This window comes from Duganella sp. Root198D2, from assembly GCF_001428585.1.
Taxonomy (GTDB): domain Bacteria; phylum Pseudomonadota; class Gammaproteobacteria; order Burkholderiales; family Burkholderiaceae_D; genus Rugamonas.
This window is the reverse complement of sequence record NZ_LMIC01000001.1, coordinates 1-55,816: the sequence shown is the minus strand read 5'-3', so window position 1 is coordinate 55,816 and position 55,816 is coordinate 1. Positions and strand designations below refer to the sequence as shown.

56 protein-coding genes, 1 tRNA gene and 1 pseudogene (1 of these 58 cut by a window edge) are annotated in these 55,816 nt (G+C 61.6%); 34 read left to right on the top strand and 24 right to left on the bottom strand.

All coding sequences use genetic code 11. The features are described from left to right. From ASE26_RS00290 to ASE26_RS00220, 15 genes are all read left to right on the top strand, one after another. On the top strand, positions 1–442 hold the 3' portion of the coding sequence (locus ASE26_RS00290; RefSeq protein WP_055930572.1) for an energy transducer TonB. It extends 221 nt beyond the left edge of the window; 442 of the gene's 663 nt are visible here — the last part of the coding sequence; its start codon lies off the left edge, out of view; the stop codon is at positions 440–442. Positions 443–529: 87 nt separating this feature from the next. After that, complete coding sequence (locus tag ASE26_RS00285) at positions 530–1,450, top strand: MotA/TolQ/ExbB proton channel family protein (RefSeq protein ID WP_082507291.1); 921 nt, start codon at positions 530–532, stop codon at positions 1,448–1,450. Positions 1,451–1,454: 4 nt separating this feature from the next. After that, positions 1,455–1,883: a biopolymer transporter ExbD gene (locus ASE26_RS00280; protein ID WP_028101866.1), complete on the top strand. Its 429-nt coding sequence runs from the start codon at positions 1,455–1,457 to the stop codon at positions 1,881–1,883. Between the two features lie 55 nt (positions 1,884–1,938). Further along, the gene (locus ASE26_RS00275) at positions 1,939–2,361 is read left to right on the top strand and encodes a biopolymer transporter ExbD (RefSeq protein ID WP_200953793.1); all 423 of its coding nucleotides are present in this window, start codon (positions 1,939–1,941) and stop codon (positions 2,359–2,361) included. Positions 2,362–2,445: 84 nt separating this feature from the next. Beyond that, on the top strand, positions 2,446–3,657 hold the full coding sequence (locus tag ASE26_RS00270) for a lipopolysaccharide assembly protein LapB (protein WP_055930566.1): 1,212 nt from the start codon (positions 2,446–2,448) through the stop codon (positions 3,655–3,657). Between the two features lie 103 nt (positions 3,658–3,760). Then, the gene (locus ASE26_RS00265; RefSeq protein ID WP_055930563.1) at positions 3,761–4,720 is read left to right on the top strand and encodes a bifunctional riboflavin kinase/FAD synthetase; all 960 of its coding nucleotides are present in this window, start codon (positions 3,761–3,763) and stop codon (positions 4,718–4,720) included. A gap of 53 nt (positions 4,721–4,773) precedes the next feature. Further along, a complete protein-coding gene (ileS, locus tag ASE26_RS00260) occupies positions 4,774–7,632 on the top strand; it encodes an isoleucine--tRNA ligase (protein ID WP_057245417.1) in 2,859 nt (952 codons plus the stop codon). Positions 7,633–7,758: 126 nt separating this feature from the next. Next, positions 7,759–8,271: a signal peptidase II gene (gene lspA, locus ASE26_RS00255; protein ID WP_055930557.1), complete on the top strand. Its 513-nt coding sequence runs from the start codon at positions 7,759–7,761 to the stop codon at positions 8,269–8,271. Positions 8,272–8,281: 10 nt separating this feature from the next. Beyond that, on the top strand, positions 8,282–9,502 hold the full coding sequence (gene coaBC, locus ASE26_RS00250) for a bifunctional phosphopantothenoylcysteine decarboxylase/phosphopantothenate--cysteine ligase CoaBC (protein WP_200960787.1): 1,221 nt from the start codon (positions 8,282–8,284) through the stop codon (positions 9,500–9,502). Continuing rightward, a complete protein-coding gene (gene dut / locus ASE26_RS00245) occupies positions 9,499–9,948 on the top strand; it encodes a dUTP diphosphatase (RefSeq protein ID WP_055930551.1) in 450 nt (149 codons plus the stop codon). The genes coaBC and dut overlap by 4 nt, the downstream gene beginning before the upstream one ends. 10 nt (positions 9,949–9,958) lie before the next feature. Then, positions 9,959–11,068: a M48 family metallopeptidase gene (locus ASE26_RS00240; RefSeq protein ID WP_057245415.1), complete on the top strand. Its 1,110-nt coding sequence runs from the start codon at positions 9,959–9,961 to the stop codon at positions 11,066–11,068. Continuing rightward, the gene (locus ASE26_RS00235) at positions 11,065–11,454 is read left to right on the top strand and encodes a surface-adhesin E family protein (RefSeq protein WP_057245414.1); all 390 of its coding nucleotides are present in this window, start codon (positions 11,065–11,067) and stop codon (positions 11,452–11,454) included. Before ASE26_RS00240 ends, ASE26_RS00235 begins: the two co-directional genes overlap by 4 nt. A gap of 20 nt (positions 11,455–11,474) precedes the next feature. Continuing rightward, positions 11,475–12,482 (top strand): XdhC family protein, encoded by a 1,008-nt coding sequence (locus ASE26_RS00230; RefSeq protein WP_057245413.1) that lies wholly within the window; start codon positions 11,475–11,477, stop codon positions 12,480–12,482. Positions 12,483–12,591: 109 nt separating this feature from the next. Continuing rightward, positions 12,592–13,491 carry a DMT family transporter gene (locus tag ASE26_RS00225; protein ID WP_055930538.1) on the top strand — a complete coding sequence of 300 codons (900 nt, stop codon included), beginning with the start codon at positions 12,592–12,594 and terminating at the stop codon, positions 13,489–13,491. After that, positions 13,488–14,399: a DNA-3-methyladenine glycosylase 2 gene (locus tag ASE26_RS00220; protein WP_055930534.1), complete on the top strand. Its 912-nt coding sequence runs from the start codon at positions 13,488–13,490 to the stop codon at positions 14,397–14,399. Before ASE26_RS00225 ends, ASE26_RS00220 begins: the two co-directional genes overlap by 4 nt. A 2-nt stretch (positions 14,400–14,401) precedes the next feature. Here the strand turns inward: ASE26_RS00220 and ASE26_RS00215 are convergent, their stop codons facing one another. Further along, positions 14,402–16,642: a hypothetical protein gene (locus ASE26_RS00215; protein ID WP_057245412.1), complete on the bottom strand. Its 2,241-nt coding sequence runs from the start codon at positions 16,640–16,642 to the stop codon at positions 14,402–14,404. Next, positions 16,639–17,397: a hypothetical protein gene (locus ASE26_RS00210; protein ID WP_156397988.1), complete on the bottom strand. Its 759-nt coding sequence runs from the start codon at positions 17,395–17,397 to the stop codon at positions 16,639–16,641. Before ASE26_RS00210 ends, ASE26_RS00215 begins: the two co-directional genes overlap by 4 nt. Before the next feature lie 116 nt (positions 17,398–17,513). Here ASE26_RS00210 and ASE26_RS00205 point away from each other — a divergent pair, with 116 nt between their 5' ends. Further along, positions 17,514–18,527, top strand: coding sequence for a MerR family transcriptional regulator (locus tag ASE26_RS00205; RefSeq protein WP_055930525.1), 1,014 nt, complete (start codon positions 17,514–17,516; stop codon positions 18,525–18,527). A gap of 55 nt (positions 18,528–18,582) precedes the next feature. Here the strand turns inward: ASE26_RS00205 and ASE26_RS00200 are convergent. Continuing rightward, positions 18,583–18,659, bottom strand: a tRNA-Met gene (locus ASE26_RS00200). A 124-nt stretch (positions 18,660–18,783) separates the two neighbouring features. Here ASE26_RS00200 and ASE26_RS00195 point away from each other — a divergent pair. Genes ASE26_RS00195 through ASE26_RS00185 form a run of 3 tightly spaced genes read left to right on the top strand, consistent with a single transcriptional unit; the run spans position 18,784 to position 20,845 of the window. Further along, positions 18,784–19,362: an NUDIX hydrolase gene (locus tag ASE26_RS00195; RefSeq protein ID WP_055930521.1), complete on the top strand. Its 579-nt coding sequence runs from the start codon at positions 18,784–18,786 to the stop codon at positions 19,360–19,362. After that, positions 19,359–20,066: a leucyl/phenylalanyl-tRNA--protein transferase gene (gene aat, locus ASE26_RS00190; RefSeq protein ID WP_055930519.1), complete on the top strand. Its 708-nt coding sequence runs from the start codon at positions 19,359–19,361 to the stop codon at positions 20,064–20,066. Before ASE26_RS00195 ends, aat begins: the two co-directional genes overlap by 4 nt. 26 nt (positions 20,067–20,092) lie before the next feature. Further along, positions 20,093–20,845, top strand: a complete 753-nt coding sequence (locus ASE26_RS00185; RefSeq protein WP_055930515.1) for an arginyltransferase — start codon at positions 20,093–20,095, stop codon at positions 20,843–20,845. On the opposite strand, the gene ASE26_RS00180 is transcribed toward ASE26_RS00185, so the two are convergent. Then, a complete protein-coding gene (locus ASE26_RS00180) occupies positions 20,811–22,124 on the bottom strand; it encodes an amidohydrolase (protein ID WP_055930512.1) in 1,314 nt (437 codons plus the stop codon). The two genes, ASE26_RS00185 and ASE26_RS00180, sit on opposite strands and share 35 nt — an antisense overlap. A 60-nt stretch (positions 22,125–22,184) precedes the next feature. On the opposite strand from ASE26_RS00180, the gene ASE26_RS00175 reads away from it, so the two are divergent. From ASE26_RS00175 to ASE26_RS31320, 4 genes are all read left to right on the top strand, one after another. After that, positions 22,185–23,225, top strand: a complete 1,041-nt coding sequence (locus ASE26_RS00175) for a quinone-dependent dihydroorotate dehydrogenase (RefSeq protein WP_055930509.1) — start codon at positions 22,185–22,187, stop codon at positions 23,223–23,225. A gap of 2 nt (positions 23,226–23,227) precedes the next feature. Continuing rightward, positions 23,228–24,274, top strand: a complete 1,047-nt coding sequence (locus ASE26_RS00170) for an aldo/keto reductase (protein ID WP_055930506.1) — start codon at positions 23,228–23,230, stop codon at positions 24,272–24,274. A gap of 162 nt (positions 24,275–24,436) precedes the next feature. Next, entirely contained in the window at positions 24,437–26,062 is a 1,626-nt protein-coding gene (locus ASE26_RS00165; RefSeq protein ID WP_057245411.1) for a methyl-accepting chemotaxis protein, read from the top strand. A 126-nt stretch (positions 26,063–26,188) separates the two neighbouring features. Beyond that, positions 26,189–27,865, top strand: coding sequence for a methyl-accepting chemotaxis protein (locus ASE26_RS31320; RefSeq protein ID WP_057245410.1), 1,677 nt, complete (start codon positions 26,189–26,191; stop codon positions 27,863–27,865). A 20-nt stretch (positions 27,866–27,885) separates the two neighbouring features. Here ASE26_RS31320 and ASE26_RS00155 read toward each other — a convergent pair whose 3' ends face one another. From ASE26_RS00155 to ASE26_RS00125, 7 genes are all read right to left on the bottom strand, one after another. Next, a complete protein-coding gene (locus ASE26_RS00155; RefSeq protein WP_057245409.1) occupies positions 27,886–29,586 on the bottom strand; it encodes a methyl-accepting chemotaxis protein in 1,701 nt (566 codons plus the stop codon). A 16-nt stretch (positions 29,587–29,602) separates the two neighbouring features. Beyond that, complete coding sequence (locus ASE26_RS00150; protein ID WP_055930495.1) at positions 29,603–30,535, bottom strand: CysB family HTH-type transcriptional regulator; 933 nt, start codon at positions 30,533–30,535, stop codon at positions 29,603–29,605. Then, positions 30,532–31,596 carry a sulfate/molybdate ABC transporter ATP-binding protein gene (locus ASE26_RS00145; protein WP_055930492.1) on the bottom strand — a complete coding sequence of 355 codons (1,065 nt, stop codon included), beginning with the start codon at positions 31,594–31,596 and terminating at the stop codon, positions 30,532–30,534. The genes ASE26_RS00150 and ASE26_RS00145 overlap by 4 nt, the downstream gene beginning before the upstream one ends. A gap of 1 nt (position 31,597) precedes the next feature. Beyond that, positions 31,598–32,482: a sulfate ABC transporter permease subunit CysW gene (gene cysW, locus ASE26_RS00140; RefSeq protein ID WP_055930489.1), complete on the bottom strand. Its 885-nt coding sequence runs from the start codon at positions 32,480–32,482 to the stop codon at positions 31,598–31,600. Continuing rightward, positions 32,479–33,369: a sulfate ABC transporter permease subunit CysT gene (gene cysT, locus ASE26_RS00135; RefSeq protein ID WP_082507289.1), complete on the bottom strand. Its 891-nt coding sequence runs from the start codon at positions 33,367–33,369 to the stop codon at positions 32,479–32,481. The genes cysW and cysT overlap by 4 nt, the downstream gene beginning before the upstream one ends. A 116-nt stretch (positions 33,370–33,485) precedes the next feature. After that, positions 33,486–34,259 (bottom strand): sulfite exporter TauE/SafE family protein, encoded by a 774-nt coding sequence (locus ASE26_RS00130; RefSeq protein WP_057245408.1) that lies wholly within the window; start codon positions 34,257–34,259, stop codon positions 33,486–33,488. A 117-nt stretch (positions 34,260–34,376) separates the two neighbouring features. Next, complete coding sequence (locus ASE26_RS00125) at positions 34,377–36,788, bottom strand: TonB-dependent siderophore receptor (RefSeq protein WP_055930482.1); 2,412 nt, start codon at positions 36,786–36,788, stop codon at positions 34,377–34,379. A 202-nt stretch (positions 36,789–36,990) separates the two neighbouring features. Here ASE26_RS00125 and ASE26_RS00120 point away from each other — a divergent pair, with 202 nt between their 5' ends. After that, positions 36,991–37,317: a hypothetical protein gene (locus tag ASE26_RS00120; RefSeq protein WP_057245407.1), complete on the top strand. Its 327-nt coding sequence runs from the start codon at positions 36,991–36,993 to the stop codon at positions 37,315–37,317. 70 nt (positions 37,318–37,387) lie between these two features. Here ASE26_RS00120 and ASE26_RS00115 read toward each other — a convergent pair whose 3' ends face one another. The 4 genes from ASE26_RS00115 to ASE26_RS00100 form a co-directional block, all read right to left on the bottom strand. Beyond that, the gene (locus ASE26_RS00115) at positions 37,388–38,026 is read right to left on the bottom strand and encodes a peroxiredoxin (RefSeq protein ID WP_057245406.1); all 639 of its coding nucleotides are present in this window, start codon (positions 38,024–38,026) and stop codon (positions 37,388–37,390) included. Continuing rightward, positions 37,953–38,588 (bottom strand): alpha/beta hydrolase, encoded by a 636-nt coding sequence (locus ASE26_RS00110; RefSeq protein WP_082591263.1) that lies wholly within the window; start codon positions 38,586–38,588, stop codon positions 37,953–37,955. The genes ASE26_RS00115 and ASE26_RS00110 overlap by 74 nt, the downstream gene beginning before the upstream one ends. 29 nt (positions 38,589–38,617) lie before the next feature. Continuing rightward, positions 38,618–39,631, bottom strand: coding sequence for a sulfate ABC transporter substrate-binding protein (locus tag ASE26_RS00105; protein ID WP_057245405.1), 1,014 nt, complete (start codon positions 39,629–39,631; stop codon positions 38,618–38,620). A gap of 94 nt (positions 39,632–39,725) precedes the next feature. After that, a complete protein-coding gene (locus ASE26_RS00100) occupies positions 39,726–40,109 on the bottom strand; it encodes a diacylglycerol kinase (protein ID WP_055930470.1) in 384 nt (127 codons plus the stop codon). A gap of 87 nt (positions 40,110–40,196) precedes the next feature. Here ASE26_RS00100 and ASE26_RS00095 point away from each other — a divergent pair, with 87 nt between their 5' ends. After that, positions 40,197–40,979 (top strand): IclR family transcriptional regulator, encoded by a 783-nt coding sequence (locus ASE26_RS00095; protein WP_055930467.1) that lies wholly within the window; start codon positions 40,197–40,199, stop codon positions 40,977–40,979. Here the strand turns inward: ASE26_RS00095 and ASE26_RS00090 are convergent. From ASE26_RS00090 to ASE26_RS00080, 3 genes are all read right to left on the bottom strand, one after another. Beyond that, positions 40,964–42,010, bottom strand: coding sequence for a serine hydrolase (locus ASE26_RS00090; protein ID WP_055930464.1), 1,047 nt, complete (start codon positions 42,008–42,010; stop codon positions 40,964–40,966). The two genes, ASE26_RS00095 and ASE26_RS00090, sit on opposite strands and share 16 nt — an antisense overlap. 153 nt (positions 42,011–42,163) lie before the next feature. Then, a complete protein-coding gene (locus tag ASE26_RS00085; protein WP_055930461.1) occupies positions 42,164–42,859 on the bottom strand; it encodes a nitroreductase in 696 nt (231 codons plus the stop codon). Positions 42,860–42,868: 9 nt separating this feature from the next. Further along, positions 42,869–43,729 carry a DMT family transporter gene (locus tag ASE26_RS00080; protein ID WP_057245404.1) on the bottom strand — a complete coding sequence of 287 codons (861 nt, stop codon included), beginning with the start codon at positions 43,727–43,729 and terminating at the stop codon, positions 42,869–42,871. 232 nt (positions 43,730–43,961) lie between these two features. On the opposite strand from ASE26_RS00080, the gene ASE26_RS00075 reads away from it, so the two are divergent. The 4 genes from ASE26_RS00075 to ASE26_RS00060 all read left to right on the top strand — a co-directional run bounded on the left by ASE26_RS00075 (position 43,962) and on the right by ASE26_RS00060 (position 47,264). Next, entirely contained in the window at positions 43,962–44,516 is a 555-nt protein-coding gene (locus ASE26_RS00075) for a phasin family protein (protein WP_055930455.1), read from the top strand. A gap of 167 nt (positions 44,517–44,683) precedes the next feature. After that, complete coding sequence (locus ASE26_RS00070; RefSeq protein ID WP_057245403.1) at positions 44,684–45,316, top strand: transcriptional regulator; 633 nt, start codon at positions 44,684–44,686, stop codon at positions 45,314–45,316. Continuing rightward, complete coding sequence (locus ASE26_RS00065; RefSeq protein ID WP_055930449.1) at positions 45,306–46,298, top strand: ornithine cyclodeaminase family protein; 993 nt, start codon at positions 45,306–45,308, stop codon at positions 46,296–46,298. Before ASE26_RS00070 ends, ASE26_RS00065 begins: the two co-directional genes overlap by 11 nt. A 12-nt stretch (positions 46,299–46,310) precedes the next feature. Next, positions 46,311–47,264, top strand: coding sequence for a threo-3-hydroxy-L-aspartate ammonia-lyase (locus ASE26_RS00060; RefSeq protein WP_057245402.1), 954 nt, complete (start codon positions 46,311–46,313; stop codon positions 47,262–47,264). Positions 47,265–47,279: 15 nt separating this feature from the next. On the opposite strand, the gene ASE26_RS00055 is transcribed toward ASE26_RS00060, so the two are convergent. The 6 genes from ASE26_RS00055 to ASE26_RS00030 form a co-directional block, all read right to left on the bottom strand. Further along, positions 47,280–48,002 carry an ABC transporter ATP-binding protein gene (locus ASE26_RS00055; protein WP_055930442.1) on the bottom strand — a complete coding sequence of 241 codons (723 nt, stop codon included), beginning with the start codon at positions 48,000–48,002 and terminating at the stop codon, positions 47,280–47,282. Continuing rightward, the gene (locus ASE26_RS00050; protein WP_055930439.1) at positions 48,002–48,772 is read right to left on the bottom strand and encodes an ABC transporter ATP-binding protein; all 771 of its coding nucleotides are present in this window, start codon (positions 48,770–48,772) and stop codon (positions 48,002–48,004) included. The genes ASE26_RS00055 and ASE26_RS00050 overlap by 1 nt, the downstream gene beginning before the upstream one ends. A gap of 11 nt (positions 48,773–48,783) precedes the next feature. Further along, entirely contained in the window at positions 48,784–49,995 is a 1,212-nt protein-coding gene (locus ASE26_RS00045; protein WP_055930436.1) for an ABC transporter ATP-binding protein, read from the bottom strand. A 13-nt stretch (positions 49,996–50,008) separates the two neighbouring features. Beyond that, positions 50,009–50,938: a branched-chain amino acid ABC transporter permease gene (locus ASE26_RS00040; RefSeq protein ID WP_055930433.1), complete on the bottom strand. Its 930-nt coding sequence runs from the start codon at positions 50,936–50,938 to the stop codon at positions 50,009–50,011. Between the two features lie 130 nt (positions 50,939–51,068). After that, positions 51,069–52,019, bottom strand: a complete 951-nt coding sequence (gene ispH, locus ASE26_RS00035) for a 4-hydroxy-3-methylbut-2-enyl diphosphate reductase (RefSeq protein ID WP_055930430.1) — start codon at positions 52,017–52,019, stop codon at positions 51,069–51,071. A 6-nt stretch (positions 52,020–52,025) separates the two neighbouring features. After that, positions 52,026–52,469, bottom strand: coding sequence for a peptidylprolyl isomerase (locus ASE26_RS00030; protein WP_055930427.1), 444 nt, complete (start codon positions 52,467–52,469; stop codon positions 52,026–52,028). Positions 52,470–52,616: 147 nt separating this feature from the next. Between ASE26_RS00030 and radC the strand changes: the two genes are divergently transcribed. The 5 genes and pseudogenes from radC to ASE26_RS00005 all read left to right on the top strand — a co-directional run. Then, complete coding sequence (radC, locus tag ASE26_RS00025; RefSeq protein ID WP_055930424.1) at positions 52,617–53,291, top strand: DNA repair protein RadC; 675 nt, start codon at positions 52,617–52,619, stop codon at positions 53,289–53,291. A gap of 117 nt (positions 53,292–53,408) precedes the next feature. Next, complete coding sequence (gene rpmB / locus ASE26_RS00020) at positions 53,409–53,645, top strand: 50S ribosomal protein L28 (RefSeq protein ID WP_008451488.1); 237 nt, start codon at positions 53,409–53,411, stop codon at positions 53,643–53,645. A gap of 11 nt (positions 53,646–53,656) precedes the next feature. Next, entirely contained in the window at positions 53,657–53,827 is a 171-nt protein-coding gene (gene rpmG, locus ASE26_RS00015) for a 50S ribosomal protein L33 (protein ID WP_028101815.1), read from the top strand. 121 nt (positions 53,828–53,948) lie between these two features. Continuing rightward, positions 53,949–54,407, top strand: a pseudogene (locus ASE26_RS00010) (transposase domain-containing protein); the annotation flags it as partial. A 105-nt stretch (positions 54,408–54,512) separates the two neighbouring features. Next, positions 54,513–55,816, top strand: a 1,304-nt coding sequence (locus tag ASE26_RS00005) for an IS4 family transposase (RefSeq protein ID WP_057245400.1), incomplete at its 3' end; no start/stop codon positions are given.

Genomic DNA, 55,816 nt, shown 5'->3' with positions numbered 1-55,816 from the left:
GGCACCACCACCGCCATTCATTCCTCCGGTTGAAGTGAACGTGCAGCAACCGCCGCCAGCGCAGAACGTGATCGCCAACGCGACCAGCGTGAAGCCAACCACCACCGATATTCGCCCAGCCCCTCCAGCGGCACCGGCACCGACCGCCCCTCCGGCAACCGGTGTGCGTACCCCGGCTGTGGTCGACTTTGGTACCTGCGCCAAGCCAGAATGGCCGAAGTCGTCGCTGCGTAACGAAGAAACCGGTACCGTGACCCTGTCGTTCCTGATCAGTGCGGACGGCCGTGTCGGCGATTCGAAAGTAGTGAAATCTAGTGGTTTCCGTGATTTGGACAAGGCTGCCATCGTCGGCATCGCCAAGTGCAAGTTCAAGCCAGCCACCGTGGATGGCCATCCACAAGAAACCTGGCAACAGATGCAATACGTCTGGACGCTGGAATAAACCTGAGACAAAGCACCGTCTCGCAACTAAGTAAGTCCGTTGTCGTTTAAGCCAGCGAACTGATTATTTTTCAAATTTGGAGGAAGCATGTTTAAGAATACCCGTTTGTCCGCTGTACTGGCCGCTGTGCTGTTCTCGGTGACCGCAGCTACCGCCCTGGTAAGCGCCCCAGCGATGGCTGACGCGCCTGCCTCGGCAGCCGCTACGGCTCCAGCCGCTGACGCGCCTGCAGCTCCAGCAGCCGACGCGGCAGCAGCTCCAGCAGCAGAAGCAGCCGCTCCAGCTGCCGCCCCTGCTGCTCCAGCCGCTAAAGAAGAAGTCGAAAACCCATTCGGTATCGCCGCTGTGTGGGAAGCCGGCTTCGTTGCTCGTGCTACCCTGATCATCCTGTCGATCATGTCGGTCGGTTCCTGGTACATCATCGTGACCAAGATCATCGACCAGCAGAAGATCTTCAAACAGCAGAAAGAAACCGCTGCCAAGTTCTGGAAAGCATCGTCGATCGCTGCCGGTACCGCGACCCTGACCGAAGGTTCCCCATTCCGCTTCATCGCTGAATCCGGCACCAAGGCAACCGCTCACCACGACGGCGCCCTGCTGGAACAAATCGACCTGTCGACCTGGGTGACCATGTCGATCCAGCGCGCTGTTGACAAAGTGCAGTCCCGTCTGTCCGATGGCCTGTCCTTCCTGGCAACCGTTGGTTCGACCGCTCCGTTCATCGGCCTGTTCGGTACCGTGTGGGGTATTTACGGCGCGCTGACCAACATCGGTATGACCGGTAACGCATCGATCGACAAAGTTGCAGGCCCAGTGGGTGAAGCACTGATCATGACCGCTTTCGGTCTGCTGGTAGCAGTTCCTGCAGTTCTGGGTTACAACTGGCTGCTGCGTCGTAACAAGACCGCAATGGAAGATGTACGTTCCTTCTCCGCAGACGTGCACTCCGTGCTGATCTCCGGCGCAATGTCCACTTCGAACGCCGCTTCGTCGAAAAAAGTAGGTTAATACCATGTCGATGTCTGTAGGCTCCGATACCGGGGGAGAAGAGCAGCTTAACAGTGAGATCAACACGACTCCGCTCGTGGACATCATGCTGGTTCTGCTGATCATCTTCCTGATCACGAGCCCGGTCGTTCTCAAACTGCAGAAGATCAACCTGCCGGAAGAGATCAACCAGGCAATCCAGACCAAACCAGAGAACGTCAACATCGTTGTTAACAAAGATGGCGACATCTACTGGAACCAGAAGAAAATGCGCGACGCGAATGAGCTGTTCGATTTTCTGAAAGAGGAAGCTGTGAAGGTGCCTCAGCCTGAAGTTCATGTCCGCGGCGACAAAGACGCGAAATATGAATCGATTGGCCGTGTGATCTACACCACCCAGCGCGCTGGCATCCAGAAGGTCGGTTTCATCACCGAACCGCCTGATAAGATGTAAGAACAAGCCGCCCCCGGCCGTATCGGGGGCGGCCTTCTGAAAAGGAACACAATTCATGAGTATGAGCGTAGGCAGTTCCGGCGGTGAGTCGGAACCGATGATGGAAATGAACATGACGCCGATGATCGACGTCATGCTGGTTCTGATCATTCTGCTGATCATCACCATTCCAAAAGCGAACCACTCGGTTAACTTGAACATGCCGGTCGGCACCCCGCCACCGCCAACCAAGGAACCAGTGGTCGTGACCATCGACGTTGACTTCGACGGCACCATCCTGTGGGACAATGTGGTCGTACCCGACCGCCCTGCCCTGGAAAACAAGCTGATCGCCGTAGCGGCACAGGCTGACCAGCCTGAAGTGCACCTGCGTCCGAACAAGCTGGTTAACTACAGCGTGGTTGCAGGCGTAATGGCTTCGGCACAGCGTCTGGGCGTCACCAAGATTGGTCTGGTCGGCAACGAGCAGTTCCAGTAAATAATTGGGCCAAAACACCCTTTATTTTCCCAAATAGGCAGGTTATCCTGCCTATTTCGCATTTTGAAGAAAGAAAATCACCCCATGATTAAGTTTCGTCTCGCACATCTCGGCCTGGTAATGGCCGCTATCGGTTTCACCGCTGCCGTTCCAATGATGGGCGTATCGTCCATCGCTTATGCCGATACCGTGCGCGCTGAAGTGGGCAAGCCACTGCAGGAAGCGCAGAAGCTGGCCTCTTCCGGCAAATACAAGGAAGCCCTGGCGAAACTGAGGGAAGCTGATGCAGTCGGCGGCAAGTCCGAACTGGAAAAGTTCCAGATCGAATACACCCGTGGCTCGGCCGCGACCGCTGCAGGCGAGAATGAAACCGCTGCCCGCGCATTCGAACAAGTCCTCGCTTCCCCTAAGCTGTCGTCGGCCCAAGCACCAAAGATCACCGAAGCGCTGGCCAGCATCTACCTGCGCGCCCGCGATTATCCAAAAGCCATCACCTACATCCAGAAGGTGCTGAAGGATAATCCGAACAACGCCCAGATGCGCGAGCAACTGATCCAGACCTACTACCAGAGCGGCAAGCTGAATGAAGCGGCCAAGGAACTGCAAGGCGCCAAGTCCGAAGGCAACCTGCAAATGCTGGCCAACATCCAGCTCAAGCAGAACGACAAGGCCGGCTATGTGCAGACCCTGGAAAAGCTGGCGGCTGCCTATCCCAAGGCATCCTACTGGGCCGACCTGCTGAACCGCGTGGTGGGCAAGCCTGGCTTCTCCTCGACCCTGAACCTGGACGTGATGCGCCTCAAGCTGGCCCTGAAGCAGATCACCAAACCATCGGAGTTCATGGAAATGGGCCAGTTGGCCCTGCAGGCAGGCAATGCTGCTGAAGCCTTGAAGATCGTCGACGAAGGCTACAAGAAGGGTGCCCTGGGCACCGGCGCCGACGCCGGCCGCCACCAGCGCCTGAAAGACCTGGCCGCCAAGACCCTGGCTGACCAGCAGAAGAACGCTGCCACCCAGGAAGCCAACTTCCGCAAGGAAAAGGATGCTGACGGCCTGGCCAACCTGGGCTATGCCATGGTTTCCGACGGCAAGGCCGATGGCCTGAAGCTGATGGAAGAAGCGATCAAGCTGGGCAGCGGCCGCAAGCCTGAAGAAATGAAGCTGCACTACGGCGTGGCGCAGTATGTTGCAGGCAAGAAGTCTGCTGCCATCAGCACCCTGAAGTCGGTCAAAGGCACCGCTGGCGAGCCTGAACTGGCCCGTTACTGGACCATGTACATTAACAACCCGGTCTGAAGCAAGCCGGGCTGAGCCAAGAAAAGCGCTGCCTGCACCCGCAGGCAGCGCTTTTTTACTTTCAACACGTATAATCAAGCATTTGAGCCTGACAGCAACTTAAATGAAGGTATTTCGCGGACTTCCCAATGCAGCGGCGCGTGCGCCCTGCGCCCTGACGATCGGCAACTTCGATGGTGTCCACCGCGGCCACCAGGCGTTGCTGGCGCGCGTGCGCGCGGCTGCCGATCAGCTCGGGCTGGAATCGGCCGTGATGACCTTTGAACCGCATCCGCGCGAATTCTTCGCCCGCAAGATGGGCGATATGTCGAAAGCGCCGCCGCGCATCGCCAACCTGCGCGACAAGCTGCAGGCGCTGGAAAACAATGGCGTCGACCGCGTCATCGTCGAGCATTTCTGCGACGCCTTTGCCGGCCAGTCGCCGCAGGCCTTCGTCGAGAAGGTGCTGGTGGAAGGCCTGCACGTGAAATGGCTGATGGTGGGCGACGATTTCTGCTACGGCGCCAAGCGCGCCGGCAATGTCGCCTTGCTGGCCGAAGCGGGCAGGCAGTACGGCTTTGAAGTCGCAGTGCTGGCGACCGTGCGCAACGGCGAGACCCGCATTTCCTCTTCGGCCGTGCGCACTGCGCTCGCCGAAGGCGATTTCCCGCATGCGCAGGCGCTGCTGGGCCATCCTTACTCGATTTCCGGCCATGTGATCCATGGCGCCAAGCTGGGACGCGATATCGGCTTCCCGACGCTGAACCTGCGCGTGCCGCACCGCCCTGCCCTGGCCGGCATCTTCATCGTGCAAGTGCACGGCCTGGGCGACAAGCCGCTGCCGGCAGTCGCCAGCCTCGGCGTGCGCCCGACGGTGGAAGACGCCGGCCGCGTGCTGCTGGAAGTCCATGTCTTCGACTTCGCCCGGAACTGCTACGGCAAGGTGGTGCGTGTCGAATTCCTGCAAAAGATACGCGACGAAGAAAAGTTCATTGACCTGCCTACCCTGGTCAAAGCCATTGAGCGCGATGCCGACCAAGCGCGCGCCTTCTTCGCCGCCAACTCCGTCACCGACCGAATTTAGACGCTGCCCAACTCCGCAAGCGCCTACCGAAATACAAACTTAAAGCATTCATCATGTCTGACAACAAAGCGAACAAGAGCAAGTACCCGGTCAATATGACCGAAACCCCATTCCCGATGCGCGGCGACCTGGCCAAGCGCGAGCCGGGCTGGGTCAAGCAATGGCAGGACAAGAAAATCTACGAACGCGTGCGCAAGGCATCGGCCGGCCGCCCGAAATTCGTGCTGCATGACGGTCCGCCATACGCCAACGGCGACATCCACATCGGCCACGCCGTCAACAAGATCCTGAAGGACATCGTGGTCAAGTCGCGCACCCTGTCCGGCTTCGACGCGCCTTACGTGCCGGGCTGGGACTGCCACGGCATGCCGATCGAAATCCAGATAGAAAAACTGCACGGCAAAAACCTGCCGACCGCCGACGTGCTGACCAAAGCCCGCGCCTACGCGCACGAGCAGGTCGAACGCCAGAAGAAGGATTTCATCCGCCTGGGCGTCCTGGGTGAATGGGACAACCCGTACCTGACCATGAATTACGGTAACGAGGCCGACGAACTGCGCGCCCTCGGCAAGCTGCTGGAAAAAGGCTATGTCTACCGCGGCCTGAAGCCTGTCAACTGGTGCTTCGATTGCGGCTCCGCGCTGGCGGAAGCGGAAGTGGAATACCAGAACAAGCGCGACCCGGCAATCGACGTCGGCTTCGCCTTCCACGAGCACGCCAAGCTGGCGAGCGCCTTCGGCCTGCCTGCCCTGCCTGCCGGCGACGGCTTCGTGGTGATCTGGACCACCACCCCATGGACCATCCCGTCCAACCAGGCCCTGAACATGCACCACGAGGTGACCTATGCGCTGGTGCAGACCGAGCGCGAAGGCAAGCCGCTGCTGCTGATCCTGGCCAAGGACCTGGTGGCATCCTGCCTCGAGCGCTACAAGCTGGAAGGCACGGTCATCGCCACCGCCACCGGCGACAAGCTGGCAGGCATCGCCTTCAAGCACCCGCTGCACGCCCGCGACGCCTTCTACGACCGCCTGTCGCCGGTATACATCGCCGACTACGTGACCACCGAAAGCGGTACCGGCGTGGTGCACTCGGCGCCAGCCTATGGCCAGGACGACTTTATCTCCTGCAAATCGCACGGCATGAAGGACGACGACATCCTGAAGCCGGTGATGGGCGACGGCAAATACATCCCTTCCCTGCCGCTGTTCGGCGGCATGGGTATCTGGGAAGCTTCCAAGCCGATCTGCGAAGCGCTGCGCGAAGCGGGCGCCCTGTTCGAACTGAAGATGTTCGACCACAGCTACATGCACTGCTGGCGCCACAAGACCCCGATCGTCTACCGCGCCACCTCGCAGTGGTTTGCCGGCATGGACATCCAGCCGCTGGACGGCGGCTCCACCCTGCGCGAAACCGCGCTGGAAGGCATCGAGGCGACCGAATTCTTCCCTGACTGGGGCAAGGCGCGCCTGCACGGCATGATCGCCAACCGCCCGGACTGGACCCTGTCGCGCCAGCGCCAGTGGGGCGTGCCGATGGCCGTGTTCGTGCACAAAGAGACGGGCGAACTGCACCCGCGCACCGCCGAGCTGCTGGAGCAGGTGGCCAAGCTGATCGAGCAGGGCGGCATCGACGCCTGGCAGGCGCTGGATCCGGCCACCCTGCTGGGCGCGGAAGCCGAGCACTATGTGAAAAACAAGGACACGCTGGACGTGTGGTTCGACTCCGGCTGTACGCACCAGACCGTGCTGCGCGGCTCGCACCCCGAACAGTCGCACTTCCCGGCCGACCTGTACCTGGAAGGCTCGGACCAGCACCGCGGCTGGTTCCACTCCTCGCTGCTGACTTCCTCGATGCTGAACGGCCGTCCGCCGTACAAGGCGCTGCTGACCCACGGCTTCGTGGTCGATGGCGAAGGCAAGAAGATGTCCAAGTCGATCGGCAACACCGTCGCGCCGCAGAAGGTGTCCGACACCCTGGGCGCCGACATCCTGCGCCTGTGGGTTGCAGCGACCGACTACACCTCCGAGCTGTCGATCTCCGACGAGATCCTGAAGCGCGTGACCGAATCGTACCGCCGCATCCGCAACACCCTGCGCTTCCTGCTGGCCAATACCTCGGACTTCGATCCGAAGGCGAACGCCGTGCCGGTGGCCGAGCTGCTGGAAATCGACCGTTATGCACTGGCCAATATGGCCGCGCTGCAGAAAGAACTGTCGGCTCACTATGAGCGCTACGAGTTCCACCCGGTCGTGTCCAAGCTGCAGAACTTCTGCTCCGAAGACCTGGGCGGCTTCTACCTCGACATCCTGAAGGACCGCCTGTACACCACCGCGGTGGATTCCCAGGCGCGCCGCTCGGCGCAGAGCGCACTGTGGCACATCACCCAGTCGTTGCTGCGCCTGATGGCCCCGATCCTGTGCTTCACCGCCGAAGAAGCATGGGCCTCGTTCGCCGGCGCAGAAAGTTTCAAAGCCAGCGACGAGACCATCTACACCCAGACCTGGTGGCAGCTGCCGGAACTGGCTGATGGCGAAGCCCTGATGGCCAAATACGCGACCCTCATCGCCGTGCGCGCCGACGTCACCAAGCAGCTCGAAGAACTGCGCGGCTCCGGCGCAATCGGCTCGTCGCTGCAGGCGGAGCTGGAGATCAAGGCCGCCGGCGACAAGTTCAAGGTATTGTCCTCGCTGGACGACGACCTGAAGTTCATCTTCATCACCTCGCTGGCCAAGGCAGTCGAAGTGGCGGCAGAAGAGGATGAGGCGGTGAACGTCGCAGCATCGACCGCGCAAAAGTGCGAGCGCTGCTGGCACTACCGCGCCGACGTTGGTTCGCACGCCGACCACCCGGGCCTGTGCGGCCGTTGCCACTCCAACCTGTTCGGCGCCGGCGAATCCCGCAAGTTCGCTTAAACCGGTAGGGCGATGTCTGACCCGCTGGGTCAGACACCTGACACGCGACAGCCGCGCATCGGTGCCTGACCCAGCGGGTCGGGCACCGGGTTACCGGTTCTGGCACGCATAGAGAAAAAGCTACTTATGGCCACCAAAAAGACCAACACCTTCAGCAGCAAACCCGCTTCCGGCAGCCTTGCTCCCTGGCTGGGAATCGCCTTCATCATCATCCTGCTCGACCAGCTGTCCAAGATCACGATCAGCAAGCTGTTCGTGTATGGCGAAGAAAAGGTCATCACCGGCTTCTTCAACCTGGTGCTGGCCTATAACAAGGGCGCCGCATTCAGCTTCCTGGCCAACGAAGGCGGCTGGCAGCGCCACCTGTTCACCGCCATCGGCGTGTTCGCGGCGCTGTACATCATCTACCTGCTGATGCGCCACAGCGGCCAGCGCATGTTCTGCTGGGCCCTGTCGCTGATCCTGGGCGGCGCAGTGGGCAACGTGATCGACCGTATCTGGCATGGCCACGTGATCGATTTCCTCGATTTCCACTGGGCGTCCTTCGGCCACTTCCCGGCCTTCAACATCGCCGACACCGCTATCTGCATCGGCGCCGCACTGTTCGTACTGGACGAACTGCGCCGCGTGAACAAGTAGGAGCAGCATCATGGAACTGACTGGCAAAAAAATCGTCCTCGGCCTGTCCGGCGGCGTGGCTTGCTACAAAGCCGCTGAACTGTGCCGCGCGCTGGCCAGGGAAGGCGCCTCGGTGCAGGTTGTGATGACCGACGCCGCCACCCACTTCATCACCCCGGTGACGATGCAGGCGCTGTCCGGCAAGCCGGTGTTCAGCAGCCAGTGGGATCCACGCGTGAACAACAATATGGCGCACATCGACGTCACCCGCGACGCCGACGCCATCCTGATCGCGCCCTGCTCCGCTGACTTTATTTACAAGCTGTCGCATGGCGTGTGCGACGACCTGCTGTCGACCATGTGCCTGGCCCGCCCGCGCAATGTGCCGCTGCTGATCGCGCCTGCCATGAACGTGGAAATGTGGTCCAACCCGGCCACCCAGCGCAATGTGGACCAGGTGCGTGAAGACGGCATCACCGTTTTCGGTCCGGCCGCCGGCGACCAGGCCTGCGGCGAAACAGGCCTGGGCCGCATGCTGGAACCGGAACAGCTGCTGGCGGAAATGATCGCAGCCTTCCAGCCGAAAGTCCTGGCAGGCAAACGCATCCTGGTTACCGCCGGCCCGACCTTCGAAGCCATCGACCCGGTGCGCGGCATCACCAATCTCTCTTCCGGCAAGATGGGCTATGCCGTGGCGCGTGCCGCGCGTGAAGCCGGCGCCGAGGTGACCCTGGTGTCCGGCCCGACCGCGCTGGCAACGCCGTTCGGCGTGGAGCGCCACGACGTCAAGAGCGCACAGCAGATGTATGACGCCGTGATGGACCAGATCGGCGGCCAGCACGTATTCATCTCCGTGGCGGCGGTAGCCGACTGGAAGGTGGTGAATCCGAGCGCGCAGAAGGTCAAGAAAACCGGCGACGGCAGCGTGCCGGAACTGAAGTTCGAACAGAACCCGGACATCCTGGCCAGCGTGGCCACCCGCACCAGCCTGGCCGGCTGGCCTTACTGCGTAGGCTTCGCCGCCGAATCGGAAAACCTGATCGAATACGGCGCCAGCAAACGAGAACGCAAAGGAATCCCGCTCCTGGTCGGCAACATCGGCCACAACACCTTCGGCCAGGACGACAACACCATCATCCTGTTTGACGAACACGGACATACCATTTTGCCGCGCGCCGACAAGCTCACGCTGGCGCGCCAGCTGATTTCCGAAATCGCCAAACGCATCGACAAGAACTCGCTATTCCAATGAAAACTGTAGACGTCAAAATCCTCGACCCGCGCATGAAAGAACAGATGCCGGCCTATGCAACCCCTGGCAGCGCCGGCCTCGACCTGCGTGCCTGCATCGATGCGCCGCTGGTGATCGAGCCGGGCCAGACCGTGCTGGTGCCGACCGGCCTGGCAATCCACATCGCCGACCCGGGCTACGCTGCCATGATCTTGCCGCGTTCCGGCATGGGCCACAAGAACGGCATTGTTTTAGGGAATCTGGTAGGCTTGATTGACTCCGATTACCAGGGACAGTTGATGGTGTCTACCTGGAACCGGGGCTTAAACACGTTTACGCTGAATCCAATGGAGCGCCTGGCGCAATTGATCATCGTGCCCGTGCTGCAAGTTGGCTTCAATGTTGTCGAAGACTTCGAGGCCAGCGACCGCGGCGCCGGAGGTTTCGGCAGCACTGGCAAGCACTAAGGAAATATATATGGCAGTAGAGCAATGCAATCACATTTCTTCGCCGGCCCGCCGGCTGACCTGGCCCGCGATTGCGGCCACGCTTTTGCTCTCTGCCTGTTCCACCATCCAGCCCGGCAGCGAGCCTGCCGCACCGGCACAGCCGATCCCGCCGTCGGCGCCAGCCGCCCCGGTAGTCACGCCGCAAATGCAGGCCGCACGCGACAACCTGAAAGTCATCGCCGGCCAGCAGGAGCGCCTGTACCGCATCGCCGCCCCGCTGCTGATCAATAACGCCGACCTGTGCAAGGCGCAAGCGCGCAACATGCTCGGCTTCACGGCCAAGAACAAGTACTCCTATCCGGGCGAATACGCCGACGCCTCGAGCGCCGTGCTGGGTTACGACGACGTGCTGCAGGTGTCCGGCGTGCTGGCCGGCAGCGGTGCCGCCAAGGCCGGCCTGCGCAAGGGAGACGACCTGATCGCCGCCGGCGGCAAAGCGCTGCCGAAAGGCCACGATGCCGAAAGCAAGGCCGCTGCCGTCTTCGGTCCATTGACCGCCAGCAGTGCTACGCTGAGCATGACCATTGCCCGCAACGGCAGCAACCAGACGCTGAATGTACCGGTGACCCGCGCCTGCGCCTTCCGCGTCGACCTGGGCAACTCGGACAATGTGAACGCCTACAACGACGGCAGCCGCGTCATGCTCACGCGCGGCATGATCAACTTCGCGCAGAACGATGAAGCAGTAGCCTACGTGATGGCAAAAGAACTGGCGCATAACATCCTGGGCCACGCCGGCTCGATGCGCAGCACCGCCACCATGGCCAGCATCATCGACAACCTGGCGTCCGTGCGGCCTGACCTGACCATGCTGGTCGGGACAGCCGGCGTGCGCCCAATGCCAGCCGATTACGACGTGGCGGCCGACAACCTGGCGCTGTACATGCTGGCGCGCGCCGGCTATAACATCGGCAACGCGCATAGCTTCTGGCAACGCCTGTCCGGCCAGTATCCCGCCACGGCGCTGAATGGCTACACCGCGATCCATCCCAACGTCACCGCGCGCCTGGCCGCGATGGACCGCAGCGTGTCCGAAATCAAGGCCAAGCAGGCCGCCAAGCGTCCGCTGCTGCCATGAAAACGGTGGTCCTGCTGCTCGCCATGGCGCCCTGCATCGCGCTGGCGGGCCCCTGGACCACCGTCTCCAGAGATAAGGACAGCACCCTGATGCTGGACAGTAAATCGGTGCGCAGCGCAGCCGAAGGCCGCAAGGCCTGGACCATGGAAACTTTCCGCAAGCCGCAGACTGCGCCCGACGGCAAGATGTACCTCTCGGTGCGCTCGCTGCACCTGTATGCCTGCGACGCCGGCACCCGGACCCTGCTCAGCCAGACCTTCCACGCCGATGTACTGGGCAAGGGCGAGCCGGTCGGCACCTTCAAATACGAAGCCTACGATCCCGAAACGGCCGCCCCCGACAGCCTGCCCGGCAAGGCCCTCGAGGCCGTCTGCAAAAAGCGCTGACCCTTGCTATAGTTCGGTGCATGGACAGCATCGACCTCGAAGTACTCAAGACTTGCTCCGCCTGGCTGGCAGCAGGACACCGCTGCCAACTGGTCACGGTCATCCGCACCTGGGGCTCCAGCCCGCGCCCGATCGGCGCCACCCTCGCCATCTGCGACGATGGCCGCGTGGTCGGCTCGGTCTCCGGCGGCTGTATCGAGGACGACCTGATCGAGCGCGTGCGCAAGGAGGGCATCGTACGCGAGTTGCCCGAGGTCGTCAGCTACGGCATCACCGCCGATGAAGCCCACCACTTCGGCCTGCCCTGCGGCGGCACCATCGAACTGGCGCTGGAACCGCTTGGCCCGCACAGCCGCATCGACCAGCTGCTGCAGCGCCTGGCAGCACACGAACTGGTGGCGCGCACGCTCAATTTAAGCGACGGCTCAGTCATGCTCGAGCGCGCCCGTCCCGGCGCCGTGCTGGAGCGCAGCGGCGACCTGCTGCTCACCCAGCACGGCCCGCGCTGGCGGCTGCTGATCATCGGCGCCGGACAGCTCTCGCGCATGCTGGCGCAGATTGCCACTGCCATGGATTACCACGTCACCGTGTGCGACCCGCGCGAGGAATACCGCGCCGGCTGGGCCCTGCCCGAGGTGCCGCTGGTGCACGCCATGCCGGACGACCTGGTGCTGGAGATGCAGCTCGACTCGCGTAGCGCGGTAGTGGCGCTGACGCACGACCCCAAGCTGGACGACATGGCGCTGATGGAAGCGCTCAAGTCCAACGCCTTCTATATTGGCGCCATCGGCTCGCGCGCCAATAACAGCAAGCGGCGCGAACGGCTGCTGCAGTTCGACCTCACGGAAGAACAGATTGCCCGCCTGCACGGGCCGATCGGCCTGTACATCGGCAGCAAGACGCCGCCGGAGATCGCCATCTCCATCCTGGCCGAAATGACGGCGATAAAGAACGGCGTCCCCGAAGTGCTGCAGATCAACCACGCCGCCGCCCTCGCAACAGCCCCCGGCCCCGCCTGCCCGACATGAATTCAATCGCAAGAACCAGCTTGCTACAGCCCAGCCCGTGTTCCACCATGGGGTCACGCCCGAAATGGGACACGGGTGTGACCCCACGGTGTGACACGAACTGAACAGTATGAATACTTCGAACCTTCTCAAATTGATTTTGCTGGCTGCCATCTGGGGCGGCTCTTTCCTGTTCATGCGGATTGCGGCGCCGGTGCTGGGGCCGGGCGTGCTGATCGAGTATCGCGTGACATTTGCGGCAATCTTCCTGGCCTTAGTGGCGCTGGTGCTGCGCAAGCGGCTGGACCTGGGCAAGCATTGGAAACATTACCTGGTGCTGGGCTTCTTTAATTCTGCCCTGCCCTTCCTGTTGTTTGCCTTTGCGGCCAAGACGCTGACAGCTTCCGTGCTGTCGGTCTTGAATGCGACAGCGCCGATCTGGGGCGCCATCGTTGGCGCCGTGTGGCATCGCCATATGGTTTCCAGGCGCGTGATGCTTGGCCTGGCCTTGGGCACAACTGGCGTTGCGATGCTGGTCGGGTTCGATCATGCCAGCAGCAAGGAAGGCGCCGGGCTGGCCATCGCTGCCGCGACCCTGGCGGCCTTCAGCTATAGCATTGCCACCACCTACACCAAGGTGGCCAAATCGGCACAGGGCGTCGAGCCTTTCGCCAACGCCCACGGCAGCATGTGGGCGGCGGCCTTGCTGACCATTCCTTCCCTGGCGATCTTCCCGCAGCCCGGGGAGCCGACCGTCGGCATCATGGCCGCTGCATTGGCGCTGGGTGTACTGTGCAGCGGCATCGCTTACCTGCTGTACTTCGGCCTGGTGCGCGATGTGGGGCCGACTTCGGCACTGACCGTCACTTTCCTGAATCCCTTGTTCGGTATTTTGTGGGGTGCGCTTTTCCTGCATGAGGTGGTGGGCTGGTACACGATTGCCGGTGCGGCCATCGTCATCACCGGCACCATGCTGGTCACCGGCTACAAGGTCAAGCTGCCCTGGATGCGAAAGTCCGAGGCCGTATGAAGCATACGTTTTCACTGTCCCTGCCTGCCGCCTATCGCGTGCAGGATGTCCTGGCCTTTCACGGCCGCGATGCCGAAAGCGTCGCGGAACAAGTGAATGACGAGGCGATCCGCAAGGGCGTGCTGTTCGATGGCGTGCCGGTGCTGCTCGCGGTCGCGCTGCCGAAGGGGCGCGCGCGCTCCATCGCCTGTGAGGCCGACATTGACTTGCCGCGGGCGCGCAAGGTTCCGCCTGCGCTGGCGGCGCAAGTCGAGGCCGCGACCCGCAATATCCTCGGCCTGCACATTGATCCGGCGCCCTTCGTTGCGTTCGCCCGCGACGATGAGCTGCTGGGGCCTCTGGTCGCTCGCCAGCCGGGGCTGCGGATCGTGCAGTCGGCAACTGTATTCGAAGCCCTGACCTGGGCCATCATCGGCCAGCAAATCAACCTGTCCTTTGCCATCGCCTTGCGCCGCACCTTCATCCTGCAGGCGGGACGCCAGCATAAGAACGGTTTGTGGTGCTATCCGGAAGCGGTCGACGTGGCCAGGCTTACCGTCGAAGACCTGACCACCCGCAAATTCTCGCGTGCCAAAGCGGAAACCCTGATCCGCTTCGCGCAGCTTGTCGCCGACGGTGACCTCGATATCGAGGAGCGCGAGGACAACCCGATCCCGGCGATCTGCCGCAACCTGCTGGCGGTCAAGGGCATCGGTCCCTGGACGATCAACTATGCCCTGCTGCGCGGCTACGGCTACGCCGATTGCTCATTGCATGGCGACGTCGCCATCCGCGCAGCGCTGCAGCGCTTGCTGGGCGAGGAGAGCAAGCCGGACATGGTGCGCACCGAAGCCCTGCTGCAGCGCTATTCCCCGCACCGCACGATGGCGGCGGCCCACCTGTGGGCCAGCCTGGCATTCGAGCCCTGAACTCAATAGTAGTATTTGGTTTTTTTGGCCCAGTCGCTGCTCGGGTACAGCTTGTGCAGCATGGCGAAGGCTTGCTTCGAATACTTGTTGCGCAACTCCCATTGCGCTGGCGTTGGTCCCTCCGCAGTCGGCGCCCACGCGCACTCGTTGCGCATCGATGCTAGCAGGAGATGCAAGGCTTTCGGTGCTTCGACGTCATTCGGCTTGGCCGAAGCCCATGCCATCAGCGTCGGGGCCAGGAACATCGAGCGCAGTGACAGCTGGCGCAATCCTTGCTGCTCCCGCTCGCCTTCCGCGCGCTGCTCCTTGCCCAGGAAGCGCGGCGCCGGCGCCGGCCGCTCGCCGATATTGACAGGCCGGCAGGACCCATCGTTACCAAGGCCTGCCTGGGTGAATACGTGCGGCCTCAGTTCCGGAGTATTCACCAGTATCAGTGCAGCGGCCAGCTTGCGGTCCGCCCCGCTGGCAGCCTTGCGATAGCGCGCGTACAAATGTGCGGTCGTGTTGCGCCCCTCGGCAACGCTATCCAGCAATGAGAGCGCGCTCGCCTCATCATTCGCAACCAGCGCGCGCGTGAAGATGGCCTCCCGCAGCTCCACTTTCCAGGCTGGCAGCAAATCGGGGTTGGCGTACAGCGTCTTCAGGCTGGCCAATGGCAAGTGGCGGTACACCGCCACGCGAAAATCGTCGTCGGTTCCTTCCGGATCTTTTGCCCCATCATCGATCGGTGCGCCGCGCTCCACTGGGTCCTGTACGCGCCGTCCGGCCTTGACAAAGCCCTCCAGCGAGCCTGTCGTCAGCATCTTCAGCGCCAGGAAGCGGTTGGTGGTGGCGACCGACATGGCTTTGCCTTGGCTTGCCAGCAGGCGGTCGATGTCCCTGTCGGCCTGCGCCAATTGGTTTTCCGAAACGGCCAGCCGAACCAGGTTGTATTGCATGGTCTGGTAGAGCGGATGGCCGGCCGGCACTGCGGCAGCTGCTTTCTTTTCGGCTTCGCTAAGCTCGCCAGGCCTGGCGAATGTAAGCAGGGGCGCCAGCCATAGGGCGTCGCCATGCTTCTGCCAATGCTGGCGCGTCGCATCCAGTGCCAATTTGCGGCGTTCTATCACTTCGGGATTGTCGCTGCCGTCATACCAATCGAACGAATTGCCCTGCATGGTGCCGATCCATGCCGTCAGCGGCTCCTTGGCGCCGATCATTTCGTTGCGAGGCAGCTTATCAAGCAGCAGCAGGTAATCGCTCAGCATGCCTGGTGTATCGGCAGTGAAAGGTTCCTGCTCCAGGCGGTGTGCCAACAGCTTGACCTGCGCGGCGGGGTCGAGGCGTGCATCGACCAGCAACATCATCTGCCTCGCTGGGGCGTAGGATGGCGCCAGCGCCGCAAGTTCCTCGCGCGCCTGCTTGAATTTGGCGACGCGGCTGTCGCTCGCGCCTTCTCCTTGCAGCGTAGCGCTGCGGATCAGGCATCGCGCTGCCAGGTAGGCGCCCAGCGGCTGCCAGGGCGAATTCGTATCCTGCGCCACGGCGAGGAATTGGCGGCGCGCGGCGTCGAGATTGCCCGAATAGAAATTGGCCGCCGCTTCCTGGTAGGCGCGGTCTGCCTTCAGCCAGGCGGGGGCATCATCAGGTATTGCTGGCGGCAGCACCGCTTGCGACGGTGCCGATTGCGCGCCGCAATTGGCGAACACCGCGTCCTGCCCTTCCAGCCAGGCCTTGAACCACTGGTCAGGCTTGCCGCCGGGCCCAAGTTGCGCACGCGCCTTGGCGCTAACGGCGGCCCGCCGGAAGGCATCGGCGTGGCAGTTCACATAATTGCTCCAGTCCTCACTGCCCGTGATCACGACCTTGGCCTCAGCCGGCAACCCTGCTTGCACTGCGAGCGGCGCGCGAGCCTTGAACCAGTCTGCGCTGCCATTTCTCTCGGCATTGCCCACATAGTCCCAGGCCCTGTAGTGATCCCCCAAGTGCCAACCCGACACTTTGAGCGAGGCCGCTTGCGCCGGTGTGATGGCGCGCCCTTTGGCAGCCTGGTAAGCCAGGTAGAGGTAGACCCGCCAATAGCTGCTCGATAGCACGCCCAGGTTGCCGGCGGCATACTTGGGCAGCGCGCCTGGCGCCACCATGAGTTCATTGGCGTAGAGGTTGTAGGTGAAGCCATCGAAGCCGCTGGAAAACGCATATTGCGGCAGGGCGATGAGCGCGGCGACAGCTGCGAGCTTGCGCAGCTTGGGGAAGCATTTCATGGAGCGTGTACCTTGCTTGGGGAATGGAGGGCCTGCCATTGGGCCGCGGTCCAGGATCGGGGCGAAAAATAATAGCTGCGCGGGGCAAGCCGGCGCAGCCGCGGTTCGTCGGTTGCGTAGCCAACCGCCTGGCGGCAATAGGGCTGGCTGAAACCTTGCCAGCGCAGGCGCTGGCGCAGCGCATGCTGTTGCTGACCCATGCGGAAAGCCATGGGCACAACTTCATCGGCCATGCCCTCGGCCAGCCACGCATCGTCGAGGCACCAGGATGCGAGCGCCGTCACCGATAGCGCCACTTCGGGCGGCAAGGCGCGCCGAATGGCAGCGACAGTACGCGCCAGGAATGGGCGCTGCGAGCGCCTCACTTCGAAATCGAGTTGCACCACCTGCCGGTTGGCCCCCGGCGCAATGCGCAGCAGCTCCTGAACGATGGCCTGCATCTGCGCATCGTTGAATGCCGGCGGCTCGCGCCCCGATAAGTCGACGTGCAGCACCGGCACGCGCGCGGTAGCCGGGTCCACCAACAGGCGCGCGGTACGCGGACGCACCAGCGCTTGCTCGCCTTGCAGCATGATGCTGGAGGCGACGAATGCGACGCCGGCATCGCCAGGCAGCCAGCGCAGGTCTTCCGCACGCTCCCAGGCCCACGCCATCTGCAGCGGCAGCAACGCCAGCGCCGGATGCGCATTCGGCACACGACTGCTGTCCGCGCGGGCCAGCAGCAGGATGACTATAAGTAAAAGCAAACGTTGCATGCCCAACATCATAAGGGATGGATGCCGTACCATCACGTTTTTGCACGCAGCGCTTGACCCTCACCCAGCGTCAGGCTCCAGCATGCTGGTAACGTAACGAACAAAAGGAGCACTGCATGATGTTGAAAGTAGGTGAACTGGCGCGCCGTTCAGGCCTGACCGTCCGCGCCTTGCACCATTACGACAGCATTGGCTTGCTCAAGCCTTCGGGACGTTCCGATGCCGGCTACCGCCTGTATAACCGCGACGACGTGGCCCGCCTGCACCAGGTGCAGGCGCTGCGCCGCTTCGGTATGGCGCTGTCCGACATTGGTCAATTCCTGGCCAAGCCCGGCACTTCCCTGCCCGACCTGATTGCGCGCCAGATCGATTCGCTCGACCAGCAAATCGCCGAAGCCGCCAAGCTGCGCGAGCAGCTCGTGGCCCTGCGCGGGCAATTACTGGCAGGCGAAGAACCGGAATTGGCTACCTGGCTAACCACACTGGAGCAAATGACCGTGTACGACAAATACTTTAGCAAGGAAGAACTGGCACAACTGCCGATGTACAGCGATCCGGCCGCGCCCGAAGAATGGGCCAAGCTGATCGAAGCCGTGGGACAGAAAATGGCGGCAGGCGTGGCGCCGTCCGATCCAGCGGTGCAAGAATTGGCGCAGAAATGGATGGCAACATTCAGCCGCCAGGCTGGCCACAGTTTCGACATGATGCGGCGACTCGACCATATGTGGTCAAGTGAAGAGGAATACCGCAAATCAAGTGGCATCACGGTCGAGATGCGCGACTACGTCGCGGCAGCGGGCGGCCTGAGCAAACTGGCAATCTACGGCAAATACATGCTGCCCGAGGAAATCGAGACCATGCACAAGCATTTCAGCACCCGGGCGCAGGAATGGCCGGGGCTGATCAGCGAAATCCGCGACCAGATGGCCGCCAACCCCTCGCCCCTGGCGCCGGAAGCGCGTGCCCTGGCGCATCGCTGGTACGCACTGTTCACCGATATGGTCGGCAATGCACCGGGCGTTCGCGAGCGCTTCCGTAAAGCACTTGAAAACGAACCCGCGCTCAATGCCGGCCGCATGATGAGCGACGATTTGCTGGATTTCCTGCGCCAGGCCCACGCCGCGGAATAAAACGGCGAAAAAAAACCGTCATCGCAAGCTGCCGATGACGGTTTCTTCTGAATTCTGGTTGCGGGGACAGGATTTGAACCTGTGACCTTCGGGTTATGAGCCCGACGAGCTGCCAGACTGCTCCACCCCGCGTCTGATGCAAGTATTATAGGGCCTCCCGCCAATTTAGGCAATATTTATCCCACATCTTCTTACGATAGCTCGAATATATTTCGCTCAATTCCGGCAATCGGCAGTTCGGTGTAAAGTAGACAGTATGAAATTTTGTTCAGAATGCGCCCACCCTGTTGAGTTGATGGTGCCGGCCGGTGACAACCGGCCGCGCTATGTTTGCGTCAACTGCTCCGCAATCCATTATCAAAATCCCAAGATGGTGGTGGGAACGGTCCCGGTCTGGGAGTGCGGCGGGGAATTGCAGGTTTTGCTTTGCAAGCGAGCGATCGAGCCGCGCCGCGGTTTCTGGACCTTGCCGGCAGGTTTCATGGAAAACAATGAGACCACGGCCGAGGCAGCCCAGCGCGAAACCGAAGAAGAGGCCGGCGCCAATATCGACCTGGGCAAGCTGTACACCCTGCTCAACGTGCCGCGCGTGCACCAGGTGCATATGTTCTACCTGGCCACCCTGCGCGACCTCGACTTTGCACCGGGAGAAGAGAGCCTCGACGTCCAAATGTTCACGGAAGCGGAAATCCCCTGGGATGACCTGGCCTTCCCGACCATCCGCACCACGCTGGAGTTGTTCTTTGCCGACCGCGCCAATATGCGCGAGGGCGGCGGCTACGGTTTCCACACCCAGGACATCACCCAGCCAATGCGCCAGCCGTCCGACACATGATTCCCTGGCTCGACGCCAACACGCCCTTTCCCGACGTCTCCGAAGCCCTGAGCACGGACGCGCCGGGCCTGCTGGCGGCAGGCGCTGATTTATCGCCGCAACGGCTGCTGGCAGCATACCAGCGCGGCATCTTCCCGTGGTTTTCCGAGGGCCAGCCCATCCTCTGGTGGAGCACCGACCCGCGCATGGTGCTGCGCACCGCCGACTTCAAGATTTCCGACAGCCTGCGCAAGACGCTGAAGAAGATTGCGCGCGACGGCCAGCACTGGGAAGTGCGTTTCGACAGCGCTTTCGAACAGGTGATGCGCGCCTGCGCCGCACCACGGCGCGACGGTCCCGGCACCTGGATTTCAGAAGACATCATCGCCGGCTACAGCGGCCTGCACCAGCAGGGATTCGCCCACTCCTCCGAATTGTGGCTGGACGGCGAACTTGTCGGCGGCGCTTACGGCGTTTCCATCGGCACCATGTTTTACGGCGAGTCGATGTTCGCGCGCATCACCGATGGCTCCAAGGTCGCCCTGGCCTACCTCGTGCATTTTTTGCGACAGCACGGCGTCGAGCTGATCGATTGCCAGCAAGAGACCGGCCACCTGGCTTCGCTCGGCGCGCGCCCCATACCGCGCCAGGACTTCATTGCCCACTTGCAGAAAAATATTGTGATGCCACAGATACGCGATTGGTGCCCTATCGCACCGTTTTAAGCCGCGGACGCGTTATGATATGAATCATGACGCAGCTTAACGACCTTCCATTCGCAACGTTGCAGTTTTATACAACGGCGCCTTATCCGTGCAGCTATCTTGATGCACGACAGGCCCGCTCACAGGTAGCGACGCCGTCCCACCTGATCAACGCCGATGTGTATTCGGAGCTGGTGAAGAACGGCTTTCGCCGCAGCGGCATCTTTACTTATCGTCCATATTGCGATGGATGCCAGGCCTGCATCCCGGTGCGCGTGGTGGCCGCAGGGTTCTCGCCGACACGCGGCCAACGCCGGGCATGGGCGCGCCACGGCAATCTGGAAGCCGGCGTCGCCAGCCTGTCGTTCTCGGACGAACATTACGATCTTTACCTGCGCTACCAAAGTACGCGCCACGCGGGCGGCGGCATGGACCAGGATTCACGCGACCAGTACGCGCAGTTCCTGCTGCAAAGCCGGGTCAACACGCGCCTGGTGGAGTTCCGCGAACCGGACGGCACGCTGCGCATGGTCTCCATCATCGACGTGCTGTCGGACGGGCTGTCGTCGGTCTACACCTTCTTCGACCCGGACGTACCCGGCGCCTCCTTCGGCACTTATAACGTGATGTGGCAGATCGCGCAGGCGCATGAACTGGGGCTGGAATTCGTCTACCTGGGCTACTGGATCGAAGACAGCCCGAAGATGAACTACAAGATCAAATTCCAGCCGCTGCAGGCACGCATCAAAGGCGTGTGGGGCCCGCTTACTTCTTCATCAGGTCCAGCAGCGCAACCGTAGTGGCCAGCACCCCGGTCTGGATCGACTTCTCCGCATCGGCGCGGAACAGCGGGCTATGGTTGTACGCAATTGAGGCTTTGCCGGCGCGCGCCGCTTCCACCAGCGCCGGCGGGGTGCCGCCGATCATGAAATACACGCTCGGGATGCCCTGGCCATAAATGAAGTGGGCATAGTCTTCGCCGACCATGCTGCCACGCTGGTAGCCCTTGTCGAAGATTCCCTCACCCAGCTTGCTTGACCATACGCTGCGCAGGCGCTGCAGCATGGCCTTGTCGTTCAGCGTTGGCGGCACCGGACGGTCGGTATGGCGGATCTCCGGCAGCTTGTCTTCCGGTACGCCGGCAGCGCGTGCGGTGTGCTCGGCCACCCGCTTGATACCCTCCAGCAGCTTGGCGCGCGTCTCGTCGCTTTCCGAACGCACCGTCAACTCCAGGCGCGCGGTATCGCTGATCACATTACCCTTGGTGCCGGCATGGAAGGAGCCCACGGTAATCAAGGCGGCTTCGCGCGGTGCGATGTCGCGCGTGACGACCGTTTGCAGCGCCAGCACAATCTGCGAGGCGATAACGACCGGGTCCTTGCCGGTATGCGGGCTGGCGCCGTGGGTGCCGATGCCGTGCACCACGATTTCCATCAGGTCGGCTCCGGAGAACGGCGCTTCGCCGGCTTCAATCCTGCCGGCTTCGATATCGGCGCCAACGTGCAGCGACAGCGCGTAATCGGGTTTGCCGAAACGCTTGTAGATACCGTCGGCCATCATATCGAGCGCGCCGCCGGTACGTTCCTCGGCTGGCTGGCCAACCAGCATCAGGGTGCCCTTCCAGTCGCCCTGGCGGGCCGCCATCTGGTGCGCGGTGCCGACCAGACTGGTCATGTGGACGTCGTGGCCGCAGGCATGCATCACCGGCACCAGGTTGCCGCTCAAATCCTTCACCTTGACCCTGGAGGCGTGCGGCGCGTCCGACTTCTCTTCCACCGGCAGCGCGTCCATGTCGGCGCGCACCATCACAGTCGGGCCTTTGCCATTGCGCAGGATGGCCACCAGGCCGGTCTTGCCGACGCCTTCCGTCACCTCGAAACCGGCTGCACGCAATTCCCTGGCCATGCGCGCGGCCGTCTGCACCTCCATATAGGACAGCTCCGGATTGGCATGCAAGTGGTTGAACAAGGGCTCCAGGCTGGTTTTATAGTCGCGCGCAATGGCGGCGGAAAGCTGGTTTTCGGCGGCGACGGCAGGCAGGGAAAGGCAGGCCAGCAAGGCAAGTCCAGGCTTGATCACGGAAGGTCCTCCAGGGGGCGCAGTGTAAAATGCTACAAAAATACACCAAAGCTCCCCACAATGTCCGATAAATTCCTGTACTCCCTGGCCCGCCCCATCCTGTTCTCGATGGATGCCGAATCCGCCCACCATTTCACCCTGCCGGCACTGAAGCGCCTGTCTGCCCTGGGCCTGACGCGCGTCATGGTGCGCCGCCCGAAGGACGACCCGCGCACCGTCATGGGCCTGACATTCCGCAACCCGGTCGGCCTGGCTGCTGGCCTGGACAAGGATGGCGCCTTCATCGATGCGTTGGCCGACCTGGGCTTCGGCTCGATCGAAGTGGGCACGGTGACCCCGCGCGCACAAGCGGGCAACCCGAAGCCGCGCATGTTCCGCCTGCCTGCGGCGCACGGCATCATCAACCGTATGGGCTTCAATAACGGCGGCGTCGACGCCTTCGTGGCCAATGTGCAGTCGTCGCGCTTCTACCAGAACCGCGAGGGCGTGCTGGGCCTGAATATCGGCAAGAACGCCGATACGCCAATCGAGCGCGCCGTCGACGACTACCTGCACTGCCTGGACAAGGTCTACCCGTACGCCAGCTACGTGACCGTCAACATCTCCTCGCCCAACACCAAGAACCTGCGCCAGCTCCAGGGCGCATCGGAGGTGGATGGCCTGCTGTCGCAACTGAAGCAAGCGCAGCTGCGCTTGGCCGACCAGCACAAGCGCTACGTGCCGATGACCCTGAAGATCGCGCCGGACATGGATGGCGACCAGGTGAAGAACATTGCCGACGCCCTGCTGCGCCACAAAATCGACGGCGTGATCGCCACCAACACCACCCTGAGCCGCACCGCGGTGGAAGGCATGCAGCACGGCGCCGAAGCCGGCGGCCTGTCGGGTGCGCCCGTATTCGAACTGTCGAACAATGTGATTCGCCTGCTCAAAGCGGAACTGGGCGATGCGCTGCCGATCATCGGCGTCGGCGGCATCATGCAGGGCAAGGATGCCAAGGCCAAGATCGAAGCCGGCGCACAGCTGGTGCAGCTCTACTCCGGCCTGATTTACGCCGGCCCGGCGCTGGTGCGCGATTGCGCCGACGCGCTGCGGGGCTAAGCATGCAGAAGATCACCCTCGGCCGCAGCGACCTGAAGGTCAGCAAGATCTGCCTCGGCACGATGACTTTCGGCCAGCAGAACACCGAAGCCGATGCGCACGCCCAGCTCGATTATGCGCTGGAGCGCGGCATCAATTTCATCGACACCGCCGAGCTGTATCCGGTGATGCCGTCCGCTGCAACCCAGGGTGATACCGAACGCTTCATCGGCACGTGGCTGAAAAAGTCCGGCCGCCGCGCCGACGTGGTGCTGGCAACCAAGGTCGCCGGACCCAATCCGTATATGCACTGGATCCGCAAAGGCAAGAGCAACCACAATGCGGCCAATATCCGCGCTGCGGTGGAGACCAGCCTGCAACGATTGCAGACGGAATACATCGACCTGTACCAGTTGCATTGGCCGAGCCGCAATGTGCCGATCTTCGGCGCCAGCCAGTTCGATCCTGAGAAGGAACGCCACAGCATCGCCATCGAAGAATCGCTGGCCGTGCTGGGCGACTTGATCAGGGAAGGCAAGATCCGCCACATCGGCGTATCGAACGAAAGCAGCTGGGGCGTGGCCGAATTCGTCAAGCAGGCCGAAATGAAGGGCCTGCCGCGCATAGCCACCATCCAGAACCTGTACAACCTGACGGCGCGCCATTTCGAAACCAGCTTCCTGGACGAGACCTGCTTCCGCGAGCAAGTAAGCCTGATGGCATATAGCCCGCTGGCGTTCGGCCAGCTCACGGCCAAGTATCACGACGATCCCAAGGCGCACGGCCGCCTGACGATCTTCCCGCCAACCTGGAGCCCGCGCTACCTGCGTCCGGGCGTACTGGATGCGGTGGCGCAGTACGCCAAACTGGCGCGCGACAACGGGATGACGCCAACCCAGCTCGCACTGGCCTGGTGCTATTCTCGCTGGTTCATCGCCTCCACCATCATCGGCGCCACCACGCTGGCGCAGCTCAAACAGAACATCGATGCCTTCGATGTGCGCCTGTCGCCGGAGGTTGTGGCAGCAGTCGACGCAATTCACGCCAAACTGCCCAACCCCGGGCAGTAACCGATAAGGTCAGGTGCGCGCCTGACCATCTATCCAATTGCTGTATGGGAACGTTGTTGATACTATTCCCCACTCAGGTTGCCCGCTCTCACGGGCCATGTCTTTCCTGATTCTTCGCCGCCACCTCCCCGCGGCCTTGGCAATCTTCCTCGAAAAACCGACATGCTCAAAAACCTGACCATCAGGGCGCGGCTTATTGCCGTCCTGACCATGCTATCCGTGCTGCTGCTTGCAGTAGGCTGCGTTGGCCTGGCAAGCCTTGGCCAAACCCACAATACCTTGCGCACCGTCTACCAGGAGCGCCTGCTGGCACTCGGTCACCTCGACGGGATGATGCGCCTCATGCTACGCAACCAGCTCGTCATTGTTCGCGCCGCGAATGCCGATCTACCGGATTTGCCCGCAATGATCGATCAAGTCGAACAGGACCGGGACCATGCCAGCAAACTGTGGCAGGAATACAGCGAAACCTTCGTCACGGAGCAAGAAAGGGAAATGGCGGAACGCTTCGAGGCCGCCCGCAGGCACTTCATGCTCGACGCCCTGGCGCCTGCACTGGCCGCCGCCAAAGCAGGCGATATCGACGCCATGCGCATCCTGGTGGATGGTCCGGTAGAGCATATGTTCCCCAAGCTTCGCATCGAAATGGAAAAGCTGATCGCCTATCAGCTCGAACGCGGCAGAATGCAGTACTTCGCATCGGAAGACAAATACGCCAGCCAGCACCAGCTGGTCATTGGATTGCTGGCGGCCGGCCTCATTCTCGCCACCATCATCGGCTGGTGGCTGGTGCGCAGCATCACGCAGCCGCTCAATCGTGCGGTCGCCATTGCCCAGGCCGTCGCCCGAGGTGACCTGACGCAGCAGATTGAAATCACTGCGAACGATGAGACCGGCCAGTTGCTGGCGGCGCTGAAGGAAATGAACTCGAGCCTGGCCGGCATGGTCGGCAACGTTAGGCAGGCTACCGAAACCCTGCATGCCGCATCCGCGCACATTGCCGACGATGACCTTGACCTGTCGCACCGTATCGAGAAACAGGCCAGCGCACTGGAGGAAACCGCCTTGTCGATGGAGGAGCTGACCTGCACTGTGCGCCGGAATGCCGACAATGCCCGCCAGGTGAACCTGCTGGCGCAAGGTGCAGCGAACCTGGCGACACGCGGCGGCGCCGCAGTGTTCCAGGCGGTGGAAAAGATGGATGCCATCAACGCCTCCTCGCTCAGGATGGCCGACATCATCGGCGTGATCGACGGCATAGCCACCCAGACCGGTCGCCTGGCGATGGATGCCTCTGCCGAAGCCCAGCGCGCCGGCGGTGCAAGCCCTGAAGGTTGCGCCATGGTCGCGAGCGAGGTACGCGGCCTGGCGCAGCGCGCCGCGGCAGCCGCGCAGGAAATCAGGCAATTGATCGATCACTCGATGCAGCAGGTCAATGCTGGCAGCACCCTGGTGCACCAGGCCGGCACGACCATGAATGAGGTGGTGCAGGCGGTGCATCGCGTCAGCGGCATTATCAATGAGATCACTGCCGCCAGCCACGAACAAAGCATGGGCATCGGCCAGGTCAGCGAAGCAATGCTGCAAATGGATGCGGCCACGCAGCATAACGCCGCGCTGGTCGAGCAGGCCGCCGCCGCTGCCGCATCGATGCAGCAGCAGGCTTGTGCCCTTGCCAAGGCAGTGCGCGTATTCCGCCTGACACCCCAATGCGGCGGAGCGGTGCAGGCGGCGAATAAACCACAATCTCACCAATTCTCACTTGCTTCGTTAAAACCTTATTGCTAGCATCGGGTTTCCAGGGTGTCCGCCTCGCCGGCCCCAGCCAGCCCTGTCCAAACGCCGCCCCACCCTCGCGGCCTCCTATCCCACCAAAGCCGTTTGCTTGCGCGTACGCGCGGGCTGGAGCCGTACATGCTGAACAACCTGACTATCAAAACCCGCCTGGTCACTGTCCTGGCCATCCTGTCCCTCATGATGACGGTGATTGGCATTGCCGGCATTACCAGCTTGTCGAATTCGAATGCCTCCCTGCAGACGGTATACGAGGACCGCCTGGTGGCGCTGGGGCAGTTGCAGGACATGATCCGCTCGATGAATCGCAACCAGCTGGCAATGGCCAATGCGGCACTCGGTGATGCCGCCGCCCTGCCGGATATGGTCAAGGGCGTGGAGCAGGATCACGCCCAGGCCAACACGATCTGGAAAGCCTACATCGCCACGCAGATGACCGTGGAAGAAAAGGCATTGGTGGAGCGCTTCAGCGCAGCCCACTCCGCCTATCTCGAACAGGGACTGGAACCTGCGCTGGCAGCCGCCCGCGCCGGTGACATGGAGAAGATGAAATCCATAATGCATGGACGAATGAGCGAACGCTTCGTGCCGGTACGCGACGTGATCAACCAGCTGGTCAATTTGCAGAAGGATATCGGCAAGCAGGTGTACGAAACATCCCAGGCCAGCTTCTCCAGCTTCCGCCTGATGGTGATCGGCATCCTGGCAGGAGGCTTGTCCCTCGCAGCAGGCATCGGCTGGTGGCTGGTGCGCAGCATTACCATCCCGCTCAATCGCGCGATACGGATCGCTGAGAGCGTGGCAGCCGGTGACCTGACGCAGCAGATCGAGGTGTATACGCAAGATGAAACCGGCAAGCTGCTGGCTGCCTTGCGCGAGATGAGCATCAGCCTGGTCGGCATCGTCGGCAATGTGCGTCAGGCTACCGACTCCATCAACACCGCTTCGTCCGAAATCGCCAGCGGCAATGTGGACTTGTCGGCACGCACCGAGCAGCAAGCAGGCTCGCTGGAAGAAACTGCATCCTCATTGGAAGAACTGACTTCCACCGTGCGCCAGAATGCCGACAATGCAAGGCAGGCCAACCAGTTGGCCGGCAATGCATCGCAAGTGGCGCGGCGCGGCGGTGCCGTGGTGTCGCAAGTGGTCGATAAGATGAGCGCGATCAACGAGTCGGCCTACAAGATCGTGGAAATCATTTCGGTCATCGACGGCATCGCATTCCAGACCAACATCCTGGCCTTGAACGCAGCGGTGGAAGCTGCACGCGCCGGAGAACAGGGGCGTGGCTTCGCAGTCGTCGCATCGGAAGTACGCAACCTGGCCCAGCGAGCAGGCGCCGCCGCCAAGGAGATCAAACAGTTGATCGACAACTCGGTGGCACAAGTGGAAGAAGGCAGCCGCCTGGTCGACCAGGCCGGCAGCACCATGACCGAGGTGGTGCTCAGCGTGCAGCAGGTGACGGACATTATCGGCGAGATTTCAGCTGCCAGCGGCGAGCAAAGCGCGGGCCTGCAACAGATCAACCAGGCTGTGGTACAGATGGACAGCGCAACCCAGCAAAATGCCGCACTGGTGGAACAAGCTGCCGCTGCTGCCGGCGCATTGCAAGAGCAGGCGGGCTCGCTATCGCAAGCAGTCAGCGTGTTCCGGCTGTCGGCAGCGGGCGCCGCTGAACCGGCTCGCCGCAGTGCCGTCGTCACCCGCCTGGCTGCGCGTGCCGCGATGCAGCCTGCTCCGGCAACCGCGGCCCGTCGCACCGCGCTGGCTGCCAACAGCACCCGCGACGGCTGGTAAGAATTCCAAGCCGCGCCGCTTCAGAACTCTTCCCACTCATTGTCCGCACGGGCCGTTTTTGCGGCCACTGCAGGCTTGCCGAGCCGCGGGGCGGCAGTTGCAGCCGGTCGCGTGGCCGCCTTCACCACTGCCCGCACGGCCAGCCGTTTCGCATCGGCCTGGTGGTCGGCCAGGCGGAACACACTGACCGCCTCGGCCAGCATTTCCGCCTGGTCACGCATCGATTGCGCAGCCGCCGCGGCTTCTTCGACCAGCGCCGCATTCTGCTGCGTCACATCGTCAATCGAGACGATGGCCTGATTGACCTGCGCGATGCCGCTGCTCTGCTCCTGGCTGGCGGCGCTGATCTGCTGCATGATGTCACTGACTTGCTGCACCGCCTTGACGATGCCATCCATCGTTTCCCCCGCCTGGTCGACGAGGCGCGCGCCTTCATCGACTGTGTCGACCGAGTGCCCGATCAGCTCCTTGATTTCTTTCGCCGCTGCGGCGGAGCGCTGCGCCAGGTTGCGCACTTCCGACGCCACCACGGCAAAGCCCCTTCCCTGCTCGCCCGCGCGTGCCGCTTCGACGGCGGCATTCAGCGCCAGGATATTGGTCTGGAACGCGATGCCATCGATCACGCCGATGATATCGACGATCTTGTTCGACGACTCCTTGATCGCCCCCATGGTGTTGACCACCTGCCCCACAACAGCGCCACCGCGCGTGGCAAAGTCGGAAGCAGTCACCACAAGCTGCGTGGCCTGGCGTGCATTCTCTGCGTTCTGCTGGACGGTGGAAGTCAGTTCCTCCATCGATGAAGCGGTTTCCTCCAGCGAGCTGGCTTGCTGCTCGGTGCGCGAGGACAGGTCCAGGTTGCCGGTGGCGATTTCGTTGGAAGCGGTGGTGATAGTGTCCGAGCCGGAGCGCACCTTGCCAACGGTGCGCGCCAGGCTGTCGTTCATATTCGCCAGCGCCTGCAGAAGCTGGCCGGTTTCATCGCGGCTGGTAACGTCGATGCGTTGCGTCAGGTCGCCGCCGGCCACGGCCTCCGCCACATCAACGGCGCGGTTCAGCGGCTGGGTGATGCTGCGCGTGACCCACCATGCAACCCATGCCGCCAGCGCGGCCGCCGCTGCGGTCAGTATGATCATCACGTCGCGGGAATTGCTGTAGGCCTTGCCTGCGACATCGCTGGCGGCGCTCACGGCGGCCGCCTGGTATTTCACCAGTTCGCCCAGCGCGGCCAGGTAAGCGGTCTGCTCCTTGCGCACTGCGGTCAGCAGGTATTTGACGTTCGCTTCGCGCTGGCTGTCGTCGGCGGACTTTTGCAGGAAAGTCGACTGAACGACCAGGTAGCGATCGCGCGCCTCCTGCACCGCCTTGAGTTTGGCCTTGCTTTCTGCGTCCACATCATCTGAAATCAATTTGGCAAGCTTATCGAGATTGCCATCAATCTCGGCTTTCCTGTCCTCGACGCGTCTCAACTCCTTCTTTACCGTTTCCGGGTCAGTTGAGAGCATTGCATTGCGCATGGCGCGCGCGATGTCGTTGACGCCGCCGATCGCCTCGTAAGCCAGGATTACTTTCGGCACCTTGTCGCTGGCGATATCTTCGGTGCCGTCGTTCAGCTTACCCAGGTTGACGATGCCGGTAACGGCAATGCCAACCATGAAGGCCAATGCAAGACCCAATCCGGCGGCCAGGCGCACGCCGATCTTCCAGTTACCGATACCCATACAACCTCCTTCAAGGTTACAGGGGGTCGCCTCCCTGCAAGGCCTGCTCGATGTCGCTGCGCGTCAAATCCGGGGCGAACTGCGTGATGAATTCGTAGGCATACGAGCGCAAGTATGCTCCTTTGCGCAGGGCCAGTCTTGTTGTATTTGCAGCGAACAGGTGCGACGCCTCGATGGCGCGCAAGCCCTTGTCGCGGCCATGGTCGAAGGCCATGGAAGCCACCAGCCCAACGCCCAGGCCCAGCGTCACGTATTGCTTGATCACGTCCGAATCCATGGCAGTCAGCACGATGTCGGGGCGCACGCCAGCCTTGTCGAAGGCGGCGTCGATGTGGCCGCGGCCGGTGAAGCCGACGTCGTAGGTGATCAGCGGATATTCGGCCAGGTCTTCCAGGCGGATCGGGGAGCGCGTCAGCAGCGGGTGGCCATCCGGCACCACCACCAGGTGGCTCCAGCGGTAGCACGGGAAGGACACCAGGTCCGGGAATTGCGACAGGCCTTCGGTAGCGATGCCGATATCGGCCTTGCCCGACAAGACCCATTCCGCGATATGGTCGGGGGCGCTTTGCTGCAGCGCGATGCGCACGTCCGGGAACTCATTGCGGAAATGCGAAACCGCCTTCGGCAGCGCATAGCGCGCCTGGGTGTGGGTGGCCGCGATGGTCAGCGTGCCGCTTTTCTGGCCGGTGAACTCCAGGCTGGCCTGCTGCAGGTTTTCCGCTTCCACCAGCAAACGGTCGACGATTTTCAGGATGCCCTTGCCAGGCTCGGTCAGGCCGGTCAGGCGCTTGCCGTTACGTTCAAAAATGATGACGCCAAGTTCGTCTTCCAGCTCTCGAATCTGGCGGCTTACGCCCGGCTGGGAGGTGAACAGCGCGTTCGCCACTTCGGTCAGGTTGTAGTTGCGGCGCGCAGCTTCGCGCACGGAGCGTAATTGCTGGAAGTTCATGCGTGTGCCCCTTCATCGACGAAGACGCGCAGGCGCTTGGGACGCACCACCAGGGTTTCGCCGTCTTGCAGGTTAAGTTGGATATAGCGTTCGTTGGAAATGGTCGCCTCGATGATCTGGGCATTGTCAGCGCGCTCCAGGTCGAGATGTGCCAGCGGGCCGATCGCATGCGCGCGGCGCAGCTTGACCACGATGCCTTCCGCGCCCTGCACATAGCGCTCAACTTCCAGGTCATGCGGGCGGATGTAAGCCGTGCCCTTGCCGCTGCCCTGGCCTTCCACATCGAATTCGACGCCGTCGCTGGCCAGCACGCCTTCATGCACGCGGCCGTGGAACACGTTGACGTTGCCGAGGAAGCCGTACACGAAAGGCGAGGCAGGACGGTTGTACACCTCATCCGGCGAACCCAGTTGCTCGACATGGCCTTTGTTCATCAGCACCACGCGGTCGGCTACTTCCAGCGCTTCTTCCTGGTCGTGGGTCACGAAGATCGAAGTGACGTGCAGCTCGTCGTGCAGGCGGCGCAGCCAGCGGCGCAGTTCCTTGCGTACCTTGGCGTCCAGCGCACCGAACGGTTCGTCCAGCAGCAGCACGCGTGGTTCAACAGCCAGCGCGCGCGCCAGGGCGATACGCTGGCGTTGGCCGCCGGAGAGCTGCGGCGGATATCGGTCGGCCAGCCAGTCCAGCTGCACCAGTTCCAGCAGCTCTTTCACCTTGCGGCGGATCTGCTCCTCCGACGGTCGCTCCTTGCGCGGCTTGACACGCAGGCCGAAGGCCACGTTCTCGAACACGGTCATGTGCTTGAACAGCGCATAGTGCTGGAACACGAAGCCCACCTGGCGCTCGCGCACGTGGCGGTCGGAGGCATCCTGGCCCTCCAGCAGCACCTGGCCGGAATCGGGATGCTCCAGGCCGGCGATGCAGCGCAGCAGCGTGGTCTTGCCGCAGCCCGATGGGCCGAGCAGCGCGGTCAGCTCGCCCTGCGGGAAATCGAGCGATACATTGTCCAGTGCGACGAAGTCGCCGAAACGCTTGTTGATGTTCTTGACTGCGATCGTCATATCAATGCTCCTTGGCGTCGTCGCCGTAGTTTTCGTGCAGGCGCCATTCGATAAAGGTCTTCACCGCCAGGGTCACCAGCGCCAGCAGGGCCAGCAGCGAGGCCACGGCAAAGGCGGCGGCAAAGTTGTATTCGTTGTAGAGGATCTCGACCTGCAGCGGCATGGTGTTGGTCTCGCCGCGGATATGGCCCGACACCACCGACACCGCGCCGAACTCGCCCATGGCGCGCGCGTTGCACAGGATCACGCCGTACAGCAGGCCCCACTTGATGTTCGGCAGCGTCACGCGGAAAAAGGTCTGCCAGCCGTTTGCACCCAGCACCACGGCCGCCTCCTCTTCTTCGCTGCCCTGCGCCTGCATCAGCGGGATCAGTTCACGCGCCACGAACGGGAAGGTGATGAACACGGTGGCCAGAACGATGCCCGGAACGGCAAACAGGATCTTGATGTCGTGCTCCGCCAGCCATGGGCCGAACCAGCCCTGGGCGCCAAACAGCAGCACGTAGATCAGGCCCGAGATCACCGGCGACACGGAAAACGGCAGGTCGATCAGCGTGAGCAGCAGGCTCTTGCCGAGGAACTCGAACTTGGTGATGGCCCAGGACGCTGCCACGCCGAACACCAGGTTGAACGGCACTGCGATGGCGGCGGTCAGCAGGGTAAGCTTGATGGCGGCAATCGAATCGTCGTCCAGGATGGCGTTGGCATACACGTCCCAGCCCTTTTTCAGTGCCTCGGTGAACACGGCCACCAGCGGCACGAACAGGAACAGTGTCAGGAAAGTCAGAGCCACCGTGACCAGGGCGTAGCGCACCCAGCGCGGTTCCAGCGCATCATGGCGTTGCGGCAGTTCGCCGCGGCGTTTTTGCGTTGCAGATGCACTCATTTTGCATTCCTCCCGCGCGACCAGGCCTGCAGCAGGTTAATCGCCAGCAGCATCAGGAAAGAGGCCACCAGCATGACTACCGCGATGGCGGTAGCGCCGGCATAGTCGTACTGTTCCAGCTTGGTGATGATGAACAGCGGCGTAATCTCGGAAACCAGCGGCATATTGCCGGCGATGAAAATCACCGAGCCGAATTCGCCGGTGGCGCGGGCAAAGGCCAGCGCAAAACCGGTCAGCAGCGAAGGCAAGATGGTCGGAAAGACGACGCGGCGGAAGGTCTGGAAGGCCGAGGCGCCCAGGCTGGCAGCGGCTTCTTCCAGTTCGCGCTCGGCGTCTTCCAGCACCGGCTGCACGGTACGCACCACAAAAGGCAGGCCGATGAAGGTCAGTGCCACCACCACGCCCAGCGGGGTGAAGGCGACCTTGATGCCCAGGGTGCCTTCAATAAAGCGGCCGAACCAGCCGTTGGAGGAATACAGGGCGGTCAGGGTGATGCCGGCGACTGCGGTCGGCAAGGCGAACGGCAGGTCGACCAGCGCGTCCACAATGCGCTTGCCGGGGAAATTGTAACGCACCAGCACCCACGCCACGATGCCGCCAAAGAAAACGTTCAATGCGGCGCCGATAAAGGAGGCGCCGAACGTCAGCTTGTAGGAGGCAACCACGCGCTCCGAGGTGACCGCGCTCCAGAAGCCTTCCCAGGTCATGGTGAAGGTCTTGAGGAAGATTGCCGACAGCGGGATCAGGACGATCAGCGTCAGGTACAGGATGGTGAAGCCAAGGGACAGGTTAAAGCCGGGCATCACGCGGTATGGCGCTTTGCGGGCTTTGACCTCTCCTCCCGGCGTTGCCGCCGGGGTGGGCACTGATGCAGCAACTGCAGACATGCTTGCTCCCTTATTACATTTTCGACTAACAGGAGCGCATGTTCGCATTCATGCGTTATAAACCAAACTACGCTTTTTTCATTTGCTTAGATGCCAAAACGGCAGTGGCGAGGTGTTCAGGCCACCAGTTTGGCCGCCACGGATACCAGGACGGTAGCCAGCACGCCGCGCAGGAAGCGCTCCGGCATGGAGCGTGCAAACCAGGAGCCAATGGTAATGCCAGGCACTGAGCCCATCAGCAAGGTCAGGAGCAGCGTCCAGTCGATGGAGCCCAGCCACCAATGCCCGATAGCGGCAATCGCGGTCAGCGGCACGGCATAGGCGATGTCGGTGCCGGCTACTTCTGCCGGCGTGAGGCGGGGATACATCAGCACCAGCAGCGTAGCGCCCACGGCGCCGGCGCCGATGGAGGAAATGGTCACCAGCGTGCCGAGTACGGCACCGGCAACGATGGTGGACACTGCCAGCGCCCTGCCCTGCAGCTGCCGCTCAGGGTGGGCCAGCATCCAGGCCAGCATCTTGCCTCGGAACAGGATCGCCACCACGGTGAGCATGACGGAACCGGCGATGCAGAGGCGGATCATATGGCCAATCTGCTTGTCCAGCGCGCCGAAATACTTCAGGCCAACGGTCGCGACAACGGCCGCCGGCAAGGCGCCGAAGCAAAGCAGGCGTACGATGTCCCAGCGCACGGTGCCGCGCAAGCGATGCGCGAATGTGCCGGCGCTCTTGGTCACCGAGGCAAAGGCCAGGTCGGTGCCCACTGCCACCGAGGGTGAAACGCCGAACATCAGGGTCAGGATAGGCGTCATGAGCGAACCGCCCCCCACACCGGTCAAACCAACGAGCGCGCCTACGACAAAACCAGAAACGATGAACGACAGATCCATGCGAAATCCTTCCAAGACCCGCTAGGGTATCCAGATGCGCATGAGTTCTCAACAACGAATTCCTTATTTGCTTATAAAAAAAGCGCCCGGAGGCGCTTTCAAGAAGGAAGTAATCGTTCAGAAGGCGGTATCGAACTTCAGGTACATCGAACGGCCATTCACGCCAAACGGGCAGGTTTCCCAGCAGTACTTGAAGCCCAGTTTCGGGAAATCGCCGCCATTGGTCCACTCCGACGGGTAAGTGTCGAACAGGTTGTTGAAGCCCAAGGCCACGGTGGTTTTCTTGCTGAAGCTATAACGAATGCTCGCGTCGACGATCCACTTTGCATCCCAGGTCTGCAGCGGGCTGAAGCCCTCGCCCTGCACTTCGCCATAGTAGTTGGCGCGGGCATTCACGTTCCACTGGCCGATGGTGTAGTCAGCCGCCACAACGTGGTGCTTGCGTGGCTGGCCGCGTTCGATCAGGGTCACCTGCGCCTGGTTGAACAACTGGTCGCCGGTCAGCAGGCTGGATGGCGAATGGCGCTTGGTCACTTCGGTCTTGTTGAAGCCCAACTGGCCGGACAGCACCAGAGTCGACGAGGTGAACTTGGTGGTATGGTCGGCAACAATGTCCAGGCCCTTGGTCTTGGTATCGACCGCGTTGGTGAAGAACTGCGCCTGGCCTACGCCCAGCGGATTCAACACGTTGGCGATCGGGCCGCCACCGGCTTCCGGCGAAATCTCGCTCGAGAACACGATGCGGTCCTTGATCTTGATCTGGTACAGGTCGGCGGTCAGCGACATGTTCTTGGCTGGACGCAGCACCATGCCGATGGAGGCGTTGCGCGAAGTTTCTTCCTTCAGCGGCTTGATGCCAAGCGCGGTGGTCACGGCGCTGCCCTCGCGCGCGGTCAGGGTCTCGGTCAGCTGGCCAGCCTGGTTCAGGTTGGTCGATACCGAACTGTAGAACTTCTGCTGCACGCCCGGTGCGCGGAAGCCGGACGACACGCTGCCGCGCAGGCCGAATTCCTTGGTCGGGTCCCAGCGCGCGCTGAGCTTGCCGGTCGTCGTGTTGCCAAAGTCGGAGTACTTCTCGTAGCGCACTGCAGCAGCCAGCAGCAGGTCCTTGACCGGGTGGTATTCGGTATCCAGGAACAGGGCGATATTGTGGCGGCCCTCGTCCACCGCGGTGGCCGGGGTGTAGCCGGGGAAGCCCTGGGTGCCGGATGCAGCGACGCCGCCGGTCTGGTTGGTGATCGCGATCGCCGGGTTGTTGGTGCGGCCGTACTGGTAGGACACGGGATCGCCAGCGACGATCTGGTAGTTGTCGCGGCGGTACTCGAAGCCGGTGGCCACGAACACCTCTTCGCTGCCGAATTTGACCGGGCCCTTGATGTCGGCGTTGAAGGTGGTCTGGTTGAATTTCAGCTTGCCGGTATCGGCCTCGAACGGCGACTCGGCGTAGATGCCGCCGCCCGGTTTCGGCTCGTACCAGTAGGAGACGTTGATGGTCTGCTTCTCATGGAAATCGAGCTCGCTGCGGCCATGGTTGATGCTGATGTCGGCCTTCCAGTCGTTCGGCAGGTCGCGGCGGTAGCCGAAGGCGAACGAAGCGTCTTTCACGGTGGTGCGGATATTCGGCAGGAAGCCTTCCGGATACACGGCAGGCACGTTGCGGCCATCGCCCTTGGAGCGGAAGAAGCCCGACGAATCGCCCTTGCGCTTGGAAACGCCGCCGAAGGTGTAGAACTCACCGGCTTTGTCGACCGGCAGCGCCGCATTCCACCACAGGAAGGCATCCTTGGCATCGCTGTCGCCGATGCGCTGGGTCACGCGCGGCGGATCGACGCGCAGCGAGTCAGGGCCGGCACGGTTGGTCTCGTCGCGCTTGCGGCCTTCCAGCGACAGGTTGATGTAGCCGCCGTCTTCGCCCAGCGCCCAGCCGCGGTTCACGCTGCCGGAGATCATGTCGCCGTCGCCTTCCTTGGTGGTGCCAACCTGGCCGCTGATGGCGGTCTCGTTCACGTTCGACTTCAGCACGATGTTGATCACGCCGGCAATCGCGTCCGAGCCGTACTGGGCCGCCGCGCCATCGCGCAGCACTTCGATGTGATGGATGGCCGACAGCGGAATGGCATTGATGTCGGTACCGGCCGAACCGCGGCCGATGGTTTGCTGCACGTTAACCAGCGCCTGCTGGTGGCGGCGCTTGCCGTTCACCAGCACCAGCAGCTGGTCCGGGCCAAGCGAGCGCAGGGTCGCAGGGCGAATGATGTCGGTGCCGTCGCTGATGAAGGTGGTGGAGAAGTTGAACGACGGATCCAGCGTTTGCAGCAGCTTGCCCAGTTCCAGCGGGCCGGCCGTCTGCAGGTCCTTGGAATTGATCAGGCCGACCGGCGCGGCAGTATCGAGCGCGGTTTTGGCGGTTGCGCGCGAGCCCAGCACGACCACGGTCTGCTGTTCTTCAGCGCCGGGTTGGGCGGCGGTTTGTGCGTAAGCTTGCGAGGTGGCCAGCAAAACAGCACTGGCGATGAGGGTGCGTTTCATAGGTATTCCGATCTCTCTAACGATTTTTATTTGGTGCCGCGAAAAAATACTAACCTCGCACAATTGAACTCACAAAGAAATAATTCATTTCTGATAAGTGAATCACCTGCCAACGTTGCATGAATGGAACAGATCCAAGGCTATTGGCTTGTATTCAACCAAGTGCTACATTGTCTGCAAGCGATTCATGGGAGGAAGTGTGATGACTGATGCTCTGTTGCTGACCGACCGTTTGTGCGACCTGACCGAAATGGCCTTGCAAGCCTATACCAAGTTCGAAAAGGCCACTGTCTACTGCACCGCCAAGCACCTGGTGGCCGATTTCGAAGATGCCGGGCTGCCCCTGGCTGCATTCGATAAACTGTCGTCGATCCAGGCGGCCATCCTGGCAGCCGTCGAATTCGCCCCGCCCGGCGGCAAGAACAATCCCCAATGCATCGTCGCAGCGCGCAACGAGATCGCGGCGCTGCGCGAAATGCTGAAAGAAAAAAAGCGCCCCGAGGGGCGCCTGCAAGAACATCTGCACTAGCCATTCCGGAGACCTGGTGATCTTCTCCCCTTCCTGACCGGCATAGGCGCATGCGCCGTTCCCAAAACAGTTACTTGTTCGGTTGCGGCGTAATGCGCAGGTAAGGACGCGGGGCTTTGAAGCCTGCCGGGTACTTCTGCTTGATCACTTCCGGATCCTGCACGGTGAGCGGGATGATCACGTCATCGCCATCCTTCCAATTGCCTGGGGTAGCGACGGTGTGCTTGTCCGTCAGCTGCAGGGCGTCGATTACGCGCAGCACTTCATCGAAGTTGCGGCCGGTGCTCAGCGGGTAGGTGATCTGCAGGCGCAGTTTTTTGGCCGGATCGATCACGAACAGGGAACGCACGGTAGCCGTGGCCGACTGGTTCGGGTGGATCATGTCGTACAGCTCGGCGACCTTGCGGTCGGCGTCTGCGATGATCGGGAAGCCCACCACGGTTTGCTGGGTTTCTTCGATATCCTTGATCCACTCCTTGTGCTTGTCGGCCGGGTCGACCGACAGCGCGATCGCCTTGACGTTGCGCTTGTCGAACTCCGGTTTCAGCTTGGCGGTCAGTCCAAGTTCCGTGGTGCAGACCGGCGTAAAGTCGGCCGGGTGCGAGAACAGCACGACCCAGGAATCACCTGCCCATTCATGAAACCTGATGCTGCCAATGCTGGAATCCTGCTCGAAGTCCGGCGCGGTATCGCCAAGGCGTAAACTCATTCTTTTTCTCCAATGTTAAATGTGATGCGCGCTGCGCCAGGACTTGCAGCAGGCGCTGGCCAAAACGCCAGTCGCCCAAGCCTGATTCGGCGTTGATATGTCCCAGCGCTCCGGCGTTGACGAAGTCGCTGCCCCAGCGCTGCGCCCAGGTTTCTGCGCTTTTTGCAGTCATCCATGGGTCGTTGGTACTGGCCACCATGATCGATGGGCAAGGCAGTTCCCCGTGCGGCAGCAGGGAGCTGACCTGGAACTTATCGGGATCGGCAGGCCCCACCAGCAATACCCCCGCCACGTGGGGGGAGGTTGAACGTGACAGGCTTAATGCCGTGGTGAGGCAGCCGAAACTGTGTGCAACGATGAGGGTCGGACGGCGCTCTTCATCCAGTACTTCATCCAGGCGGTCGGCCCAGCGCAGCAGGACCGGATCGCTCCAGCGCGTCTGCTCCACCCGCTCAAAGCGCGGGTACAGGCGCTGCCAGCGGGACTGCCAGTGATCGGGCCCGCTGTTATGCAGGCCTGGCGCGACCAGGACGCGGAATTGGTTCAGTTGTTGGATCGCCATGCGGCCCTCCGTTGCGTGTATTTCTCGAATTATTGGCCGGCGACTTTCGCGCCAGGCTGGTAGATCTGGTCGAACACGCCGCCGTCGGCAAAGTGCGTTTTCTGCGCGGTAGTCCAGTCGCCGGCGACGTCGGTGATCTTGAACAGCTTCACATTCGGGAATTGGGCGGCGTACCTCTTCGCTTCCTTCTCGATGCCTGGGCGGTAGTAGTTCTTGGCGATGATGGCCTGGGCCTGGTCGGTGTACAGGAAGTTCAGGTAAGCCTCGGCCACCTTGCGGGTGCCGCGCTTGTCGACCACCTTGTCGACCACGGCCACAGGCGGTTCGGCCAGGATCGAGACCGAAGGCGCCACGATTTCAACCTTGTCCGGGCCCAGCTCCTTGATCGCCAGCAGGGCTTCGTTTTCCCAGGCGACCAGCACGTCGCCGATGCCGCGCTCCACGAAGGTGGTGGTGGCGCCGCGCGCGCCGGAATCCAGCACTGGCACGTTCTTGTACAGCTTCTTCAGGAAATCGCGCGCGCTGGCATCGTTGCCGCCCGGCTGGCGCAGGGCGTAGCCGTATGCGGCCAGGTGGTTCCAGCGGGCGCCGCCGGAGGTTTTGGGATTCGGGGTAATCACCGCCACGCCTGGCTTGACCAGGTCGCTCCAGTCCTTGATGCCTTTCGGGTTGCCCTTGCGGACCAGGAAGACGATGGTGGAACTGTAGGGGGTGGCGTTATGGGGCAGGCGTTTTTGCCAATCCTTGTTGACCAGGCCGCGCTCGGCGACCGCGTCGATATCGTAGGCCAGTCCCAGGGTCACCACGTCGGCTTCCAGGCCGTCGATCACGGCGCGCGCCTGCTTGCCCGAGCCGCCGTGCGACTGCTTGATCTTCACGTTGTCGCCGGTCTTGGCCTTCCATTCCTTGGCAAAGGCGGCGTTGACGTCCTGGTACAGCTCGCGGGTCGGGTCGTAGGAGACGTTGAGCAAGCTCACGTCGGCTGCTTGCGCCACTGCGGCAGTGGCGAACAAGGCAGCGGCAATCAGTTTCCTGGACAGCATCTGGTTTCCCCTTTTTTGTTTGGAGATGCCAGATTAACCGCCCCTTATATAAATACGAACGAATACTTTCGACGTTCGTTATACCGGAAAGTAATTAAAAGAAGCGATTGACCAGTACGACCAGCCAGGTCGCACCCGAAAGAAGGGAGGCGAGCAGCACGGCGGCGCTGCCAAAATCCTTGGCGTTCTTGGACAGCGGGTGGCGCTCCAGCGAGACACGGTCCACCACTGCTTCAATTGCAGAGTTGATCAGTTCGACGATCAGTACGATCACCATGCTGCCGATCAGCACCAGCTTCTGGAAAGCAGAAACCGGCAGCAGGAGGGCAGCGATGGTGCCAATGACGAATACGACCAGTTCCTGGCGGAAGGCATGCTCGGAACGGATGGCGGTCTGCAAGCCTGCGAGGGAGTAAAAAAAGGCCGAGTAAATACGCTTCAGGCCGCTCTTGCTTTTAAATTCACTAGTAGGTTCCATGGACACGGATTATAGCGACAGAATTCCCATTTTTTTCACATCATGGTATAAATAAGTCTGCCTATACTGCACTGCACCAACCACATCATGAAAAGCGAAACCCTGCCCCCGCAGGAGCCGAAAACGACGATCCAGGTCATCGACCGTATGACGGCCCTGCTTGACGCCCTGGCGAATTATCCGGATCCGGTCAGCCTGAAGGAACTGTCGAAAGTCTCGGGCCTGCATCCCTCCACTGCCCACCGCATCCTGAACGACTTGGTGGTGACGCGCTTTGTCGACCGCGTTGAGCCTGGCACCTACCGCCTCGGCATGCGCCTGCTGGAACTGGGCAATGTGGTGAAAAGCCGCCTGTCCGTGCGCGAAGCTGCGCTCGATTCGATGCGCGCCCTGCACAAGAAGACGCAGCAAACCATCAACCTGTCGGTGCGCCAGGGCGACGAGATCGTCTACATTGACCGCGCCTACTCCGAGCGTTCGGGCATGCAGGTGGTGCGCGCCATCGGCGCCCGCGGCCCTCTGCACCTGACATCGACCGGCAAACTGTTCCTGTCGGTGGACGAACCGAAGGCCATCCGCGCCTATGCCACCCGCACCGGCCTGGCCGGCCACAACAAGAATTCGATTACCGACCTGGCGCGCCTGGAACGCGAGCTGAGCCTGGTACGTGCACGCGGCTATGCGCGCGATAATGAGGAACTGGAACTGGGAGTGCGCTGCATGGCAGCCGGCATCCGTGACGATTCCGGCAAACTGGTGGCAGGCTTGTCGATTTCCGCGCCGGCGGACCGGCTGCAGGATGACTGGCTGGAAGACCTGGTCAATACCGCCAACCAGATCTCCGCAACCCTGGGTTACATACCCGAGTAAGACTGGGCGCTGGTGCTGGCGCCGCTGACATTTTCACCGAAGGTTGGCTTGAGCGCGGCCAGCCACTTCTTCATGCGGGTCGCGTCGGCAACGCGCGCCGCGGAACCCTTGGCATCCAGCAGCACCATGATCACAGCGCGCCCTTCCACCATTGCCTGCATGATCATGCAACGGCCAGCTTCATTGATGAAGCCGGTTTTCTGCAGGCCGATTTCCCAGCCCGAGTTCGGCGCCACCAGGCGGTTGGTGGTGCCAAAGGTGACAGGACGTCCGCTGTTTTCCACCACGGCTTTCGGGTCGGTCGAGAATTCGCGCAGGATCGGGTGTTCGTAGGCAGCCTGCACCAGCTTGGCCAGGTCGCGTGCGCTGGCCACATTCATCTTGGACAGGCCGCTCGAATCGACATAGTGCGTATCGTTCATGCCCAGCGATTGCGCTTTCTCGTTCATCGCCTGCACGAAAGCCGGCAAGCCGCCCGGATAGTTGCGGCCCAGGGCCGACGCGGCGCGGTTTTCCGAGCTCATGAGGGCAATGTGCAGCATATTGCGACGGGTCAGGTGGTCGCCCACCTTCAGGCGCGAGGAACTGAATTTCTCGCGGTCGACGTCTTCGTCGGTAACGGTCAGCACTTCATCGAGGTCCTGGTTGGCTTCCACCACCACCAGGCCGGTCATCATCTTGGTGATCGATGCGATCGGCAAAGCCACGCCAGCGTTCTTTTCGAACAGGATTTCAGAATTGGCCTGGTCGAGGACCAGGGCCACATTGGATTTCAGGTCGAGCGGATCACGCACCAGGTTCAGCCCGGCGAGGTCGCCCATGGTCGGACGGCTGACGTCAGGCACCTTGGTCACGCGCTGGTAAACGATCTTGTTGCGGCCACGCACACTGATCGTGCGCTTGACCATCTGGGATTTCGTTACCGGGGCGGCGTAACGGGTACCAGCTTTCTTGACGGCCGCTTGTGCAGATCCCATTGACGCCGATGCGCAAAGCAAGGACACAAGCACGCTGATAGCAAGTTTGTTCATTCGTCATTCCCCGGTGTGAAACAGCTGAATCGCTAGTTGCAGTGTAGCAAAACCAGATTCCTGCGCAAGCTAAATCAAACTTTTCTTCACCAATGTTTTCAGCCTCGCAATACACAATTCCCATAGTGACGCGACGCTGCAACGAAAGCTTGTTCACTCCATAAATTTAACAAATTTGGCAATCGGCTCGCGCTCGGTTACCAGCGTATTTTCAATTTTGCCACTATCGGCGAATCCAAGCGACATCCCGCATACAACAGTTTCGCTGGCCGGCAGGCCCAGCACCTCGCTGATGATGCGGTGATACTGGGTGAAGGCAGCCTGCGGGCAGGTATCGAGGCCGCGGCCACGCGCCGCGACCATGATATTTTGCAAAAACATCCCGTAATCGAGCCAGGAGCCCTGCTCCATGATGCGCTCGATGGTGAAGATCATGCCCACCGGCGCATCGAAGAATTCAAAATTGCGCCCATGCTGGGCGGCCATGCCGGCCTTGTTTTCACGAGTCAGGCCCAGCAGGGAGTACAGGTCCCAGCCCACTTTGCGGCGGCGGTCGATGTAAGGCGACACCCATTCGCGCGGGTAGTAAGCGTATTCCTCGCGATGCAGCTTGTTCTGCTCCGGATCGGCATAGGCGGCCAGGATTCTGGAGGACAAGGCTTCCTTCATGGCGCCGGTCAGCACATAGACATTCCAGGGCTGGGTGTTGGTGCCGGAAGGCGCGCGCGACGCCACTTCCAGGATGGCTTCGACATCCTCGCGCGGCACCGGGGTGGGCTGGAAAGCGCGGATCGAACGGCGCGAGGTAATGGCCGCGTCGACGGCCTGCTGTGCTGGGGAGCTGATCATGATTGTGGCCTATTTGGGTTGCTTAATCACAAATATTACTCCAATCACCGCCAGCGCCATACCGGCAATGCCCATCCCGTTCAGGACTTCGCCAAACATTGCCCAGGCCATCAGCGCGGTGGTTGGCGGCGTAAGATAGAGCAGGCTTGTGACCTGGGTCGCGTCGCTGCGACGAATCAGCGCAAACAGGAGGAAGATTGCACCGATGGACAAGGCGAGCACCGACCAGGCCCAGGCGCCAAAGAATTGCGGCACCCATTGGACCGAGCCCATATCTTCCAGCAGCAGGGCAAACGGCAACACGGCGGCAAAGGATGCGGCGAACTGGATCACGGTACCCGTCCGCAGGTCGAATTGAGGGCAGAAACGCTTTTGATAAAGCGTTCCCGCAGTAATCGACAGGAGTGCGAACACTGCCAACGCGATCGCCTGCCAACTGAGGCCAAGCAAGGTGATCTTCGCGTACACCACCAGGGCCACGCCGCTGATGCCAAACAGCAGGCCCAGCCATTGGCGCGGGCGTACCCGCTCGCCGATCAATGGCGCCGCAAAGGCGGTCAGGATCGGCTGCATGCCGACCACCAGGGCCGACAAGCCGGCCGGCATGCCTATCTTGATGGCGCACCAGACGCCGCTCAGGTAGCCCGCTTGCAGCAGCAGGCCGGCCAGCGCCACATGGCCCACCTTCCCTTTTGGCCATGGCGCGCGCAGCAGCAGCACGGCGGGCAACAGGATCGCCAGCACGCCAAGGAAACGCAGCAGCAGGAAGGTCAGCGGCGGAGCATACGGCAGGCCGTAGCGGGCCACGATAAAGCCGGTACTCCAGAGGAAAACGAAGAACAGCGGGATGGGGGAAAAGAGCGAGCGCATGCGGCGATTCTAGCATCGGGCGCCAATACCCTGCTTGGCAGCAATACCTATGATTTTTCTAGCCAGAAACCCTTTACTGACAATAAGTTAGTTAGTTTGTGCAACGCACAAAAACTGCTTGACTTTGATTCCTGAACCCGGATAATCGTCTTTGTTGCGTTGCACAATGCGTTGTTTTCCGTTGCAGAAACATCAAGTTCCAACGACTAAATTCACTTATTTGGAGAGTCCAATGTTTGCGATTCCTGAGCAGTTTTCTAATGCCACCAAGGCAAACTTCGAAAGCCAATTCGCACTCTTTTCTTCGCTGACCAACAAAGCCTTCGAAGGCGTTGAGAAGTTCGTCGACCTGAACATCACCGCTGCCAAGGCATCGCTGGAAGAATCGTCGGCCGCAACCCGTCAGTTGCTGTCGGCCAAGGACCCGCAAGAGTTCTTCACGCTGTCCGCTGCCCAGGCCCAGCCAGTCGCCGAAAAAGCCATCGCTTACAGCCGTCACCTGGCATCGATCGCTTCCGGCACCGGCGCTGAATTCAGCAAGGCCGCCGAATCCCAGATCGCCGAGACCAACCGCAAGGTAATCTCGCTGGTTGACGAAGTGAGCAAAAACGCCCCGGCCGGCAGCGAAAGCGCCGTCGCCCTGTTCAAGTCTGCCCTGAACAATGCCAATGCCGGTTACGAGCAATTCACCAAGAGCGCCAAGGCTGCTGCTGAAACCTTCGAAGCCAATGTGAATGCTGCAGTGAACCAATTCAGCACTGTTGCCGCCAACGGCAAGAAGCAGTAATTGATCCCCCCGCCGGTCCCAGTGGCCGGCAGAAGCAACGCTGTACGCAGGTCTCCTCGGCATCCGTGGTTTCCTCTCAGCGGGTGTCCTTCCCGAGCCCCGGCATTGTCCGGGGCTTTTTTTGAGGTCTAGTTTACATTTCATCTAAAACGAGATAATCTGTCTTGATGATGAAACGAACTTCCGAGCAGCAGCACCTGCTGGAGCAGATGAAACAGGTGGCCGACGGGCTTGGCCGTACGCTGGCGCCCTTCACTGAAGTGGTGCTGCATGACCTGCTCGATCCTGGCCATGCCGTGCTGGCGATCCATAACAACCTCTCCGGCCGCGCGGTCGGCGCGCCGGCGACGGAGCTGGGATTGGCGCGAATTGCCGATTCGGGCTTCCCGCAAGTGCTGGCCAACTACCCGAACACCTTTCCAGACGGCCGTCCCGCCAAGAGCACCTCGGTCGGCATCAAGGACAGCGAAGGCCAGTACATCGCCGCGCTCTGCATGAACGTCGACCTGAACCTGTTCCGCAGCCTGCAAGCGATGCTGGGCCAGTTCAGCAATGTCGACCCTGCCGCCGCAGTGATCGAGTCGCTTGCCCCGGCCGCCGGCGCCGACGCGATCCGCGCACATATCGAACAATTCGCTGCACGCCTGTCCACCACGCCGCGCGCGCTGAAAGCGGATGACCGCCGCGCCCTGGTGCGCGAACTGGGCGACGCCGGTTTGCTGGAGATGCGCCGCTCGATGGAAATCATCGCCGCCCATCTGGGCGTGTCCCGCGCCACGGTCTACAACTATGCAAAATAACGACGCCCGCCTGCTGCTGCTGGACCGCGATGCGGTCGCCGCGCTGCTACAGCCCGACGAGGTGCACGCTGCCGTACGCGAAGCCTTTTCCTTGCACGCTGCGCGCGCCGCACGCGTCTTCCCGTTGGTGCGTGAAGAGCTGCCGGGCAGCGCGGTATTCGGCATCAAATCAGGCGACGTGCCTTCGCAGGAACTGCTTGGCTTCAAGGCCGCCGGCTTCTGGCCCGCAAATCGCGAAGCGGGAGGCGAAGCGCATCAGGCCACCATCATGCTGATCGACCCGCGCAGCGGGCGCCCATTGTGCATCGCCGACGGCAACGCAGTGACGACCGCGCGCACAGCTGCCGCCGGCGCGCTCGGGCTGCAACTGCTGGCGCGCGCCGATAGCGAGCAGCTGTGCATATTTGGCACCGGCGTGCAGGCACGCGGGCACGTGGAATACGCGCTGCATGCCCTGCCCTCGCTCAAACGCGTGCGTTACGTGACTTCGGATGGCCTGCAGGCGCCCGCGTTCGAGGCGCTGTTCAACGGCCGCTGCGATACAGCGCTTGCGGGAGGCGCTGGTACCGCTGGCGCCGATGCAGCGGTTGCAGCGTCGGATGTGATCATCACCGCAACGCCAGGCCACAGCGTGTTGTTCAGCGCCGATGCGGTACGCGCAGGGACGCACATCAACGCCGTAGGCGCGGACACGCAAGGCAAGCGCGAACTACCTGCGGGCCTGCTGGAGCGCGCGCGCGTATGGGCCGACGACCTGCCACAGGCGCGCCATATCGGCGAACTGCAATGGGCCAATGAACTGCCTGCAGCGGAACTTGGCGAACTGCTTGCCGCCAGCGCGGGCGCAACGCCGCGCGCGGCCGGCGACATCACGATTTTTGATATGACGGGCATCGCCCTGCAGGACCTCACCACGGTGCGCATGCTGTACCAGCGCGCCCTCGCCAACAACATCGGCCAGGATATCGCCTGGCCCTGGTAAGCAAGGAGAACCATGAGTATCACTTTCGAAGACATCGTCGCAGCAGCCGCCCGCATCGAGGGCCACGCCCACCGCACGCCGGTGCTCACCTCCCGCACCGCCAATGAGGAACTGGGCGCGGAGATTTTCTTCAAGGCCGAGAACATGCAGCGCATGGGCGCCTTCAAGTTCCGCGGCGGCTTCAATGCCCTTTCGCGTTTCAATGAGGCGCAGCGCAAGGCCGGCGTGGTGGCTTTCTCGTCCGGCAACCACGCGCAGGCCATTGCGCTGTCGGCCAAGCTGCTAGGCATCCCTGCCACGATCATCATGCCGGAGGACGCGCCAGCATCGAAGATGGCTGCCACGCGCGGCTACGGCGGCAATGTCGTGACGTATGACCGCTACAAGGAAGACCGCGAAGCCATCGGCCGCAGGCTCGCCGAGGAAAAGGGCATGACCCTGATCCCGCCTTATGATCATGCCGACGTGATCGCAGGCCAGGGCACGGCCGCCAAAGAGCTGTTCGAGGAAGTGGGTGAACTGGATTATTTCTTCGTCTGCCTGGGCGGCGGCGGCCTGCTGTCTGGCTCTGCGCTGGCGACACGCGCGCTGTCGCCAAGGTGCAAGCTGTACGGCGTGGAGCCGGAGGCCGGTAACGACGGCCAGCAATCGTTCCGCAGCGGCGCGATCGTGCATATCGATACGCCAAAGACGATTGCCGACGGCGCACAGACGCAGCACCTTGGCTCGCTCACCTTCCCCATCATCAAGCGCGACGTCGACGACATCCTGACCGTCAGCGATGCGGAACTGGTGGACGCCATGCGCTTCTTTGCTTCGCGCATGAAGATCGTAGTCGAACCGACCGGCTGCCTGGGCTTCGCAGCCGCGCGCAAGATGAAGGAAGCATTGCGCGGCAAGCGCGTCGGTGTGTTGATCAGCGGCGGCAACATCGATATCGAGCGCTTCGCCGCCCTGCTCGCGTAATCCGGCCCGGCAGTACTACTCTCCCAGGTAGGCTGCCTTGACGCGCGGGTCGTGCAGCATGTCCTGCGCGTTGCCGGTCATGGTGACCGCGCCGGACTCCATCACATAGCCGCGGTTGGCAGCCTGCAGCGCCAGCTTGGCGTTCTGCTCCACCAGCAGGACGGTGATGCCTTGCTGGTGCACGTCGCGGATCACTTCGAAAATTTTCTCGACCATGATAGGCGACAGGCCCATCGACGGCTCGTCCAGCAGCAGCAGGTGCGGATGGCACATCAGCGCACGCGCCATGGCCAGCATCTGCTGTTCGCCGCCGGACAGGGTGCCCGCCAGCTGCGCGGCACGTTCTTTCAGGCGCGGGAATACGCCAAACCATTTCTCGATGTCGGCTGCAATCGCCGCCTTGTCGTTCATGGTGTAGGCGCCCATCATCAGGTTCTCGGTGATGGTCATGCGGGTGAATACGCCGCGGCCTTCAGGCACCATGGCCAGCTTCTTCTCCACCAGGTGGAAGGACTGCGAGCCTTTCAGCGACTGGCCCATATACGACACGGTGCCCTCCACTTTGCATGGAGGCAGGGTGCCGGTGATGGCCTTCAGCGTGGTGGTCTTGCCAGCGCCGTTGGCGCCGATCAGCGTTACCAGTTCGCCCTGGTTGACTTCCAGGTCGATGCCCTTGACTGCCTTGATGCCGCCATACGCGACCTTCAGGCCCGAAATTTTCAGAACATTGGCGCCCATCAGTGCGCTCCTCCCAGATAGGCTTCAATCACTGCTTTATTGCTTTGGATCTCGGCTGGCAAGCCTTCGGCAATCAGCTTGCCGTATTCCAGCACGCTGATGCGGTCGCACAGGCCCATCATCAGCTTCACATCGTGCTCGATCAGCAGCACGGTCTTGCCTTCGTTCTTGATCTTGACCAGCAGCTCGCGCAGGGCCAGCTTTTCGGTCGCGTTCATGCCGGCAGCCGGTTCGTCCAGCGCCAGCAGCTGCGGATCGGTGGCCAGGGCGCGGGCGATTTCCAGGCGGCGCTGGTCGCCGTACGACAGGTATTTGGAAGTGCGGCTGGCAAACTGGCCGATGCCGACGAAGTCCAGCAGTTCCTGCGCGCGCTTGCGGATTGCCGCCTCCTCTTCACGTGCAGCCTTGTGGCGGAAGATGGCGCCGAACACCCCCTGGTGCGAGCGCACGTGGCGGCCCACCATCACGTTTTCCAGGGCGGTCATTTCGCCGAACAGGCGGATATTCTGGAAGGTGCGGGCTATGCCAGCCCTGGCCACGGCGTGCGGGGCCGAGGGAGAATACGGCTTGCCAGCCAGTTCGAAGGTACCGGTGTCCGGCTGGTACAAGCCGGTGATCACGTTGAAGAAGGTGGTCTTGCCGGCGCCGTTCGGACCGATCAAGCCGTAGATCTGGCCTTGGTTGATCTTGATGCGCACATCGGTCAGCGCCTGCAGGCCGCCGAAACGTTTGTTGACGCCTTCGATATTCAGGATTACTTGTTCGCTCATCTCTACTAACCTCATGCCGCCATTACGCCGGTCGACTGGCCTTTGGAGTCCGAGTCCGCATCCGGACGCTCTTCATGCTTGGGCGAAGGCCACAGGCCGGCCGGACGGCTCAGCATGGTCCCCACCAGCGCAATACCGAACAGGCCTTGGCGCAGCACTTCCGCTTCAAGGATCACCTGGCCGAACAGCTTTTGCTGCAACGGCTCCACCGTGTGACGCAGCACTTCGGGCAGGGCCGCCAGCAGTACGCCGCCGAGCACGACGCCGGGGATATGTCCAATGCCACCCACCACGACCATCGCCAGGACCACGATCGATTCCATCAGCGAGAACGATTCAGGCGATACGAAGCCCTGGAACGATGCAAACATGGCGCCCGAGACGCCGCCGAAAGTCGCGCCCATCGAGAATGCGAGCAGCTTTACGTTGCGGGTATTGATGCCCATCGCCTTGGCCGCAATTTCGTCTTCACGGATCGCCACCCAGGCGCGCCCCAGGCGGGAGTGCTGCAGGCGCGACGTGATGAACACGGTCGCAATGGTCAGCAGCAGGAACAGGAAATAGTAGGCATTCACCGAAGGCATCGAGAAGCTGCCGATGAACACCGTGGCGCGCGAGCCCGGTTCGCCCGCCAGGTTCACGCCAAATACGCGGATCGGGTCGATCATGTTGATGCCCTGCGGACCGTTGGTGATGTTGACCGGATCGTTCAGGTTGTTCATGAAGATGCGGATGATCTCGCCAAAGCCGAGCGTGACGATCGCCAGGTAGTCGCCGCGCAGCTTCAGGGTCGGCGCCCCCAGTAGCGCGCCGAAAACGCCTGCCAGTGCGGCGGCCAGCGGCACGATTACCCATACCGACAGGTGGATGCCGTTGCTGCGGATATCCTCGCCCAGCATGGCCGCCAGCGCTTCGCCGAATGCGGGATTCATGTTGATCACGGATTCCAGCACGGTGGCAAATTGCGGCGATGCCAGCAAGGCGGTCAGGTAGGCGCCGATCGCGTAAAACGCGATATAGCCCAGGTCCAGCAGTCCGGCAAAGCCCACCACGATGTTCAGGCCAACGGCCAGCATGATGTAGAGCAGCGCCAGGTCAGCGATGCGCACCCACGAATTACCGAAAGGCGCGGCGGCAAACGGGAAGACAATCAGCACCGCCAGCAGCAGCGCCATGCTGATGTAGGCCTGCTTCGGATTATTTCGTACGTCGAATTTCAGCATTGTCAGCTCCTCATCAGGCGCGGTCGGCCACGCGTTCACCCATGATGCCGGACGGACGCACCGTCAGGACCAGGATCAGCACCACGAAGGCGAAGATGTCCTGGTAGTGCGAACCGAGCAAGCCGCCGGTCCAGTCGCCAATGTAGCCGGCGCCCATCGATTCAATAATTCCCAGCACAAGGCCGCCGATCATGGCGCCATAGATATTGCCGATCCCTCCCAGCACCGCTGCGCAAAACGCTTTCAGGCCCGGCATGAAGCCCATGGCGAAACCGATGGAAGCATAGTTGGCGCCCCACATCACGCCTGCAACGGCGGCCAGCCCGGCACCGATGGCAAAGGTCGACACAATCACGCGATTGGAATCGACGCCCATCAAGCCGGCAACCCGCGGGTTTTCCGCGACAGCACGCATGGCGCGGCCCATCCGGGTCTTTTCGACCAGCATGACCAGGCCAAACATCGACAAGGCAGCCAGCACCAGCAGCAATACCTGGGTCACCGTGATGACAGCGCCGCTGATCATGATCGGCTCGGTTGGCAGCAGCTGCGGGAATGCCAGCGGGTTGCGGCCCCAGTATTTCATCGCGAAGGTTTGCAGCAGGATCGAAACACCAATGGCGGTAATCAGGGGCGCCAGGCGCGGAGCATTGCGCAGGCGGCGATAGGCGACGCGTTCGATCAGCATGTTCACCAGCATGCAGGCCGGGATTGCCCCGATGATGGCAATGCCCAGTTGCAGGTAGCCTGGCAGCTCCGGCGCGTGCACGCCCAGCAAATTCAGGATGGAGAGGCCGATCATCGCGCCAATCATCAGCACGTCGCCGTGGGCGAAGTTAATCAGGTTCAGCACGCCGTACACCATCGTATAACCGAGGGCCACCAGCGCATACATACTGCCCAGCACCAGGCCGTTAAGAATTTGTTGGATAAAGGTATCCATCGTATGCCCTTAATAACTATAAAAAACGGCACCCAAGGTTGCCCTCGTGGTGCCGCCGTTTGGAAGCGTTCGCCATAATAGCGAGGTTTCCGGAAAACTAATCGTGGAAAATCCACGTTTTACCGAATTATCACTCGATGCCGTTGTTTTTCCCGCCATCCAGGCCTTTTGGCAGGGGGAAAGTGACCGCCTCTTCCACGCCGTCCAGGGTGCGCACGCTCTTCGCGCCCAGCTCTTTCAGGCGGTTGATGACCGCATCGACCAGCACTTCCGGCGCCGAAGCGCCAGCCGTCACACCCACGCGCAGCTTGCCTGCCAGCCAGGCCGGATCGATCTGGGCCGCATTGTCCACCATATAGGCCGGGGTGCCCTTCTTCTCGGCCACTTCGCGCAGGCGGTTCGAATTGGAGCTGTTCGGCGAGCCGACCACGATCACCACTTCCACCTGCGGCGCCATGAATTTCACGGCTTCCTGGCGGTTGGTGGTGGCGTAGCAGATGTCGCCTTTTTTCGGCTCAATAATATTCGGGTATTTTGCCTTAAGGGCTTCGATGATTTGTGCCGTATCATCCACGGAAAGTGTCGTTTGCGACACATAGGCCACCTGGTCCGGGTTTTGGACCTGCAGGCCGGCCACGTCTTCCACCGTTTCGACCAGGTACATGCCCTCATCGGTCTGGCCCATGGTGCCTTCGACTTCCGGATGGCCGTCATGGCCGATCATGATGATCTCGCAGCCCTGCTTGCGCATCTTGGCCACTTCCACGTGAACCTTGGTCACCAGCGGGCAGGTCGCATCGAAGATCGACAGACCGCGCGCTTCCGCTTCGGCGCGCACGGCTTTCGATACGCCGTGGGCGGAGAACACCAGGGTATTGCCGGACGGGACATCATCCAGCTCTTCAATGAAGATGGCGCCCTTGGCGCGCAAGTCTTCCACCACATAGGCGTTGTGCACGATTTCGTGGCGCACATAGATCGGCGCGCCGAACTGCTGCAGCGCGCGTTCGACGATCTCGATGGCGCGGTCCACGCCGGCGCAGAAGCCGCGCGGCTGGGCGAGGAGGATTTCTTTGTCCATGTTCTTTTACAGCACAGAGATAAGGTTCACTTCAAACTTCACCGGCTGGCCGGCCAGCGGGTGGTTGAAGTCGAAGATGGCGACGTCGTCGCGCAGTTCGCGCAGCACGCCGGCAAAGCGGCCGCCTTTCGGCGCGTTGAAGTCGACCAGGTCGCCGATCTTGTATTCATTGTCAGGATCGGAGTTTTCTTCCAGCGTAGCGCGGGACACGGCTTGCACCAGGTCCGGGTTGCGCGGGCCGAAGCCTTCGCCCGGGGCCAGTTCAAACACCTTGTGCGTGCCTTCCGGCAGGCCGATCAGCAGCGCTTCCAGGTTCGGCGCCAACTGGCCCTGGCCCAGCATCAAGGTGGCCGGGTTGCCTTCGAAGGTGGAAACGATATTGATGCCATCCATGGAGGCAAGGCGGTAATGCAGGGTGAGGTAGGCCGAAGCGGTGACAACGTTAGACATGGAAACAACTCTGGTGACAGGCAAAACGCTATTGTAAGCCATCGGGAGGCGTGCGGCGCAGCGCCGCCCCGCCCCACCTGCGCAAAACCTGAGCCAACGCAAATTGACCTTCCCTGCCGGGCCGGATAATGGGCGACGGAGGTGACCATGGCGATTTCAGACTGGCCAGAACAACTGCGCCCACGCGAACGATTGTTAAAAGCCGGGCCGCAAGCCCTGTCCGATGCCGAACTGCTGGCGGTTTTCCTGCGGGTGGGCATCCCCGGCAAGGATGCGGTAGCGCTGGCGACCGAGCTGCTGGGCCGCTTCGGCTCGCTGCGCACCCTGATCCACGCCAGCCGTGCCGATTTCACGGCCGTACCCGGCCTGGGCGCGGCCAAATACGCCCAGCTGCAGGCTGTTGTCGAACTGGCACGCCGCGCGATTGCGGAGGAATTGAGCTCCGGCGAGGCATTGTCCTCGCCGCACGCGGTGAAAGACTTCCTGCGCCTGTCGCTGGCGGGCCAACCCTATGAATCCTTCCACGTCCTGTTCCTGGACGTAAAAAACCGTTTGATCGAAGCCTGCGAATTGTTTCGCGGCACCCTGACCCATACCAGCGTGTATCCGCGCGAAGTGGTGCGGGAAGCGCTGGCGCGTAACGCCGCTGCCGTCATGCTGGCCCATAACCACCCGTCCGGATCACCCGCCCCGAGCGAATCGGATGTCCTCCTGACGAGGGCACTGGTGCAGGCGCTGGCCCTGGTGGATATACGGATCCTTGACCACTTCGTGGTAGCGGGCCACCAGGTGCATTCCTTCGCCGAACATGGGCAAATCTAATTGTTAAATTTTGAGTTAATGTATGACACAATTGTTTTTCGCAAGTGCTTGAAAAACTTGGGAAATTTCCATATACTCTTGTTTTTCCAATTTCGGAAGTAATTCAAGGAGTGTGCCATGGCACGTGTTTGCCAAGTAACTGGGAAGAAGCCGATGGTCGGCAACAATGTTTCCCACGCAAACAACAAAACCAAGCGTCGTTTCCTGCCTAACCTGCAGAACCGTCGTATTTTTGTTGAATCTGAAAACCGCTGGGTCTCCCTGCGTCTGTCCAACGCCGGTCTGCGCGTAATCGACAAGGTCGGCATCGACGCCGTCCTGGCCGACATGCGTGCACGTGGCGAGAAAGTTTAATAGGGAGCTGAATCATGGCAAAAACTGGCCGCGACAAGATCAAGCTGGAATCGACCGCAGGTACTGGTCACTTCTACACCACTACCAAAAACAAGCGCACCATGCCTTCCAAAATGGAAATCATGAAGTTCGATCCTAAAGCACGCAAGCACGTGATGTACAAGGAAACCAAGATCAAGTAATTGATCCTGGCTCGAACAAAAAACCGCCCCTCGGGGCTAATGCCGTTCAGTTAAGACTGAACGGCATTTTTCGTTTTGGGGTGTTGTAAACGTCATCACATGCTGTTAACCTCGGTTGCACATGCTCGACGACACCCTTCATTTTCTGGCCAATGCAATCGAGGCGCCCAACTGGCGGCGCCTGGGGGAACACCTTCCCTACGAGTGGGTGGCCGAAGCTGTCGAGTATACGGGCAAAGCCAGTGTCCGGCATCGGCGCTTGCCGGCAGAGCAAGTGGTGTGGCTAGTGATCGCGCTGGCACTTTATCGGCATCARTCGATAGGCGAAGTGGTCGATGAACTTGATTTGGCGTTGCYGGATGCCGACACGCCGTTCGTTTGCAAGAGTGCGGTTGCGCAGGCGMGTCAGAGACTTGGTGCAGAGCCTTTGCATTGGCTCTTCATCACAGCAGCTCACGCTTGGAGCGCACAAGATGCCAAGCACTRTCTATTCAAAGGGCTGAGTCTTTTCGCCATGGATGGCACCACGTTGCGTACAGCGGATAACCCCGACACCCGCGCGCATTTTGGCGCTCAGGGTTAAAAAACCGCCCCTCGGGGCTAATGCCGTTCAGTTAAGACTGAACGGCATTTTTCGTTTTGGGGTGTTGTAAACGTCATCACATGCTGTTAACCTCGGTTGCACATGCTCGACGACACCCTTCATTTTCTGGCCAATGCAATCGAGGCGCCCARCTGGCGGCGCCTGGGGGAACACCTTCCCTACGAGTGGGTGGCCGAAGCTGTCGAGTATACGGGCAAAGCCAGTGTCCGGCATCGGCGCTTGCCGGCAGAGCAAGTGGTGTGGCTAGTGATCGCGCTGGCACTTTATCGGCATCARTCGATAGGCGAAGTGGTCGATGAACTTGATTTGGCGTTGCYGGATGCCGACACGCCGTTCGTTTGCAAGAGTGCGGTTGCGCAGGCGMGTCAGAGACTTGGTGCAGAGCCTTTGCATTGGCTCTTCATCACAGCAGCTCACGCTTGGAGCGCACAAGATGCCAAGCACTRTCTATTCAAAGGGCTGAGTCTTTTCGCCATGGATGGCACCACGTTGCGTACAGCGGATAACCCCGACACCCGCGCGCATTTTGGCGCTCAGGGTTATGCCAGTGGCGCCGTGGCAAGCTATCCTCAGGTACGCGGTGTGACGCTTACTTCGATCCCGTCACATATCATCGCTGATGCCGCCTTCGGGCCTTATGGAATCAATGAAATGCTCTATGCGAAGACTTTGCTCGAGCAGGTTCCGGATGATTCGTTGACGGTGTTTGATAAGGGCTTTCTGGCAGCGGAGATTTTGTGCCAATTGACCGCCAAGGGAAGCAATCGGCATTTCCTTATTCCAGCAAAAAGCAACAGCAAGTGGGAGGTCTTAAGCGGCACTGCGGACGATGCCATCGTCCAGATGCGCGTATCGCAACAAGCGCGGGCCAAGTGCCCAGAGCTCCCTCCATTCTGGCAGGCGCGCGCCGTCACCGTCATCGACAGCAACGCGCGCAAGAGAATTCTATTGACGTCGCTCACCGATCGTCGCCGCTTCAAGGCAGCCGATATCGCAGCCTGTTACGCGCGCCGCTGGCAAGTCGAAACTAGCTACCGGGAGCTAAAGCAAACAATGCTGGGGACAGCATTGACCTTGCGCAGCCGTACCATTGAAGGCGTCTACCAAGAGATATGGGGGGCGCTTATCGCGTACAACYTGATTCGGCTGGAAATGAGCAAGGCAGCTTTGGCGGCCAACAGCGAACCCACCGCTATCAGCTTTGTACGCGCTTTCCACGCTATTCAATATGAGCTGCATTGGGCCGCGGTCACCAAAGCACAAGGCAAATTGCCGGCCTTACTGCAACGACTACGCCAGCGCTTAATAGACCTGCACAATGAACAACGGCCCGGTSGTTCGCRCGACCGGGCCGTTAAAGCCCTACCTCAACGCTRTGCAGTCAA

Coding starts and splice junctions, on each gene's coding strand:
- ASE26_RS00285 (WP_082507291.1), top strand. CDS start 530: ATGTTTAAGAATACCCGTTTGTCCGCTGTACTGGCCGCTGTGCTGTTC.
- ASE26_RS00280 (WP_028101866.1), top strand. CDS start 1,455: ATGTCGATGTCTGTAGGCTCCGATACCGGGGGAGAAGAGCAGCTTAAC.
- ASE26_RS00275 (WP_200953793.1), top strand. CDS start 1,939: ATGAGTATGAGCGTAGGCAGTTCCGGCGGTGAGTCGGAACCGATGATG.
- ASE26_RS00270 (WP_055930566.1), top strand. CDS start 2,446: ATGATTAAGTTTCGTCTCGCACATCTCGGCCTGGTAATGGCCGCTATC.
- ASE26_RS00265 (WP_055930563.1), top strand. CDS start 3,761: ATGAAGGTATTTCGCGGACTTCCCAATGCAGCGGCGCGTGCGCCCTGC.
- ileS (WP_057245417.1), top strand. CDS start 4,774: ATGTCTGACAACAAAGCGAACAAGAGCAAGTACCCGGTCAATATGACC.
- lspA (WP_055930557.1), top strand. CDS start 7,759: ATGGCCACCAAAAAGACCAACACCTTCAGCAGCAAACCCGCTTCCGGC.
- coaBC (WP_200960787.1), top strand. CDS start 8,282: ATGGAACTGACTGGCAAAAAAATCGTCCTCGGCCTGTCCGGCGGCGTG.
- dut (WP_055930551.1), top strand. CDS start 9,499: ATGAAAACTGTAGACGTCAAAATCCTCGACCCGCGCATGAAAGAACAG.
- ASE26_RS00240 (WP_057245415.1), top strand. CDS start 9,959: ATGGCAGTAGAGCAATGCAATCACATTTCTTCGCCGGCCCGCCGGCTG.
- ASE26_RS00235 (WP_057245414.1), top strand. CDS start 11,065: ATGAAAACGGTGGTCCTGCTGCTCGCCATGGCGCCCTGCATCGCGCTG.
- ASE26_RS00230 (WP_057245413.1), top strand. CDS start 11,475: ATGGACAGCATCGACCTCGAAGTACTCAAGACTTGCTCCGCCTGGCTG.
- ASE26_RS00225 (WP_055930538.1), top strand. CDS start 12,592: ATGAATACTTCGAACCTTCTCAAATTGATTTTGCTGGCTGCCATCTGG.
- ASE26_RS00220 (WP_055930534.1), top strand. CDS start 13,488: ATGAAGCATACGTTTTCACTGTCCCTGCCTGCCGCCTATCGCGTGCAG.
- ASE26_RS00215 (WP_057245412.1), bottom strand. CDS start 16,642: ATGAAATGCTTCCCCAAGCTGCGCAAGCTCGCAGCTGTCGCCGCGCTC.
- ASE26_RS00210 (WP_156397988.1), bottom strand. CDS start 17,397: ATGCAACGTTTGCTTTTACTTATAGTCATCCTGCTGCTGGCCCGCGCG.
- ASE26_RS00205 (WP_055930525.1), top strand. CDS start 17,514: ATGATGTTGAAAGTAGGTGAACTGGCGCGCCGTTCAGGCCTGACCGTC.
- ASE26_RS00195 (WP_055930521.1), top strand. CDS start 18,784: ATGAAATTTTGTTCAGAATGCGCCCACCCTGTTGAGTTGATGGTGCCG.
- aat (WP_055930519.1), top strand. CDS start 19,359: ATGATTCCCTGGCTCGACGCCAACACGCCCTTTCCCGACGTCTCCGAA.
- ASE26_RS00185 (WP_055930515.1), top strand. CDS start 20,093: ATGACGCAGCTTAACGACCTTCCATTCGCAACGTTGCAGTTTTATACA.
- ASE26_RS00175 (WP_055930509.1), top strand. CDS start 22,185: ATGTCCGATAAATTCCTGTACTCCCTGGCCCGCCCCATCCTGTTCTCG.
- ASE26_RS00170 (WP_055930506.1), top strand. CDS start 23,228: ATGCAGAAGATCACCCTCGGCCGCAGCGACCTGAAGGTCAGCAAGATC.
- ASE26_RS00165 (WP_057245411.1), top strand. CDS start 24,437: ATGCTCAAAAACCTGACCATCAGGGCGCGGCTTATTGCCGTCCTGACC.
- ASE26_RS31320 (WP_057245410.1), top strand. CDS start 26,189: ATGCTGAACAACCTGACTATCAAAACCCGCCTGGTCACTGTCCTGGCC.
- ASE26_RS00155 (WP_057245409.1), bottom strand. CDS start 29,586: ATGGGTATCGGTAACTGGAAGATCGGCGTGCGCCTGGCCGCCGGATTG.
- ASE26_RS00150 (WP_055930495.1), bottom strand. CDS start 30,535: ATGAACTTCCAGCAATTACGCTCCGTGCGCGAAGCTGCGCGCCGCAAC.
- ASE26_RS00145 (WP_055930492.1), bottom strand. CDS start 31,596: ATGACGATCGCAGTCAAGAACATCAACAAGCGTTTCGGCGACTTCGTC.
- cysW (WP_055930489.1), bottom strand. CDS start 32,482: ATGAGTGCATCTGCAACGCAAAAACGCCGCGGCGAACTGCCGCAACGC.
- cysT (WP_082507289.1), bottom strand. CDS start 33,369: ATGTCTGCAGTTGCTGCATCAGTGCCCACCCCGGCGGCAACGCCGGGA.
- ASE26_RS00130 (WP_057245408.1), bottom strand. CDS start 34,259: ATGGATCTGTCGTTCATCGTTTCTGGTTTTGTCGTAGGCGCGCTCGTT.
- ASE26_RS00125 (WP_055930482.1), bottom strand. CDS start 36,788: ATGAAACGCACCCTCATCGCCAGTGCTGTTTTGCTGGCCACCTCGCAA.
- ASE26_RS00120 (WP_057245407.1), top strand. CDS start 36,991: ATGACTGATGCTCTGTTGCTGACCGACCGTTTGTGCGACCTGACCGAA.
- ASE26_RS00115 (WP_057245406.1), bottom strand. CDS start 38,026: ATGAGTTTACGCCTTGGCGATACCGCGCCGGACTTCGAGCAGGATTCC.
- ASE26_RS00110 (WP_082591263.1), bottom strand. CDS start 38,588: ATGGCGATCCAACAACTGAACCAATTCCGCGTCCTGGTCGCGCCAGGC.
- ASE26_RS00105 (WP_057245405.1), bottom strand. CDS start 39,631: ATGCTGTCCAGGAAACTGATTGCCGCTGCCTTGTTCGCCACTGCCGCA.
- ASE26_RS00100 (WP_055930470.1), bottom strand. CDS start 40,109: ATGGAACCTACTAGTGAATTTAAAAGCAAGAGCGGCCTGAAGCGTATT.
- ASE26_RS00095 (WP_055930467.1), top strand. CDS start 40,197: ATGAAAAGCGAAACCCTGCCCCCGCAGGAGCCGAAAACGACGATCCAG.
- ASE26_RS00090 (WP_055930464.1), bottom strand. CDS start 42,010: ATGAACAAACTTGCTATCAGCGTGCTTGTGTCCTTGCTTTGCGCATCG.
- ASE26_RS00085 (WP_055930461.1), bottom strand. CDS start 42,859: ATGATCAGCTCCCCAGCACAGCAGGCCGTCGACGCGGCCATTACCTCG.
- ASE26_RS00080 (WP_057245404.1), bottom strand. CDS start 43,729: ATGCGCTCGCTCTTTTCCCCCATCCCGCTGTTCTTCGTTTTCCTCTGG.
- ASE26_RS00075 (WP_055930455.1), top strand. CDS start 43,962: ATGTTTGCGATTCCTGAGCAGTTTTCTAATGCCACCAAGGCAAACTTC.
- ASE26_RS00070 (WP_057245403.1), top strand. CDS start 44,684: ATGATGAAACGAACTTCCGAGCAGCAGCACCTGCTGGAGCAGATGAAA.
- ASE26_RS00065 (WP_055930449.1), top strand. CDS start 45,306: ATGCAAAATAACGACGCCCGCCTGCTGCTGCTGGACCGCGATGCGGTC.
- ASE26_RS00060 (WP_057245402.1), top strand. CDS start 46,311: ATGAGTATCACTTTCGAAGACATCGTCGCAGCAGCCGCCCGCATCGAG.
- ASE26_RS00055 (WP_055930442.1), bottom strand. CDS start 48,002: ATGGGCGCCAATGTTCTGAAAATTTCGGGCCTGAAGGTCGCGTATGGC.
- ASE26_RS00050 (WP_055930439.1), bottom strand. CDS start 48,772: ATGAGCGAACAAGTAATCCTGAATATCGAAGGCGTCAACAAACGTTTC.
- ASE26_RS00045 (WP_055930436.1), bottom strand. CDS start 49,995: ATGCTGAAATTCGACGTACGAAATAATCCGAAGCAGGCCTACATCAGC.
- ASE26_RS00040 (WP_055930433.1), bottom strand. CDS start 50,938: ATGGATACCTTTATCCAACAAATTCTTAACGGCCTGGTGCTGGGCAGT.
- ispH (WP_055930430.1), bottom strand. CDS start 52,019: ATGGACAAAGAAATCCTCCTCGCCCAGCCGCGCGGCTTCTGCGCCGGC.
- ASE26_RS00030 (WP_055930427.1), bottom strand. CDS start 52,469: ATGTCTAACGTTGTCACCGCTTCGGCCTACCTCACCCTGCATTACCGC.
- radC (WP_055930424.1), top strand. CDS start 52,617: ATGGCGATTTCAGACTGGCCAGAACAACTGCGCCCACGCGAACGATTG.
- rpmB (WP_008451488.1), top strand. CDS start 53,409: ATGGCACGTGTTTGCCAAGTAACTGGGAAGAAGCCGATGGTCGGCAAC.